Annotated in this window: 51 protein-coding genes, 1 tRNA gene and 2 pseudogenes (1 of these 54 only partly in view); 29 read left to right on the forward strand and 25 right to left on the reverse strand. The window is 70.3% G+C overall.

Annotated features, from left to right (window positions below; genetic code table 11):
* Nucleotides 1-306: undecaprenyl-diphosphate phosphatase (locus AB0M27_RS20275; protein ID WP_365723237.1), on the forward strand; the 306-nt coding region annotated here is incomplete at its 5' end.
* 132 nt (nt 307-438) lie between these two features.
* Here AB0M27_RS20275 and AB0M27_RS20280 read toward each other — a convergent pair.
* The 5 genes and pseudogenes from AB0M27_RS20280 to AB0M27_RS20300 form a co-directional block, all read right to left on the reverse strand.
* A complete protein-coding gene (locus AB0M27_RS20280) occupies nt 439-3093 on the reverse strand; it encodes a glycosyl hydrolase (protein ID WP_365723238.1) in 2655 nt (884 codons plus the stop codon).
* A 289-nt stretch (nt 3094-3382) separates the two neighbouring features.
* Entirely contained in the window at nt 3383-3841 is a 459-nt protein-coding gene (locus tag AB0M27_RS20285) for a hypothetical protein (RefSeq protein WP_365723239.1), read from the reverse strand.
* Nucleotides 3842-4704: 863 nt separating this feature from the next.
* A complete protein-coding gene (locus tag AB0M27_RS20290) occupies nt 4705-5412 on the reverse strand; it encodes a hypothetical protein (protein WP_365723240.1) in 708 nt (235 codons plus the stop codon).
* 581 nt (nt 5413-5993) lie between these two features.
* Complete coding sequence (locus AB0M27_RS20295) at nt 5994-6464, reverse strand: hypothetical protein (protein ID WP_365723241.1); 471 nt, start codon at nt 6462-6464, stop codon at nt 5994-5996.
* A 20-nt stretch (nt 6465-6484) separates the two neighbouring features.
* A pseudogene (locus AB0M27_RS20300) lies at nt 6485-6631 on the reverse strand (IS110 family transposase); the annotation flags it as partial.
* A gap of 87 nt (nt 6632-6718) precedes the next feature.
* Here AB0M27_RS20300 and AB0M27_RS20305 point away from each other — a divergent pair.
* The gene (locus AB0M27_RS20305; RefSeq protein ID WP_365723242.1) at nt 6719-7075 is read left to right on the forward strand and encodes a hypothetical protein; all 357 of its coding nucleotides are present in this window, start codon (nt 6719-6721) and stop codon (nt 7073-7075) included.
* A gap of 41 nt (nt 7076-7116) precedes the next feature.
* Nucleotides 7117-7542 (forward strand): GNAT family N-acetyltransferase, encoded by a 426-nt coding sequence (locus AB0M27_RS20310; protein ID WP_365723243.1) that lies wholly within the window; start codon nt 7117-7119, stop codon nt 7540-7542.
* Nucleotides 7543-7745: 203 nt separating this feature from the next.
* Here the strand turns inward: AB0M27_RS20310 and AB0M27_RS20315 are convergent, their stop codons facing one another.
* Genes AB0M27_RS20315 through AB0M27_RS20325 form a run of 3 tightly spaced genes read right to left on the reverse strand, consistent with a single transcriptional unit; the run spans nt 7746 to nt 10504 of the window.
* Nucleotides 7746-8195 (reverse strand): hypothetical protein, encoded by a 450-nt coding sequence (locus AB0M27_RS20315; protein WP_365723244.1) that lies wholly within the window; start codon nt 8193-8195, stop codon nt 7746-7748.
* Between the two features lie 9 nt (nt 8196-8204).
* Complete coding sequence (locus tag AB0M27_RS20320) at nt 8205-8387, reverse strand: hypothetical protein (RefSeq protein WP_365723245.1); 183 nt, start codon at nt 8385-8387, stop codon at nt 8205-8207.
* Nucleotides 8345-10504: an RHS repeat-associated core domain-containing protein gene (locus AB0M27_RS20325; RefSeq protein WP_365723368.1), complete on the reverse strand. Its 2160-nt coding sequence runs from the start codon at nt 10502-10504 to the stop codon at nt 8345-8347. Before AB0M27_RS20325 ends, AB0M27_RS20320 begins: the two co-directional genes overlap by 43 nt.
* Between AB0M27_RS20325 and AB0M27_RS20330 the strand changes: the two genes are divergently transcribed.
* Complete coding sequence (locus AB0M27_RS20330; protein WP_365723246.1) at nt 10500-11192, forward strand: site-specific integrase; 693 nt, start codon at nt 10500-10502, stop codon at nt 11190-11192. The two genes, AB0M27_RS20325 and AB0M27_RS20330, sit on opposite strands and share 5 nt — an antisense overlap.
* Nucleotides 11193-11275: 83 nt before the next feature.
* Here the strand turns inward: AB0M27_RS20330 and AB0M27_RS20335 are convergent.
* The 3 genes from AB0M27_RS20335 to AB0M27_RS20345 all read right to left on the reverse strand — a co-directional run bounded on the left by AB0M27_RS20335 (nt 11276) and on the right by AB0M27_RS20345 (nt 13234).
* A tRNA-Pro gene (locus tag AB0M27_RS20335) sits at nt 11276-11349 on the reverse strand.
* A 65-nt stretch (nt 11350-11414) separates the two neighbouring features.
* Nucleotides 11415-12182 carry a Pr6Pr family membrane protein gene (locus AB0M27_RS20340; RefSeq protein ID WP_365723247.1) on the reverse strand — a complete coding sequence of 256 codons (768 nt, stop codon included), beginning with the start codon at nt 12180-12182 and terminating at the stop codon, nt 11415-11417.
* Nucleotides 12183-12307: 125 nt separating this feature from the next.
* The gene (locus tag AB0M27_RS20345) at nt 12308-13234 is read right to left on the reverse strand and encodes a metallophosphoesterase (protein WP_365723248.1); all 927 of its coding nucleotides are present in this window, start codon (nt 13232-13234) and stop codon (nt 12308-12310) included.
* A 132-nt stretch (nt 13235-13366) separates the two neighbouring features.
* Between AB0M27_RS20345 and AB0M27_RS20350 the strand changes: the two genes are divergently transcribed.
* Nucleotides 13367-13834 carry a GatB/YqeY domain-containing protein gene (locus AB0M27_RS20350; protein WP_365723249.1) on the forward strand — a complete coding sequence of 156 codons (468 nt, stop codon included), beginning with the start codon at nt 13367-13369 and terminating at the stop codon, nt 13832-13834.
* Between the two features lie 125 nt (nt 13835-13959).
* On the opposite strand, the gene AB0M27_RS20355 is transcribed toward AB0M27_RS20350, so the two are convergent.
* Nucleotides 13960-16257 (reverse strand): transglycosylase domain-containing protein, encoded by a 2298-nt coding sequence (locus AB0M27_RS20355; RefSeq protein WP_365723250.1) that lies wholly within the window; start codon nt 16255-16257, stop codon nt 13960-13962.
* Between the two features lie 495 nt (nt 16258-16752).
* Between AB0M27_RS20355 and wblA the strand changes: the two genes are divergently transcribed.
* Nucleotides 16753-17091 carry a transcriptional regulator WblA gene (gene wblA / locus AB0M27_RS20360; protein WP_018547931.1) on the forward strand — a complete coding sequence of 113 codons (339 nt, stop codon included), beginning with the start codon at nt 16753-16755 and terminating at the stop codon, nt 17089-17091.
* A gap of 465 nt (nt 17092-17556) precedes the next feature.
* Here wblA and AB0M27_RS20365 read toward each other — a convergent pair whose 3' ends face one another.
* Both AB0M27_RS20365 and AB0M27_RS20370 read right to left on the reverse strand, forming a co-directional pair.
* The gene (locus AB0M27_RS20365; protein WP_365723251.1) at nt 17557-18978 is read right to left on the reverse strand and encodes an ArsA family ATPase; all 1422 of its coding nucleotides are present in this window, start codon (nt 18976-18978) and stop codon (nt 17557-17559) included.
* Entirely contained in the window at nt 18975-19952 is a 978-nt protein-coding gene (locus AB0M27_RS20370) for an ArsA-related P-loop ATPase (protein ID WP_365723252.1), read from the reverse strand. The genes AB0M27_RS20365 and AB0M27_RS20370 overlap by 4 nt, the downstream gene beginning before the upstream one ends.
* Nucleotides 19953-20092: 140 nt before the next feature.
* Here AB0M27_RS20370 and AB0M27_RS20375 point away from each other — a divergent pair, with 140 nt between their 5' ends.
* The 4 genes from AB0M27_RS20375 to AB0M27_RS20390 all read left to right on the forward strand — a co-directional run bounded on the left by AB0M27_RS20375 (nt 20093) and on the right by AB0M27_RS20390 (nt 22509).
* Nucleotides 20093-20257: a DUF4177 domain-containing protein gene (locus AB0M27_RS20375; protein ID WP_136744038.1), complete on the forward strand. Its 165-nt coding sequence runs from the start codon at nt 20093-20095 to the stop codon at nt 20255-20257.
* On the forward strand, nt 20254-20718 hold the full coding sequence (locus tag AB0M27_RS20380; protein WP_365723253.1) for a RidA family protein: 465 nt from the start codon (nt 20254-20256) through the stop codon (nt 20716-20718). The genes AB0M27_RS20375 and AB0M27_RS20380 overlap by 4 nt, the downstream gene beginning before the upstream one ends.
* Before the next feature lie 79 nt (nt 20719-20797).
* Nucleotides 20798-21682: an NUDIX hydrolase gene (locus tag AB0M27_RS20385; RefSeq protein WP_365723254.1), complete on the forward strand. Its 885-nt coding sequence runs from the start codon at nt 20798-20800 to the stop codon at nt 21680-21682.
* On the forward strand, nt 21679-22509 hold the full coding sequence (locus AB0M27_RS20390; protein WP_365723255.1) for an MBL fold metallo-hydrolase: 831 nt from the start codon (nt 21679-21681) through the stop codon (nt 22507-22509). The genes AB0M27_RS20385 and AB0M27_RS20390 overlap by 4 nt, the downstream gene beginning before the upstream one ends.
* 4 nt (nt 22510-22513) lie before the next feature.
* Here the strand turns inward: AB0M27_RS20390 and AB0M27_RS20395 are convergent, their stop codons facing one another.
* Entirely contained in the window at nt 22514-23335 is an 822-nt protein-coding gene (locus AB0M27_RS20395) for a nucleotidyltransferase (protein ID WP_365723256.1), read from the reverse strand.
* 150 nt (nt 23336-23485) lie between these two features.
* Nucleotides 23486-24160 carry a Crp/Fnr family transcriptional regulator gene (locus tag AB0M27_RS20400; RefSeq protein WP_365723257.1) on the reverse strand — a complete coding sequence of 225 codons (675 nt, stop codon included), beginning with the start codon at nt 24158-24160 and terminating at the stop codon, nt 23486-23488.
* Nucleotides 24161-24436: 276 nt separating this feature from the next.
* Between AB0M27_RS20400 and nth the strand changes: the two genes are divergently transcribed.
* The 3 genes from nth (at nt 24437) to AB0M27_RS20415 (ending at nt 27549) form a co-directional block, all read left to right on the forward strand.
* On the forward strand, nt 24437-25483 hold the full coding sequence (nth, locus tag AB0M27_RS20405) for an endonuclease III (RefSeq protein ID WP_365723258.1): 1047 nt from the start codon (nt 24437-24439) through the stop codon (nt 25481-25483).
* Nucleotides 25484-25537: 54 nt separating this feature from the next.
* The gene (locus AB0M27_RS20410; protein WP_365723259.1) at nt 25538-26233 is read left to right on the forward strand and encodes a CoA pyrophosphatase; all 696 of its coding nucleotides are present in this window, start codon (nt 25538-25540) and stop codon (nt 26231-26233) included.
* Nucleotides 26234-26349: 116 nt separating this feature from the next.
* Nucleotides 26350-27549, forward strand: a complete 1200-nt coding sequence (locus tag AB0M27_RS20415; protein WP_365723260.1) for a MarP family serine protease — start codon at nt 26350-26352, stop codon at nt 27547-27549.
* 45 nt (nt 27550-27594) lie between these two features.
* Here the strand turns inward: AB0M27_RS20415 and AB0M27_RS20420 are convergent, their stop codons facing one another.
* From AB0M27_RS20420 to AB0M27_RS20445, 6 genes are all read right to left on the reverse strand, one after another.
* Nucleotides 27595-27774, reverse strand: a complete 180-nt coding sequence (locus AB0M27_RS20420; RefSeq protein ID WP_365723261.1) for a hypothetical protein — start codon at nt 27772-27774, stop codon at nt 27595-27597.
* Between the two features lie 202 nt (nt 27775-27976).
* Nucleotides 27977-28897: an alpha/beta hydrolase gene (locus tag AB0M27_RS20425; RefSeq protein WP_365723262.1), complete on the reverse strand. Its 921-nt coding sequence runs from the start codon at nt 28895-28897 to the stop codon at nt 27977-27979.
* A complete protein-coding gene (locus tag AB0M27_RS20430; protein WP_365723263.1) occupies nt 28894-29382 on the reverse strand; it encodes a phage holin family protein in 489 nt (162 codons plus the stop codon). The genes AB0M27_RS20425 and AB0M27_RS20430 overlap by 4 nt, the downstream gene beginning before the upstream one ends.
* 144 nt (nt 29383-29526) lie before the next feature.
* Nucleotides 29527-30969 (reverse strand): Na+/H+ antiporter NhaA, encoded by a 1443-nt coding sequence (nhaA, locus tag AB0M27_RS20435; protein WP_365723369.1) that lies wholly within the window; start codon nt 30967-30969, stop codon nt 29527-29529.
* A 188-nt stretch (nt 30970-31157) separates the two neighbouring features.
* Nucleotides 31158-33113: an acetate--CoA ligase gene (gene acs / locus AB0M27_RS20440; protein WP_365723264.1), complete on the reverse strand. Its 1956-nt coding sequence runs from the start codon at nt 33111-33113 to the stop codon at nt 31158-31160.
* A gap of 115 nt (nt 33114-33228) precedes the next feature.
* A complete protein-coding gene (locus AB0M27_RS20445) occupies nt 33229-35658 on the reverse strand; it encodes a SulP family inorganic anion transporter (RefSeq protein WP_365723265.1) in 2430 nt (809 codons plus the stop codon).
* A 264-nt stretch (nt 35659-35922) separates the two neighbouring features.
* On the opposite strand from AB0M27_RS20445, the gene AB0M27_RS20450 reads away from it, so the two are divergent.
* Nucleotides 35923-37197, forward strand: a complete 1275-nt coding sequence (locus AB0M27_RS20450) for a hypothetical protein (protein ID WP_365723266.1) — start codon at nt 35923-35925, stop codon at nt 37195-37197.
* A gap of 83 nt (nt 37198-37280) precedes the next feature.
* On the opposite strand, the gene AB0M27_RS20455 is transcribed toward AB0M27_RS20450, so the two are convergent.
* Nucleotides 37281-38273 (reverse strand): ATP-binding protein, encoded by a 993-nt coding sequence (locus tag AB0M27_RS20455; RefSeq protein WP_365723267.1) that lies wholly within the window; start codon nt 38271-38273, stop codon nt 37281-37283.
* 101 nt (nt 38274-38374) lie between these two features.
* Between AB0M27_RS20455 and AB0M27_RS20460 the strand changes: the two genes are divergently transcribed.
* Entirely contained in the window at nt 38375-39199 is an 825-nt protein-coding gene (locus AB0M27_RS20460) for an oxidoreductase (protein WP_365723268.1), read from the forward strand.
* 415 nt (nt 39200-39614) lie between these two features.
* On the opposite strand, the gene AB0M27_RS20465 is transcribed toward AB0M27_RS20460, so the two are convergent.
* A complete protein-coding gene (locus AB0M27_RS20465) occupies nt 39615-40445 on the reverse strand; it encodes an HAD-IB family hydrolase (protein WP_365723269.1) in 831 nt (276 codons plus the stop codon).
* 592 nt (nt 40446-41037) lie between these two features.
* Here AB0M27_RS20465 and ssd point away from each other — a divergent pair.
* From ssd to AB0M27_RS20500, 7 genes and pseudogenes are all read left to right on the forward strand, one after another.
* Nucleotides 41038-42144 (forward strand): septum site-determining protein Ssd, encoded by a 1107-nt coding sequence (gene ssd / locus AB0M27_RS20470; protein WP_365723270.1) that lies wholly within the window; start codon nt 41038-41040, stop codon nt 42142-42144.
* A pseudogene (locus tag AB0M27_RS20475) lies at nt 42141-42779 on the forward strand (ATPase, T2SS/T4P/T4SS family); the annotation flags it as partial. The gene ssd and the pseudogene AB0M27_RS20475, both read left to right, overlap by 4 nt.
* A gap of 74 nt (nt 42780-42853) precedes the next feature.
* Nucleotides 42854-43699: a type II secretion system F family protein gene (locus tag AB0M27_RS20480; RefSeq protein ID WP_365723370.1), complete on the forward strand. Its 846-nt coding sequence runs from the start codon at nt 42854-42856 to the stop codon at nt 43697-43699.
* Nucleotides 43700-43801: 102 nt separating this feature from the next.
* Nucleotides 43802-44581 carry a type II secretion system F family protein gene (locus AB0M27_RS20485; protein WP_365723271.1) on the forward strand — a complete coding sequence of 260 codons (780 nt, stop codon included), beginning with the start codon at nt 43802-43804 and terminating at the stop codon, nt 44579-44581.
* A gap of 86 nt (nt 44582-44667) precedes the next feature.
* Complete coding sequence (locus AB0M27_RS20490) at nt 44668-44871, forward strand: DUF4244 domain-containing protein (protein WP_365723272.1); 204 nt, start codon at nt 44668-44670, stop codon at nt 44869-44871.
* Nucleotides 44872-44893: 22 nt separating this feature from the next.
* Nucleotides 44894-45250 carry a TadE family type IV pilus minor pilin gene (locus AB0M27_RS20495; RefSeq protein ID WP_365723273.1) on the forward strand — a complete coding sequence of 119 codons (357 nt, stop codon included), beginning with the start codon at nt 44894-44896 and terminating at the stop codon, nt 45248-45250.
* A complete protein-coding gene (locus AB0M27_RS20500) occupies nt 45247-45735 on the forward strand; it encodes an Rv3654c family TadE-like protein (RefSeq protein ID WP_365723274.1) in 489 nt (162 codons plus the stop codon). The genes AB0M27_RS20495 and AB0M27_RS20500 overlap by 4 nt, the downstream gene beginning before the upstream one ends.
* On the opposite strand, the gene AB0M27_RS20505 is transcribed toward AB0M27_RS20500, so the two are convergent.
* On the reverse strand, nt 45710-48247 hold the full coding sequence (locus AB0M27_RS20505; protein WP_365723275.1) for a DEAD/DEAH box helicase: 2538 nt from the start codon (nt 48245-48247) through the stop codon (nt 45710-45712). The genes AB0M27_RS20500 and AB0M27_RS20505 overlap by 26 nt on opposite strands.
* A 78-nt stretch (nt 48248-48325) precedes the next feature.
* On the opposite strand from AB0M27_RS20505, the gene bldG reads away from it, so the two are divergent.
* The 7 genes from bldG to topA all read left to right on the forward strand — a co-directional run.
* Nucleotides 48326-48667, forward strand: coding sequence for an anti-sigma factor antagonist BldG (gene bldG, locus AB0M27_RS20510; protein WP_010986038.1), 342 nt, complete (start codon nt 48326-48328; stop codon nt 48665-48667).
* A 202-nt stretch (nt 48668-48869) separates the two neighbouring features.
* Nucleotides 48870-49301 (forward strand): ATP-binding protein, encoded by a 432-nt coding sequence (locus AB0M27_RS20515; protein ID WP_365723276.1) that lies wholly within the window; start codon nt 48870-48872, stop codon nt 49299-49301.
* A gap of 269 nt (nt 49302-49570) precedes the next feature.
* The gene (locus AB0M27_RS20520; RefSeq protein WP_365723277.1) at nt 49571-51973 is read left to right on the forward strand and encodes a sodium-translocating pyrophosphatase; all 2403 of its coding nucleotides are present in this window, start codon (nt 49571-49573) and stop codon (nt 51971-51973) included.
* Nucleotides 51974-52180: 207 nt separating this feature from the next.
* Nucleotides 52181-52816, forward strand: coding sequence for a small secreted protein (locus tag AB0M27_RS20525; protein WP_365723278.1), 636 nt, complete (start codon nt 52181-52183; stop codon nt 52814-52816).
* 257 nt (nt 52817-53073) lie between these two features.
* On the forward strand, nt 53074-54603 hold the full coding sequence (locus tag AB0M27_RS20530) for a class I SAM-dependent methyltransferase (RefSeq protein ID WP_365723279.1): 1530 nt from the start codon (nt 53074-53076) through the stop codon (nt 54601-54603).
* Between the two features lie 399 nt (nt 54604-55002).
* Nucleotides 55003-55200 carry a hypothetical protein gene (locus tag AB0M27_RS20535; protein WP_365723280.1) on the forward strand — a complete coding sequence of 66 codons (198 nt, stop codon included), beginning with the start codon at nt 55003-55005 and terminating at the stop codon, nt 55198-55200.
* Nucleotides 55201-55466: 266 nt separating this feature from the next.
* Nucleotides 55467-56412, forward strand: the start of a protein-coding gene (topA, locus tag AB0M27_RS20540) for a type I DNA topoisomerase (protein WP_365723281.1). Its footprint extends 1874 nt past the window's final position; 946 of the gene's 2820 nt are visible here — the first part of the coding sequence; the start codon lies at nt 55467-55469; its stop codon lies off the right edge, out of view.

Consider the following 56412-nt stretch of genomic DNA (forward strand, 5'->3'; position numbering starts at 1 on the left):
GCCACCATGTCCACGGCGCTCATCCTGGACCTCGACCGTGTCGCCGCCACCCGGCTGTCCTTCTTCCTCGGCATCCCGGCCCTGACCGGCGCGGGCCTGTACGAGCTGAAGGACGCCGTGGGCGCCGGAGTCGGCGCCGTCCCGCTCGCCGTGGGCACCGCCGTCTCCTTCGTGGTCGCCTACGCCTCCATCGCCTGGCTGCTGAAGTTCGTCGCCAAGCACTCCTTCAACGCGTTCGTGATCTACCGCATCCTCATCGGCGCGGGCCTGCTGGGCCTGCTGGCCACTGGAGTACTCAGCGCCTGACCGGACCGGCCGCCGCACGCCGTCCGGCCCGGGTGGCGATGACGGCCGACTTCCGGGTGGCGTGAGGCGCCGGCCCGTACACGGAAGGGGCCCCGGACCGAGTGGTCCGGGGCCCCTGCGCTGCCGCCGGTGTTACGGCGTCCGGGTCTTCCAGATGCCGCGGCCATGCGTGGCCACGTACACCTGGCTGCCGTCCGGGCTCGGCGAGAGGTAGACCGCCGGCGCGGTGGGCAGGGTCGTGCCCAGGCGCGCCCAGTGGCCCGCCGAGGTGCTGGTGAACACGCCCAGGTCGGTGGCGACCACCAGGGTGCCGCTCTTGGTGATCAGCGCCGCGTTGGCCGGGGCGTCCGGGAAGGAGTCCGAGGCGGCGGGGTCACCGCTGACGTCCGCCCAGGTCGTACCGCCGTCGGTGGTCTTCCAGACGTGGCCGTAGCCGGCGCCGGGGCCCTCGTTCCAGTGCCGCGAGAAGCCGTTGACCACCGCGTAGACCGTCTTGCCGGAGGCGTCGGACGGGTCGATGGCCAGACCGGAGACGTAGCGGTTGGGGAAGGCGGCGGGCAGGCTCACCTGGTGCCAGCTGCCGCCGTAGTTGGTGGCGATGCCCCGCCCGAAGGTCCCGTCGACCGCGGAGCAGGGTCCGCACCAGGCCGCCCACGTCACGTGGCCGCGGCTGGCGACCGCCGAGGCGGAGTGGCCGGCGCCCAGGTCGTACAGCTTGGTCCAGTCGGCGCCGGAGGTGCTCTTCCAGGTCTTGGTGTTGCCCCAGACGTACTGGCCGCCCGCGACCCACAGGCCGTTCGGGTCGGTCTCGTCCGCGCTGAACGGGGCGATGAAGCGGGCTCCCGGGTCGCCGGGCGCGATGTCCGTGATCACGTCCTCGGCGCCGTCGTCGCTCGCGGTGTAGCCGCAGTTGTTCGTGATCTGCAGCGCCAGGTCGACGTACTCGCCGACGGTCTGGCAGCCGTTGTCCGGGTTGACCAGCTGGTCGCCGCCGTCACCGCCGAACGGGGAGACCATCTCGCCGTTCGGGTTGAGCCGCTGCCCCTGGTAGGTGGCGCCCTTGGGCGCGAGCAGCGAGACGCCGTTGTCCTGCAGGCCGCCCCAGACGGCGTCGCCGCTGCCGTCGGTCATCCTGCCCGCGCGCACCGAGTAGTACTGCAGGTCGCGCAGGGTGCCGGACTCGTTGAGGTTGCGCCAGCCGGCGGCGGTCTGCGTGGTCGGGCGGGCGTAGGCGCCGCCGTCGTTGCCGACGAACACCTCCGGCGTGCTGCCCTTCCACTGCGAGAAGGAGAGGGCGTGCTGGTCGGAGTGCATCACGTCGCCGTCGCAGGAGTTCTCCGCCGGGTCGTACGAGAAGCACTTCATGCCGAAGTTCCAGTACCGGCCGACCGCCTTCCAGGTGGCGCCGCCGTCGCGGGACTCGAACATCTCCTCGAGGCCCAGGTAGACGTGGTTCGGGTCGTTCGGGTCGACCGCGATGACCTGGTCGTACCAGGCCTGGGAGCCGGGCTGGTAGCCGCTGCCGATCTCGTTGACCTTCATCGCGGAACCGCTCGCCGACAGCGACGAGGAGGTCGCGATCTGCTTGAACGAGCCGCTGGCGTTGCCGCTCTGGCTGACGTACACGCCCGCGAGGACCGAGTACACGCCGGAACCGGACGTCTTGTTGAGGAGTTTGGGGGACTCCATCGAGACGTACAGCCTGCTGCCGTCGGCCGCGTACGCGAAGGCGGCGTTGCCGATCTCGGCGGGGTTGATCGCGCCGGTCGGGTTGGCACGCTTCCAGGTGGTGCCGGCGTCCTCGGAGTAGTAGAAGCCGTTGTAGGCGGCGCCGCTGCGCCAGGCCACGTTGGCCAGCAGCTTCTTGCCGTCGCTGCCGGGCTGTACGGCGATGTCGTTGGCGATGTCGGCGTAGTGGCTGTTCACCCCGCAGCCTACGCCGTTGATGCCGATGCCCGCGCAGGGTGCGAGGACCTTGGACCAGGCGGCGTCCTGCCCGGCGGACAGCGGGCGCCGGAAGACGCCGTGCGAGGAGGCCGCGAAGACGTACCCGGCGGCCTTGTCGAAGGTGAGGGTGTGGATGGAGCTGGAGTCCAGCTCGGTGCCGCCCACCTTGTCGCTCTCGCTGAAGGAGCCGGTGACCGGGTCCGCGAGCCGGTAGACGCCGCTGCCCAGGTAGTTGTCGGAGGCGGTGGTCGCCTCGCCGGTGGCCAGCCACAGCGAGCCGTCGGGCGCGACCGCGAGGGCGCCCACGGACAGGGCGGGCAGCCGGTCGGCGATCGGCGTCCAGGTCTTCCCGTCGTCGGTGGACCGGAACACACCGCCGCCCGCGGCACCCGCGTACACGACCCCCTGGTGCGTCGGGTCGGTGGCCAGGGCGGCGATACGGCCGGCCGAATGGCCCGCGCCGCCACCGGAGTTGGAGGCGGACTGGTCGCGGTAGTGCAGGGCGTCCTCGTTGTACGGCGAGGTGGTGACCTCGCTCCAACTGCCGGACGCGACCGGCATGTTCTTGATGTGCGCCCAGGCGCCGGCGTACGCGCCCGGCGCGATCTGGCCGCTGGGTGAGAGCCTCGGCTCGTTGAACGAGTCGAGGGACTCCATCAGTTCGTGGGACTCCTCGCCCGCCACGTCATGGCGGCCGGATCCCGAGTCGCTGTCCACTCCGTACGCGACGACGGGCCCCGTCCCCGCTATCAGGAGCGCGGCGGCGACGACGGCGAACGCCGACCGCCCCCCGCCCTCCGTCCCGCGGCGCGATCTGCGCCGTGCGGCATACACACGCATGGACTGTCTCCGGCTTCTTCGGCGTAAGTGGCAGCCGCCCCTACGGCCGCACTTGATCTCCTACTGCCGAGCGCCGGAACCGTACCTCCGTGCCTTCCCTCAACCCCAGAGGTTTACAGCGACTTTATGGCCCGACAAACGTAACGATTGTCAAAAACAGCCTCGTTCGCCATCTCACCTCTCGCGAGCGACAGCACGCACTCATTACTTGCAGCGCGGCGGCCCGGTTCTCCGTTACCGTCGCGGGCCCACCGAACCGGCGCTGATGGGGCAGGCGGCTGGTACGGCATCAGCGGTCCTGAGCCGCCTGGTCCCCCGGATCGTTGCCGCTCGGAGTCAGCCGCACGCAGCATTCCCCCGGCACAGGAGCGAGGACGGCCTGGAGTCCGTTGACCTTGAGGCCGCCGAGGCAGCCGGTGAGGAAAGCGTGGTTCATCCCGCACACCAGGTCCGGGGCCTTCGCGGCCAGCGGGTGGAAGGGGCAGTTGCGCAGCCGGAGTTGGGCGGGGGTGTCCCGGACGGGTTCGTAGCCGTACTGGTCCAGCAGCCGCTCGCAGACGGTCAGCCCGCGCTCGGGGCCCAGGCGGCCCGGGCGGGTCTCCTCCCGCGCGGCCTCGCCCAGTTGCCGACCGCGCTGCTCGGCGGTCCGGACCGCCGCCTGCGCGGCGTTTTCGTCCGCGCCTTCGGTCAGGACGGCGTCCAGCAGCAGGTCGGCCAGGAGTTCGTGGCGCCTGTCGGGGATGTTCACGGTGATCCGAGGCGGCCTCGCGTATGGCAGCGGATTTCTACGCCGAGCTCGGCAAGATCACTAACCGGCTTGGTGGTGGCCTCGACGCGGATGCGTCAGCCTGTGCTCTGCACCACACCGTGCGAAAGGTCCGTGATCGATATCCAAAATCCCCCTATCTCTGGGCGGCCCACCTGCACGCCGGGATCTGAAGGAGGCAACGGCTGGCTCCCGCGAGGCCTGCTCGCCTACCCGTGGGAGGAGGAATTCGAGCCGGCCGACAGGGCCGTCGGGGGCGCATCAGGCTGCCTCCCCAAGCGGCAGGCGACTCGGCCTCGCCTGTGCACCGTCATCGGTTGACCCGCTCCATCAACGCGAGATCTGCTCGTCCGGCGAGCTGACATGGGGCTGACGCCCCCCTGGCGTCCGCAAAACTATGAACCAGGTGACAGATCGGAACCTCACTCGCGCCTGTGCTCGACAGCTTCCGTGATGCACCCGGCGTCGCGTCCAGGGGGAAGGGGCGGGAGTCGCACGGGAGCCGGATTTCGAAGTCGGCTCCCAAATGGCTCCCAAGAGTCCCGGTAAACGAGTCAGGGGCCCGACCCGCTCTCGCGGATCAGACCCCTGGCCTGGTACTACGGCGTCAGGGTGGCGGGATTTGAACTCACGACCTCTTCGTCCCGAAGCAACTTGGGTGAGGACTCCGCCTGGGACCGGCGTAGCTCTCACCCGCGCTGATGGTCCGCAGACGTCCGCACTTGTTCGCCGTTGTGCGTGGGCGTTGTCACTCAGTTAGACACTCAGGCTTCCTGACCGGAGGACGCCGGCCCAATTCCGGTGAGCCGGCGTTCTCCAGCATGTGCATCAGGCGGTTGCTAGCTTTAGCCTTCGCCGAATCCGCCGCCCTCATTCCCGTGGCGGCAGACGACGCGGAAGCTGGCGATGACTCCGTTCTTGACCTTCACGCCGTCCTCAATCTCCTCGTGGTGCTCGCCCTTCTCGTGGCGTTCGCCCTTCTCGTGGTGCTCGCCCTTCTCGTGGCGTTCGCCCTTCTCGTGGTGCTCGCCCTTCTCGTGGTGCTCGCCCTTCTCGTGGTGCTCGCCCTTCTCGTGGTGCTCGCGCTCCTCGCAGTTCTCGTGCTCGTGCTCGTGCTCGTCCTCGTCCTTGAACCTCGGGCAGACGCCGTCGGCGGAGCTGTGGGGGCCGACGATGGCGATGGGGGCGCCGTTGTCGCAGACGGCCCCGCGGAAGACCTCGACCACGTTGCGGCTGTCGTTGCGGATGTTGAAGGTCTTGGCACCCAGGCCGCTGACGACGGTGATGCAGCCGTCGGGGTGGCCGGAGAATTCGCGCTCATTGATGAAGACCCTGCCCTCGAAGTGGGGGCGGAACTCCCTTCCTACTCTTCCTTCGTTGCCCTTGCCTTCGGTGTTGTTGGGGGTGCTGGGACCGCCGAGCGGTGCCGCCATGGCAGCCGCCGGGGCGGACTGGGGAACCGGCGCTGAGACGGCCGAGGCGTAGGTGATACCAGTCGCGGTCAGTGCCGCGGCGGCCGCGACGGCCGTGGCGATCTTGCGGGAATGTGTCATGAACATGTTGCTCGTTCTCTCTCTGAGACTGAAGACAGCAGCGCCCGCTGTGGCAGCCGGTGCATGATTGAACGTACTAACGCCCCCTATTGCTGTCATATCGAGCAAATCGGAATCTCGGCTTCGTGGGGCTGATCGGGTATGCAGAGGCCCTCTACGCCACTCAGAGGTAGAGCTGGTAGGGCCGTCAGAGGCCTTGCAACCAGGGGAAGTTGAATCGCAGTTAGCCCTTGCAGGTGATCTTCTGGCGCCTAGTCACCCGCGGTGGTGGTGGGTCGCCGGGAAGTGTCGGCGAGTCGCTGCTTGACATGTGCCCTGTCGTAGGTTCAAAGGAGACCACGTGAACGGTGGCTGTCCCACGAACGCGGCAGCGCACAGCAGGGTTCGCCCAGGCCGGATGGTGACCAATGCCAGCGGGCGCGGTCTACCCGCCGCGCCCAGAGAAGGCATGACGATGGATTAGGCCATGGCCTCTTGGGCTCGTGAGTTTGACTACCGATGCTTGATGCATCGCGAGCTGTCGGCGAACGACTGAGGTCGGTGGAGTCTTAATGACCGGGTCAAGGTGTCGGCTGGGGTCGTCAGGATGCGTCTTCGCTTCCGAGGTGCGCTCGGGCAGCGTTCGTGATGCTGGACATGATGGCGGTGCCGTGCTGCGGTGGCAGTTCTGATAGCGGTAGCTCCACCTGCGGGTCGTAGGCTTGCAGGCCGGTTTCGCGTTCCACGATGGCGGCGAGCGCGTATGCCTTGCTGAGGGCCTGTGCAGCCTTGTCTCCCGTGTGCCAGTACGGAATGGTGATCGCTACTTGGTCCACGAAGATCGAGAGTTGTATGCCCGTTTCGTCATGGCTCAGCTCGCAGGTCTCGCCGCTCTCGAAGAGGTCGACCTCACCCAGCAACGTGCGAGCGTGCGGGACGATGCGGTCCCAGGCGTCGAGCAGCTCGGGTGAGACCAGCTGATCGGCGTCGTCGGTCTCGGCTTCTAGTTCTTCGATGGCCTCGGCCCAGGACTGGCCTGGCTTGGGGTTGACGAAGTAAATGTCGTAGCTCATTGCGGGATCGTAGAGGCTGATCAGGCGGCTTGATCCGCTGCTGCACTCGCGGGTGGCGCTGTGGTGAGGGTGCGGTTGTCACGGAGCAGGGCCCACAGGACGTCGACGCGGCGGCGGGCGAGGGCGATGACGGCGGGGATGTGCTTGTGCCCTTGGGCTCGTTTCTTAGGTAGTAAGACGTCGTTTCCTTTGGCTGTTATGAGTCCTGTTGACTGGCTCGGATGTCTGTCAGTGCGGTGTGAGAGCCTCCGGGCATGAGCTACGACCTGGCTGTCTGGGAAGGCGAGCGGCCGGCGAACAACAAGATCGCTGGCCGGGTCTTCGACGACCTGTACGACCGCTATCTCGACGGTGAGGCCGAGGAGCCTCCGTCGGAACGCATCGCGGCCTACGTCACGGCGCTTCTTGAGCGATGGTGCGACATCACTGAGGACAAGGAAGAGACGTCGCCCTGGTCAGTAGGGCCTCTGATCGACTGTGCAAGTGGTCCGCTCATCTACTTCGGGATGGGCTGGAGCTGGGCCGAGGAAGCCTCGGCCTACGCGGCAGACCTGGCGGATGTGATGGGGCTGGTCTGCTTCGACGTGCAGCAAAACCAGCTCAGGCCCTGAGGAGGGTGGCCAATCGGCGGTGCCCGATGAGGGATGCGGCGATGGCCACGAAGGCGAGGAAGTGTTCGGCTTCGCCCGATGCCGACATCCAGCCGTTCGACGAGCGTCAGACGCAGGTCGAAGAGGCGCTCTTCGGCTCGCCGCCGCTGGCTTCCGCCCTGGTGGTCGAGGACGAGACGGGCGACATCGTGGGCCTCGCCGCGTACTCGTTCCTCTGGCCGAGCGCCGGTTCCACCCACTCCCTCTTCCTCGAGGAGCTGTACGTCCGTGACACCCTGCGACGGCAGGGCATCGGGGCCCAGCTGATGAGTGAACTGCGCGGCATCGCCACTGCACGCCCCAGCTGCACCCGCCTGGAATGGATGACGGACCGGGTGAACTCGGACGCGCGCACCTTCTACCAATCGCTCGGGTTCGAGGAAGACAACGAGAAGATCGTCTACCGGACCGGCACCAGCACGACGTGAGACTCTGGAAGGGCATCGATGAAGCCTCAGCTCACACCGCAGAGTGCCTGGCGTAAGAGTTCCGCAGTGCTCCGTCTGCGACGAAGTCCTCTGCTCGGTAGGCTGGTTCCATCTCGTGCTGCCCCGCCATCACAGGGATCCTTCGAAAGTGAGCTGGCCCCCACGCCAACTCCAGCGGGCGCCCCGGCCTCCTGTCGGTAGCTTCAGTCCGTGAGTCGTGTCAAGGCATCGTCGTACCCCAGCGCGTTCTCAGGAAGCAGCTCTTTCATCCTGGTGAAGAATTCCGTGCCGGACCGCTGCAAGGCGTCCACGAGTTCGCGTTCCTCGACGGAAACGGTCCGCTTGACGTCGTCGTAGGTAAGTGACACGAGGACGAGTCCGCCACCCAGGCGTTTGAACGCCAAGCGGATCGGCTGATCCGGGAAGTATGTCGATGCCTCGTCCTCGTTCGCGAGTTTCAGGACCATGTCGCTGATATAGGCCCAGAGTTCGTCGACATAGTCCCAGAGGTCCTGGTCCAGGATCCGTACGCCGTTGATGGTCATATCGATAGCCCCCTCGACATACGAAGGATCCGCAGGAGGAGAGCCTGCCTCCGCCACGTCGACGAACGACCCCGACTTGGTGCGCAGGTAGGACGCGATGTCGATCATGTAGCCAGCCTACTTGTCGAGGGTTCCGGGATAAAATTGGCCGATGCGGCCATTCTTGATGCCAAGGACGTAGTCCACGCCGTTTACTCGCCCCTCGATCTGATACATGCCCATCGGACCGCGCGAGACGAGTTTGTCCCGGTTCTGCTTCAGCGTCTCCGTGATGGCATCTTGCACATCCTGGACGGACATTTTTCCGTCCAGGAACGACTGCTTCGCTTTGACAGGCCCGTCCCAGTATTCCGGGTGATGCCTTTCCAGGACATGCGCCATGCCCTTCTTGTCGAGCACGAACTCATTGCTACCGAACTGGTATTTCCGGCTCTGCCAGCTCTTGAGCGCGTTCTCGACCTTGCACGTGAACAGGCCCAGCGGATCGGACTCGCTCCCCGGGTTGCCGACATAGGCATGAGGTTTGGGTTAGGCAAGAGGCCCATTGGGCCCGACGTGAGGTATCCGCCCGTTTCGGGATCGTAGTAACGCAATAGGTTGTAGTCGAGGCCCGTCTCGCCGTCGGCGTACTGCCCCGGGAACCGAAGCCGGCAGTCCACAGCCGCCTCAGAGTCCGCGGCAGAGGGGAACTTGGTGCCCCAGAGTGTGGTGCGGGACTGCCACGCAAGTTCGGCGGATGGGGAGACCAGCTCCATGGGCGTGCCGACGGCGTCCGTGATCACGGCGTGGAAACGTGGCCTCTTGTCGGGGCTGGTCTCCTTGGCCAGTCGGGCGAGGAACGAAGTTTCGGCCGACGACGCCCGCCGGTCGGTCTGCGCGACCGGGCGATGGGTCCCTGGCTCATAGTCCCAGGTGGTGATCCTGCCGTCCGTATCGGTCTGTTCAGCAAGGCGCGTGTCGTCCCACGAGAAGTCGATGCGATCCGCAGCTGAACCGTCCTCGCCGACACGATGCTTGGAGATGCGCCGACCCATCGGGTCATAGTGGTAGAGCCAGTGGTCGCCGTCAGGTGTGACCACCTCTTTCAGTCGGTCCTCGGCATCCCATGCGTAGGTCCAGAGGCGCTTCTGCCCGTTGAGGAGCCTGCGCGTCCGGCGGACCAGGCGACCCTGCGCGTCGTGCTCGAACGTCGTGCGTCCCGACTGGCGGACGAGTGTGCCCGCGAACTTACGCCCGCCTTCTGAGTCATGGCCGGGGGCCGATGCTCGGAACAGGTTGCCGACCGCGTCGTAAGCATAGGTTTCGGTCCATCCGTGTGCCCGCACGTCCGTGACCCGGCCCATGGCGTCCAGATCGTAGCGACGCGTACCGGAGGTCAGTTCGCGGATCTCCGTGAGGTGTCCGTCGGCCCGGTAGGCATACGTTCGGTGCTGGAGTAGGCGCTCCGGCCCCGCACTGGTCAGAGCCGACACCAATGACTGATCGCTCAGCCGCCCGGTCGGGCTCCAGCTCTGAGTCAGCCTCACCGCCTCACCCAACCGTCGCTCGGTCTCGCGCCCCGCCTCGTCGTAGATGAAAGCGACCGAGCCCGCCTCCGACCGCAGCAACATTGGGCGTCCAGCCGCGTCGTACGCCCATTCCGATGCCAGACCGGACGGTGTCACGCGGCGAGTACGACGACCGACGGCGTCGTACTCGAAGGTCGATGGTCGGCCGTTGACTGTTTCCGACGGGATTCGCCCCAGCGCGTCCCGCTCGAACGCCACTTCGGCATCCGCGTTGACCGCGCGTCGGAGCCCGCCGTCCAGCCCGTATTCGTACGTCGTGATCTCACCGGAGTCGTCTTGCCGAGTCATGACCCGGCCACACGCGTCCAGCGTGAAGCGCATGACTTCGCCGGTGCCGTTGGTTCGGGCGATCAGTTCTCCGGCGGCGTTGTGCGCATACGTCAGCGTGCGCCCGTTGAAGTCTGTCTCCGCGATCAGCCGGCCGGCCTCGTCGTAGATGTACGACCAGGTCCGCCCATCAGGGTTGGTAACCCCGGTCAGGCGCAGTTCGGTGTCGTACGTGCATGCATACCGGGTGCCGTCCGGGTCGGTGCGGGTAGCCGGGAGGTCGAAGGGCGCGGCTGTCTGGTGGGTGGTGTTGCTCCCTGGATCGGTATGGGTGACGAGGTCGCCCTCCGCGTCCCATGTCCAGGATTCGCGGGTGCCGTCGGCCAGTTCACGCCAGGACGGCTTGCCCTCCGTGGTCCAGCCCAGGCGGGTGGCGTGGCCAAGAGGGTCGGTCACCTCGATGATCCGACCGATGGGATCGCGGCGGGTTATCGTCGTATGCCCCAGTTCGTCCGTCACGGCGATGGGCAGGCCCGCAGCGTCATACGCCACCGTGCGGGTGTGGCCCAGAGCGTCGGTGATCGCCGCCGGACGGCCCTTGGCGTCAAGGGCGTACTCTGTCTCGGCCCCGCGCCCGTCGCGCCTGTACGCCTACCTCGTGCTGTCGCTCCTGAGTGGCGTACGCACGGAAGAGGCGCGGCCCCTCACCTGGGATCACGTGTTCCTGCAGACGAAGGACGGCATCCCGCCGCACGTCGCGGTGTGGCGCTCGGTGCGCAAACACGGCGAGACCAAGACCAGGAAGAGCCGCCGGACCATCGCTCTGCCGAAGCAGGTGGTCGATGTCCTCGAAGAGCACATGCGGTGGCAGAAGCAGGAGCGCGCATCGAGAGGGATGGAGTGGAGCCCGACCGGGCGCGTCTTCACCACACGGAGCGGTGAACCGCTGGACGCGGCCAACGTCCGGCGCGACTTCCGCGCCATCCTCGCTAGGGCTGCGAAGGTGCCCGGCGTCGACCTGAAGCCGCACGAGTGGACCCCGCGAGAGCTTCGGCACAGCTTCGTGTCCCTGCTCTCTGATCACGGCATCCCGCTGGAGACCATCGCCTTGTTGGTCGGGCACAGCAGCCAGGCCACGACTGAGGCGGTCTACCGGAAGCAGCTCCGGCCCGTGATCACCAAGGGTGCCGAAGCGATGGACGACATCTTTGCCGAAGATCAGGAAGGGGATGACGCGGAGGGCGACGAAGAGAGCGACGCGGTGGCCTGATCAAATTCGTTTGGCCCCCTGTTTGGCCCCTCGAGCACGACAGAGGGCCAATCGCGATCATGCGATTGGCCCTCTGACCAGCGTCGGGGTGGCGGGATTTGAACCCACGACCTCTTCGTCCCGAACGAAGCGCGCTGCCAAGCTGCGCTACACCCCGATGTCGCTGCTCTCGCGGCGACGACGTTTACTTTAGCCCACTGGTGGCTGTAGACGAAATCCGGTTTAGACGCGGCGGCGGACCGGGGTCGGGCGGGTGTGGTCCACGGCCACGAGGAGGACGGCCAGGGCGTACATCGCGAGGCCCAGGAGGAGGGCGTTGGCCAGGGCGCTGCGGTAGCCGTGGGTGGCCGCGTCCAGGAAGGGATAGAGGTAGCGGGAGGGGTTCGTGGGGTCGAGGCAGGCCGCCCGGATCAGGTAGAAGGCCAGGTAGGCCAGGGGGTAGAGGAGCCAGGCGGCTGCCTGGCGGAGGTGCAGGCGGGCCGCGGGTGTCAGCAGCAGCCAGTCCAGCACGGCCGCCGCCGGCGTCAGCGTGTGCAGGATCTGGAGCGTCGCCCACGAGCCGTGCCAGCGCTCCGGGACCGTCGTCGCGCCGGTCATGGAGAACGGGGGCGTCGTGTGGGCCAGCAGCAGGTGGTAGACGAGCGCCGAGATCAGGATGTAGAGGAGTGTGGCGCCTGTCACGGAAGAGGGGAGGGGGCGGCGGGCGCGCCAGGCCCTCGATGCCGACATGAGCATGACGATGCTCAGCAGGATGCCCGCCTGGACGCTGAAGTAGCTCAGGACGCCGGCCGGGGTGCCCAGCAGGATCTCCAGGGCCACGCCTCCCGCTGAGGCCAGGGCGGTCAGGAGGCGGAACAGCGCGACCATGGGGCGGCGGACCGGCGCCACCACCGCCGTGGCCGGGACGGGGGAAGGCAGCAGGATGGGCGGGCCCGGGACCGCGGGCAGGTCCGGAATGTCCCTGGGTATCGGGGGGATCGAGGCGGTCATGGCCTCACGCTAGGAGCGGGGGAGAGGCGCGGCGATTCGGCCTAGTCCGGGTGGGTTACGGCACCGGTCCCCAGTCCCGGTCCCCGCAGCGTCCATCCCCAGTCATCCCCGCCCCGGAGAACGCCCTACTCCCGCCCGACCAACGTCAACAACGTCACCTCCGGCGGGCACGCGAACCGCACCGGCGTGTAGCGGTTGGTGCCGCAGCCCGCCGAGACGTGGAGGTGGGAGGTGTGGCCGTCCGCCGTGTGGGTGGACAGGCCCTTCACCCGGTCCGTGTCCAGGTCGCAGTTGGTGACCAGCGCGCCGTAGAACGGGATGCACAGCTGGCCGCCGTGCGTGTGGCCGGCCAGGATCAGGGGGTAACCGTCCGCCGCGTACGCGTCCAGCACCCTCAGGTACGGCGCGTGCACCACGCCCATCGAGAAGTCGTAGGTCTCCGTGGGGCCGCCGGCCACCCGGGCGTAGCGGTCGCGCTTGATGTGGGGGTCGTCGAGGCCCGTCAGCTCGATCGAGACGCCATCGACCTTCAGGACACCGCGGGTGTTCGTCAGGTTCAGCCAGCCCGCCTCGTCGAAGCCGTCGCGCAGGTCCTCCCACGGGTTGTGGATGACGCCGACGGCCGGCGGGTTGCCGTTCAGGCCGTGCCTGCCGCTCGCCTTCTCCAGCAAGTAGCGGGCGGGGTTGCGGAGTTTGGGGCCGTAGTAGTCGTTGGAGCCGAAGACGTACGCGCCCGGGAACTCCATCAGGGGGCCCAGGGCGTCCAGGACCTCGGGGACGCCCTCGGGGTCCGACAGGTTGTCGCCCGTGTTGATCACGAAGTCCGGGCGCAGGCCCGCCAGCGACTGCAGCCACCGCTGCTTCTTGCGCTGGCCGCTCACCATGTGGATGTCGGAGACCTGGAGCACGCGCAGCGGGCGCATGCCCGGCGGGAGGACCGGGACCGTCACCCGTCGGAGGCGGAAGGAGCGGGCCTCGAAGCCCGCCGCGTACGCCAGACCGGCGGCGCCTGCCGCCATGATTCCCAGGGGTACTCCGTATCGCGCGCGCATGCGTCCATCGTGTCAGACGCGCGGACGCCGACGAGACCGGCCGTCTCGATCGACGGGCTTCCCCTTGACTCAACGGGCGTTCCCCTTAAATCAACGGGCGTTCACGGCAGCACACCTGCGACAATCGACCCCATGACCACCACGCTCAAGTCGAAGCTGCAGGACGACCTCAACGCCGCGATCAAGGAGCGCGACGAGCTCCGCTCCTCGACGCTCCGGCTGACGCTCGCCGCGATCACCAAGGAGGAGGTCGCGGGCAAGGAGAAGCGGCAGCTCTCCGACGACGAGGTCCTCAAGGTGATCACCCGCGAGGCGAAGAAGCGCCGGGAGGCGGCCGATGCCTTCGCGCAGGGCGGCCGTGCCGAGTCGGCCGAGCGGGAGAAGGCGGAGGGCGAGGTGCTCGCCGAGTACCTGCCCAAGCAGCTGTCCGACGACGAGCTGAACGCGATCGTCGCCCAGGCCGTGGAAGAGGCGAAGGCGGCCGGCGCCGAGGGGCCGCGGGCCATGGGTGCCGTCATGAAGATCGTGAACCCGAAGGTGGCCGGCCAGGCTGAGGGCGGCAGGGTGGCCGCCGCGGTGAAGAAGCTGCTCCAGGGCTGACCCCCACCAAGGGGCACCTCAGCACCACTGGCACCTCAGGCACCACGCACATATGACGGCGGCGGGGCCGCACCCTCGGCCGAACCGAGCGGTGCGGCCCCGCCGCCGTACTCGCATCAGGGGGGTCACCCCCGCCAGCCCCCGTTTCCGTTCCCGTTGCTGCCGCCGTTCGTCTGCCCCTGGACCAAGTTGCCCGGGAGGGAGAAGGTCGGTGTCGGGAAGGCGCCGCCGGTCGCGTCACCCGTGGTGCCGCCGTTGACCGTGCCGCCGTCCGTCAGTCCGCCGATCAGTCCGCCGATCCCGCCCGTGCTGTTCCCCCCTTGTCCTTTTCCCTGACCATCCCCCTTCTTGTCGTCGGGGATGTCGATCAGGTTGAAGTCCTCCACGGGTTTGCCGCTCAGCGCGCCGGTCATCATGTCGCGCCAGATCGGGCCGGGGACCTGGCCGCCGTAGACCTTCTCGTTGTAGACGCCGCCGATGGTGATGTTGTTCATGTGGCGCTTGTGGGCCGGGTCGCCGACCCAGACCGCGCCCGCCATGTTCGGGGTGTAGCCGACGAACCAGGCCGCGTAGCGCTCGTCCGTCGTACCCGTCTTGCCCGCGCTCGGGCGGTCGCCGAGGCCGGCCTGCTGGCCGGTGCCGTCCTCGACCACGCCCTTGAGGATCGTGCTGATGGTGTCGGCGGTCTTCTCCGACATCGCGCGCGAGCAGGTCGACTTGGGCACCTGGAGGGACTTCTCCGCGCTGCCGACCTTCTGCGTGATCGACTCTATGGCGACCGGGGTGCAGTACATGCCGCGCGAGGCGAAGGTGGCGTACGCGTTCGCCATCGTCAGCGGAGACATCTCCTGGCTGCCGAGCGCGAGGGAGGGGGCCTGGACGAGCGCCCGGCCGTCCGCGCGCTGCACGCCCATCTTCTGCGCCATGTCGGTGACGGGGCAGATGCCGATGTCGCTGATCAGCTGCACGTAGTAGGTGTTGACCGACTTGGCGGTCGCCTCCTTCATGCCGTACGGGCCGTGCTCCGACTCGTTCTCGTTCGTCAGCTTGGCGGGGTTGCGCGGGTCGTTGCGCCACACCTTGCCGTCACACGCCTGCACCGGGCTCGGGTACGTCATCTCGTACGGCGACGAGTACTGCTGCGTCGGGGACTTGCCGCCCTCGATCGCGGCCGCCGCGACGATCGGCTTGAACGTCGAACCGGGCTGGTAGCCGGCGCCGCCGCCCATGTCCGAGTTGACCGAGAGGTTGATCTGCGTCTCGTTCGTGCCGAAGCCGTACGGGCGGGACTGGCCCATGGCGAGGATCTTGCCGGTGCCCGGCTCGACGATGGTCGCGGCGGTCGCCACGGGGTCGGACTGGTAGACGTGGTTCTTGATGGACGCCTGCACCGAGTCCTGCGCCTGCGGGTCGAGCGTCGTACGGATCGTCAGACCGCCCTGGTTCCACAGCTTGGCCCGGGACTCCTTGGTCTTGCCGAAGACCGGGTCGTTCAGGACGACGTCGCGGACGTAGTCGCAGAAGAAGCCGGCGCCCTTGACCGCGGTGATGCAGCCGTTCTTGGGCTGGCTCGGGTGCAGTCCGAGCGGCTTCTCCTTGGCCTGGTCGGCCTCCTTCTGGGAGATGTCGCCGACGTCCGCCATCCGCTGGAGCACGGTGTTGCGCCGCTTGGTGGCCTCCGCCTCGTCATTGACCGGGTCGAAGCGGCTCGGGGACTGCACGATGCCGGCCAGCAGCGCCGACTCCTGGAGGTTCAGGTCCTTGGCGTGCTTGGAGAAGTAGCGCTGGGAGGCGGCCTCGACGCCGTAGGCCTGCTCGCCGAAGAAGGTGATGTTCAGGTAGTTCTCGAGGATCTTCTTCTTGCCGAGCTTCTCCTCGATCTGGATCGCGTACTTCAGCTCCTTGATCTTGCGACCGAGGGTCTGCTGGGTGGCCTCGGCGACCTTCGTGGGGTCGTCGCCAGCCTCCTCGATGAAGTAGTTCTTCACCAGCTGCTGGGTGAGCGTGGAGGCGCCCTGGGCGACGCCGCCTTCCTGCGCGTTCTTGTTCAGGGCGCGCAGCACGCCCTTGAGGTCGATCGCGCCGTGCTCGTAGAAGCGCGCGTCCTCGATCGCGACGATCGCCTTCTGCATGTACGGCGAGATGTCCTTGAGGTCCACCACCGTACGGTCGCGGGAGTAGACGCTCGCGATCTGATTGCCCTGGTTGTCCAGGATGGTCGTGCGCTGACTGAGCTGGGGACTCTTGAGGTTGGCCGGAATCTCGTCGAAGCTCTGGACCGAGCCCTTGGCCGCGAGGCCCAGCGCGCCGGCCGCGGGCAGCGCGATGCCCGCCATCACGGCTCCGGCGAGCACACTGACTCCGAGGAACTTGGCGGCCTGCTGCGTTGGCGACAGACCACCACCCGAGCGCTTCTTTGGCATGGGGGCAGCCTAATCCGTACTGATGAACGTTCCGAAGGAGCGACCGCATCACGGCACGGCAAAGGGGGACGCCGACGTTCCCATTCGCCGGACACGCGCGCAGGCCTTGGCCTAAGCTGCTCTCAACTGTCACAGCAGTGCGGTCACGTATCAATACGTCCGGCGACCCCGAATCGTTCCGGGCGTACCGCGTTTTTTCGCACGCGGGGGCGGGACCGGTTCCTGAGGGGGACGTGTCCGAATCCGCCTCGTGTGTCACCCGGCGTCCGTTGTGGCGCACCACAGCTGTCCCGGTTTGCCGGGATGGTCGTGTATGTCGCCAGCTCACTCCCGCGGGTGATCTGCCGTTAACCCATAGTCCGTTCGGGCCATTCAAGATTGGGCCCGAAGGGGGTGTTGCGCTGTGTCCACCTTCCGTAACGTCCTCAACTGGCGGCGGTGAATATGCCGCTGCCGCCGTGGGGGAGCCTCGATTCGGGAGAGGACGGCGCCGGTATGGGCTGGGTTACCGACTGGAGTGCGCAGGCTGCCTGCCGCACTACCGATCCGGATGAACTGTTCGTTCAGGGAGCAGCGCAGAACAGGGCCAAGGCGGTGTGCACCGGATGCCCGGTACGCACGGAATGCCTGGCCGACGCGCTGGACAACCGCGTGGAGTTCGGCGTGTGGGGAGGCATGACGGAGCGGGAGCGCCGCGCACTGCTGCGCCGCCGGCCCACCGTGACCTCCTGGCGCAGGCTGCTGGAGACCGCCCGCTCGGAGTACGAGCGCGGGGCGGGCATCGTGCCCCTCGACAACGACGAGGTGTATGAGAACTACGCGGCGGTGAGCTGAGGGAGCCGAGGGCATGTACCTCCGGCACATCCGCGGGGCACACGGCTCCGGCCCGGCACACGCCACGGGAATCTTCGGGCGTGCGCCACGGGAAGCCGGGTGGGCAGAGGCCCGGGGGTGCCGAGCGGGTACATGCCGGGGCACGGGAAGCGACGAGGTGGGAAGCGCCGGTCGGGCCTACGCCTGGGGAAGCCACGATCGGCCTTGCGGCCCCGCCTGCGGAGACGGTGGTCGGCCTCGCGTCCACGCGTGAGCCGCCGTCGCCGTCCGTTCGTACGCGCAGCCGACGCCGTTCGTATGCACGTGTGTCACCCACGCCGTCCGCATATGTGACGCACGCTTCCCGCGCATGCCTTGTTCACGTCGGTCGCGCGTGTGCCACCCACGCACGCACGACCGCTCGCCACGCGGTGCCATGCGAGGTGTCGCGGCCAACAGTCCCGTAGCCGTCGGCCCCTGGCCGCGCTACGGCAGCACCGTCTGCCCTGTCGCGCCCGCTGCCAGCCGGGTGCCGATGTCGCGCAGGCCGGTGAGGTCGTGGACATCGCCGGGCAGCGCGGGTACTTCGACGACCGCCACCTCGGGGTGGCGGGCGGTGAAACGGTCACGCGTGCGCTGCTCGCGCGAGAGCAGCTGCATGCGATCGGCGTGCAGTCGCAGCAGTCCCGCGGTGAGCCGGTCGACGGAGTGCTCCTTGTCGGCGGGGGAGCCTTCCTCGGAAGCCGGGGCGTCGGTTGCGGCCTCGGATGCGGGAGATCGCGAACTGCCGTATAGGTCGGGAGAGTTACGAAGTCCAGCTTTCCCGCCCCCCTGATCCACAATGCGGGGGTCCTCAAGATTTTCGGCGGCGGCGAGCGCCCGCTCGGCCGACAGCCGGCCGGCGCCGCTGCCATGGACCCGGTTCAGCACCAGACCCACCAGTGGCATCTTCTCCGCCGCCAGCCGCTCCACGAAGTACGCCGCCTCACGCAACGCGTCCCGCTCCGGGGCCGCGACCACCAGAAACGCCGTACCGGGCGCCTGGAGCAGCTTGTACGTGGCGTCCGCGCGCGTACGGAACCCGCCGAACGTGGTGTCCATCGCCGCCACGAACGTCTGGACGTCCTTCAGCAGCTGACCACCCAGCAGTTTGCCGAGCGTCCCGGTCATCATCGACATGCCGACGTTGAGGAAGGCCATGCCCGCGCGCCCGCCGAGCTTGGCGGGGGCGGTCAGCAGGCGGATGAGCCGGCCGTCGAGGAAGGAACCGAGCCGCTTCGGCGCGTCCAGGAAGTCCAGCGCCGAGCGGGACGGCGGGGTGTCGACGACGATCAGGTCCCACTCGTCCTTCGCGCGCAGCTGGCCCAGCTTCTCCATCGCCATGTACTCCTGCGTGCCCGCGAAGCCCGCCGAGAGCGACTGGTAGAAGGGGTTCGCCAGGATCGTGGCCGCCCGCTCGGGGTCCGCGTGCGCCTCCACGACCTCGTCGAAGGTGCGCTTCATGTCGAGCATCATGGCGTGCAGTTCGCCCTCGCCCTCGGTGCCCTTCACCCGGCGCGGGACGTTGTCGAGGGAGTCGATGCCCATCGACTGGGCCAGCCGCCGCGCCGGGTCGATGGTCAGCACGACCACCTTGCGGCCCCGCTCGGCCGCTCTGAGCCCGAGGGCCGCCGCGGTCGTCGTCTTGCCGACCCCGCCCGAGCCGCAGCACACCACGATCCGGGTCTTCGGGTCGTCCAGCAGCGGGTCGATGTCCAGCACGCGCGCGGGGGAGAGACCGTGGGTCTTCTCCCGCCCGTCGGCCTTCTCCTGCCCGTCGGCTTTCTTCCGCCCCGCGGCCTTCTCCGGCCCTGCGACCGTCTGTGCTGTTTCGGGTGCCTCGGGTGCCTCGGCCGGGTCCGGACTCATGTCAACCCCTGCTTCCGCAGCTCGGTGGCGAGTTCGTACAGGCCCGCCAGGTCCATGCCCTCGGCGAGCAGCGGCAGTTCGCCGAGCGGCAGGCCCAGCTCGCCGAGGACCGCGCGCTGCTCCTGCTCCAGCGCGTACCGCTCGGCGTACTCCGCCGCCTGCCGCAGCAGCGGGTCCACCAGCTTTTCCGCGTTCCCGCCGCGCCGGGCCCCGCCCAGGCCCGCGGCCGAGAGCGCCTGTGCGACGGAGGAACGCTCCACGGCCCGTACGAGTTCCAGGTCGGTCGCGTCCAACACCTCCGGCCGGACCATGTTCACGATGACCCGGCCCACCGGCAGCCGGGCCGCGCGGAGTTCGGCGATGCCGTCGGCGGTCTCCTGGACCGGCATCTCCTCCAGCAGCGTCACCAGGTGCACGGCCGTCTCCGGCGACTTCAGCACCCGCATCACCGCCTGTGCCTGATTGTGTATCGGGCCGATCTTCGCCAGGCCCGCCACCTCGTCGTTCACGTTCAGGAAGCGGGTGATGCGGCCCGTCGGCGGGGCGTCCATGACGACGTAGTCGTACACGAACCGCCCGGAGCGGTCCTTGCGGCGCACGGCCTCGCACGCCTTGCCGGTGAGCAGGACGTCCCTGATGCCCGGTGCGATGGTGGTGGCGAAGTCGATCGCGCCCAGCTTCTTCAGGGCCCGGCCCGCGCCGCCTAGTTTGTAGAACATCTGGAGGTAGTCCAGAAGGGCCAGTTCGGCGTCTATGGCGAGGGCGTACACCTCGCCGCCGCCGGGGGCGACCGCGATCTTCCGCTCCTCGTACGGCAACGCCTCCGTCTCGAAGAGCTGGGCGATGCCCTGCCGGCCCTCGACCTCCACGAGAAGCGTCCGCTTCCCCTCGGTCGCGAGGGCCAGCGCCAGTGCGGCGGCGACCGTCGTCTTTCCGGTCCCGCCCTTGCCGCTGACGACCTGGAGCCTGCTCACGTCTTCGAGACTAACCAGTCCGCTCGACACTCACGCGCGAGGCTGTGGATAACGCAGGTCACTGTCCCCGAGATCACAGGTCACTGACCCGGGGGCCGCGGGTGGCCGTACCCGAGACCACAGCGGCTACAGTCGGCCCCATGACCAAGAAGTGGGAATACGCCACCGTGCCGCTGCTCGTCCATGCCACGAAGCAGATTCTCGACACCTGGGGCGAGGACGGCTGGGAGCTCGTCCAGGTCGTGCCCGGGCCCAACAACCCCGAGCAGCTCGTGGCCTACCTGAAGCGGGAGAAGCAGGCATGAGCGCGGTCGAGGCGAAGCTGGCCGAACTGGGCCTGACCCTGCCGGAGGTCGTACCGCCGCTGGCCGCGTACCAGCCGGCCGTGCAGTCCGGTGCGTACGTCTACACCGCCGGCCAGCTGCCGATGGTCGAGGGCAAGCTGCCGGTCACCGGCAAGGTCGGCGCCGAGGTCACCGCGGAGGAGGCCAAGGACCTGGCTCGCACCTGCGCGCTGAACGCGCTGGCCGCCGTGAAGTCCGTGACCGGCGATCTGGACCGCATCGCGCGCGTGGTGAAGGTCGTCGGCTTCGTCGCCTCCGCCTCCGACTTCACCGGGCAGCCCGGTGTCGTCAACGGCGCCAGCGAACTGCTCGGCGAGGTCCTCGGCGACAAGGGTGTGCACGCCCGCAGCGCGGTCGGCGTCGCGGTGTTGCCGCTGGACGCGCCGGTGGAGGTCGAGATCCAGGTCGAGCTCGCCCAGTAGCCCACAGCGGCAGCCCACCGCGGCCCTCTGACCTCGGGCACCTCTCGAACATTCGCCCTACACGGGATAGCCTCCGCCCATGGCGAACGGTCAGTGGTACCCCCCGGAGTGGCCGGACCGCATCCGCGCGCTCGCGGACGGCACCCTCACCCCGGTGTCCCCCAGGCGCGCGGCCACGGTCCTGCTCCTGAAGGACACGCCGGACGGCCCCGCGGTCCACATGCTGCGCAGACGCGCCTCCATGGCCTTCGCCGGAGGCGCGTACGCGTATCCCGGAGGCGGTGTCGACCCCCGCGACGACGACCGTCTGGTGCGCTGGGCGGGCCCCACGCGCGCGTGGTGGGCTGAGCGGCTCGGCGTCGACGGGTCGGGCGCCCAGGCGATCGTCTGCGCGGCCGTACGGGAGACGTACGAGGAGGCCGGTGTCCTGCTCGCCGGGCCCGACGCGGAGTCGGTCGTCGGCGACACCACCGGGGAGGACTGGGAGGCGGACCGGGCCGCGCTGGTCGCGCGCGAGCTGTCCTTCGCCGAGTTTCTGGACCGGCGCGGGCTGGTGCTGCGCTCGGACCTGCTGGGCGCATGGACCCGCTGGATCACCCCGGAGTTCGAGGCCCGCCGCTACGACACCTGGTTCTTCGTGGCCGCCCTGCCCGAGGGCCAGCGCACCCGGAACGCCTCCACGGAGGCCGACCGCACGGTGTGGATCCGCCCCGCCGAGGCCGCCGCCCGCTACGACAAGGGCGAGCTGCTGATGATGCCGCCCACCATCGCCACCCTGCGCCAGCTGACGCCGTACGCCACGGCCGCCGAGACGCTCGCGGCGGCCCCGGGGCGCGACATGACGCCGGTGCTCGCCCGCGCCCGCCTCCAGGACGGCGAGATTGTCCTGTCCTGGCCGGGGCACGAGGAGTTCACGAAGCACATTCCGACGGCTCCGACGACCCCCGGTGGAGGCCCCGCATGACCGACGCAGCCACCCTGCCGGGCCAGCCCCGCGGCCAGGTGCTCTCCGGCCCGGCCACCGAACGGGCCGTCAACGTCCTCGCGCCCAACGCCTCCGCGATGACCCTGGACGGCACCAACACCTGGATCGTCGCCGAGCCCGACTCCGAGCTCGCCGTGGTCATCGACCCGGGCCCGCTGGACGAGGGTCATCTGCGGAACGTCGTCGACACCGCCGAGGACGCCGGCAAGCGCATCGCCCTGACCCTGCTCACCCACGGCCACCCCGACCATGCCGAGGGCGCCGCCCGTTTCGCGGAACTGACCCGCACGCGCGTGCGTGCCCTCGATCCGGCGCTGCGCCTGGGCGACGAGGGCCTGGCCGCCGGGGACGTGATCACCATCGGCGGCGTGGAGCTGAGGGTCGTCCCCACCCCCGGGCACACCGCGGACTCACTCTGCTTCCATCTCCCGGCCGACCGGGCGGTGCTGACCGGCGACACCATCCTCGGGCGCGGTACGACGGTCGTGGCGCACCCCGACGGCCGCCTGGGGGACTATCTGGACTCCCTGCGCCGCCTGCGCTCCCTCACCGTCGACGACGGCGTGCACACCGTCCTGCCGGGTCACGGGCCGGTCCTGGAGGACGCCCAGGGAGCCGTCGAGTTCTACCTCGCCCACCGCGCCCACCGGCTCGCCCAGGTGGAGACGGCGGTCGAGGACGGCTACCGCACCCCGGCCCAGGTCGTCGCCCACGTGTACGCCGACGTGGACCGCTCCCTGTGGCCGGCGGCGGAACTGTCGGTACGGGCCCAGCTGGACTACCTGAGCGAGCACGGGCTGATCTGATCGGCTAGTCCGGTCTGGGTGCTTTGACGCCGTGCACGCGCGCGTACTCGTCAGCGAGCCAGGGTCCGAGGTCGTCCACGTACGACCGCAGCACCTCCGGATCGCCGACGGGGTCGTGGCCGTGGAGCGCCGCCGTACGCAGCTGTGCGGCCTGCTCCCGGTAGTACGCGCCGAACACCTCGGCCATCTCCCCAAGATCGCTGGTCCAGCCGTTCCAGCGGGGCATGACCAGCGTGAAGCCGGTGCGGACGAGGTGCCGGGACATGAAGCGCACCAGCGGTCGCCGGGCCTCCTCGGTGTCCTCGGCGTCCGCGATCCGCTTCCGCCAGCGGGGCAGCCACAGTGCCAGGTCGCCGTTGGTCTCGCGGGCGAGCAGGGAGTCGGGGCGATAGCGCGGCAGGTACTCGGCGAGGTCCTCGCCGAGCAGCGGGGTGCACAGACAGGCGACGAACCAGCCCAGGTCGTACCGCTCCAGGTCGCTCAGTAGCCGGTCCCTGCCGTACAGCAGCGTGCCGACGCCGTCGATCTGCGGGAACTCCTTGTCGACCGCCTCACCGAGCGCCCGTACGTCGTCCCGGTCGGCGCCGGCCGGCTCGTCCCGGAGCGCGACGAACAGGTCCAGGTCGCTGCGGCCCACGCGCGCGGTGCCACGCGGGATCGACCCATAGAGGTAGGCGCTGTGCAGCCGGGCTCCGAAGACATCCAGCAGCCCGTCGCGCGCTGCGGCCACGACGGGACGGAAAACGCGGGACACGCGCGCGAGGGAGCCTTCGCGTGCGATGAAGCCCTGGTCGTCGAGCCCGGGCCGACGGATCGTTTCAGCCATGGGGCAACTGTGCCGCCATGTGTGGCGGCCGTGCGGCACATTGTCGGCGCGGCCGGCATCGGCGGCCCAGGCGGCAGCCCCCGGGCGGCAACGACAGCGGGGCCCGGCTCGCGAGGAGCGGACCCCGAGGTCGTACGGCCGGGACCAGCGTCAGCGGGAGCGCTTGGCCAGCCTCTCCACGTCCAGCAGAATCACGGCCCGTGCCTCCAGGCGGAGCCACCCGCGCTGGGCGAAGTCCGCCAGCGCCTTGTTCACGGTCTCGCGCGAGGCGCCGACCAGCTGGGCCAGCTCCTCCTGCGTGAGGTCGTGGACGACGTGGATGCCCTCCTCGGACTGCACGCCGAAGCGGCGCGACAGGTCCAGCAGGGCGCGGGCCACGCGGCCGGGGACGTCGGAGAAGACCAGGTCGGACATGGCGTCGTTGGTCTTGCGCAGGCGGCGAGCGACGGCGCGCAGCAGGGCGCCGGCCACCTCGGGGCGGGCGTTCAGCCAGGGCATGAGGTCGCCGTGACCGAGGCCGAGCAGCTTGACCTCGGTCAGCGCGGTCGCGGTCGCCGTGCGGGGGCCCGGGTCGAAGAGCGCCAGCTCGCCGATCAGCTCGCCGGGGCCGACGACGGCGAGCATGTTCTCGCGGCCGTCGGGGGAGGTGCGGTGCAGCTTGACCTTGCCCTCGATGACGACGTACAGCCGGTCCCCGGGGTCGCCCTCGTGGAACAGGGAGTCGCCGCGTGCGAGGGTCACCTCGCTCATGGAGGCGCGAAGCTCCGCGGCCTGCTCGTCGTCGAGAGCCGCGAAGAGCGGGTTGCGCCGCAGAACGTCGTCCACTGAGTTCTCTCCTTGTCGACCTGCTCAGGGGATCTTGCTCCCCCGAGTGCCAGGGGACCGTGTTCCCCATTTTGCCGGACGGTCCAAACAGTGTGATCTGTCACAAGGATGCCGCACCGATGTCCCGAGGTAAGCGTCAGGGGTCCAATCGGGGTCCGATCAACCGGGTCCGGGGCGGATGTCGGTGCCGGGCTCTAGGCTGGCCGGGTGTCCAAATCGCCGGTGAGAGCACAGGCCAAGGGGGCTTAGCGGGTGGTTGTACGTCGCGATTCCGCTGTGGGCGAACAGGGCCCCGGCGGTAGTAAGAAAACCGCAAAAACGACAAAAAAGGCCGCGTCGGCCAAGAAGGCGGCCTCAGCGAAGAAGGCAGCGCCGGCCAAGAAGGCGGCCTCGACCAAGAAGGCGGCCTCCGCCAAGAAGGTCGCCCCGGCCAAGAAGGCGGCCTCCGCCAAGAAGGTCGCCCCGGCCAAGAAAGTCGTGGCGACAGGGCAGGTCGTGGCCGTGAAGAAGGCGGCGCCCGCCAAGACGGTCGCCGTCAAGCCGCCAAGGGACGAGTCCCGTACGGCCCTGGTCCGCCGCGCCCGCCGCATCAACCGCGAACTCGCCGAGGTGTACCCGTACGCCCACCCCGAGCTGGACTTCGAGAACCCCTTCCAGCTGCTGGTCGCCACCGTGCTGTCGGCCCAGACCACCGACCTGCGCGTCAACCAGACGACCCCGGCGCTCTTCGCGAAGTACCCGACCCCCGAGGACCTGGCCGCCGCCAATCCGGAGGAGGTCGAGGAGATCCTGCGCCCCTGCGGGTTCTTCCGGATGAAGACCAAGTCGGTCATGGGACTCTCCAAGGCCCTCGCGGAGGACTTCGGCGGCGAGGTGCCCGGCCGGCTGGAGGACCTGGTCAAGCTGCCCGGCGTCGGCCGCAAGACCGCCTTCGTCGTGCTCGGCAACGCGTTCGGGCGGCCGGGGATCACCGTGGACACCCACTTCCAGCGGCTGGTCCGGCGCTGGGAGTGGACCGGGGAGAGCGACCCGGACAAGATCGAGGCGGCCGTCGGCGCGCTGTTCCCGAAGAGCGAGTGGACCGACCTCTCCCACCACGTGATCTGGCACGGCCGCCGTATCTGCCACGCCCGCAGGCCCGCCTGCGGCGCCTGCCCGATCGCCCCGCTCTGCCCGGCCTACGGCGAGGGCGAGACCGACCCGGAGAAGGCGAAGAAGCTCCTGAAGTACGAGAAGGGCGGCTTCCCCGGCCAGCGCCTGAAGCCCCCGCAGGCCTACCTCGACGCGGGCGGCAGGCCGGCCCCGCCACTGGGGGCCGCGTGACGGAACGATCTCGGGGTCCTCGGGCGTTGGACAGGCAGAGCGACGGGGGTGGCGATGGCGAGGGCCAGTGAGACGCGGGGCGGAGCGGTGACGCTGAGCAAGGAGGGGCTTCCGGAATGGCTGGCGCCGGTGGTGCGGGCCGCCGAGACGATCGAGCCGCTCCAGCTGAGTCGCTTCCTGCCGCCGGAGAACGGCTCGGGCCGCAAGTCGGCCGTGCTGATCCTGTTCGGTGACGGCGAGCGCGGCCCGGAGCTGCTGCTGATGGAGCGGGCCGGCTCCTTGCGCTCGCATGCCGGGCAGCCGTCCTTCCCCGGCGGCGCGCTCGACCCCGAGGACGGCGATCCGCATGCCGACGGACCGCTCAGGGCCGCGCTGCGCGAGGCCGAGGAGGAGACCGGCCTGGACCCCGCGGGCGTCCAGCTCTTCGGTGTGCTGCCCGCGCTGTACATCCCGGTCAGCGGCTTCGTCGTCACGCCCGTGCTCGGGTGGTGGCGCGAGCCCAGCCCAGTGGGCGTCGTCGACCCGAACGAGACGGCGCGGGTCTTCACGGTCCCCGTGGCGGATCTCACGGACCCCGCCAACCGCGCCACCACCGTCCACCCCAGCGGCCACCGAGGTCCGGCATTCCTGGTCGAATCGGCCCTGGTGTGGGGCTTCACGGCCGGGGTGATCGACCGCCTGCTGCATTTCGCGGGCTGGGAGCGCCCCTGGGACAGAGGGAAGCAGGTCCCACTCGACTGGCGGTCATGACAGGGTGATCCCGTGCGGTGTTTTCCGGGGGACGCTGGGTCCCTGTGCCACCGCGTGGCGGGCCGGACCCCCGGCCGGGCCGCGGGGACCGGAGTGAGTAGGCGAGGCCTGAAGCGGTGAACGTGCTGGACATCCTGTTGCTGGTCGCGGCCGTGTGGTTCGCGGTCGTGGGCTACCGCCAGGGCTTCGTCGTCGGCATCCTGTCGGTGATCGGGTTCCTGGGCGGCGGCCTCGTCGCCGTGTACACGCTGCCCGTGATCTGGGACGCCGTGACCGGCAAAGCGGACGTCGGCACCACCGCCGCCGTAGTCGCCGTGGTCGTCGTCATCGTCTGCGCGTCCGTCGGCCAGGCCCTGACCACCCACCTCGGCAACAAGCTGCGCCGGTACATCACCTGGTCGCCGGCCCGCGCCCTGGACGCCACCGGCGGCGCCCTGGTCAACGTCGTGGCCATGCTGCTGGTCGCCTGGCTGATCGGTTCCGCCCTGGCCGGCACCACCCTGCCCACGCTGGGCAAGGAGGTCCGCGGCTCCAAGGTGCTGCTCGGCGTCTCCCGCGCGCTGCCCGCGCAGGCCGACACCTGGTTCGCGGACTTCTCCTCCGTCCTGGCGCAGAACGGCTTCCCGCAGGTCTTCAGCCCGTTCGCCAACGAGCCGATCAAGGACGTCCAGCCGCCCGACCCGGCCCTCGCCAACAGCCCGGTCGCCGTGCGCGCCCAGCGCTCCATCGTCAAGGTCACCGGCACCGCCCAGAGCTGCGGCAAGGTCCTGGAGGGCACCGGCTTCGTCTTCGCCGACCGCCGGGTCATGACCAACGCGCACGTCGTCGGCGGCGTCGACTCGCCCACCGTGCAGATAGGCGGTGAGGGCCGCAAGTACGACGCCAAGGTGGTCCTGTACGACTGGAAGCGCGACCTCGCCGTGCTCGACGTACCCGACCTGAAGGCGAACGCCCTGCGGTTCTCCGCGAAGGACGCGGCCGGCGGTGACGGCGCGATCGTCGCGGGCTTCCCGGAGAACGGCTCGTACGACGTGCGCGCCGCGCGCGTGCGCGGGCGCATCACCGCCAACGGCCCGGACATCTACCACCACGGCACCGTCCGCCGCGACGTCTACTCGCTGTACACGACCGTCCGCCAGGGCAACTCGGGCGGCCCGCTGCTCACCCCCGACGGCCGGGTGTACGGCGTCGTGTTCGCCAAGTCCCTCGACGACGCCGAGACCGGTTACGCCCTCACGGCGGACGAGATCCAGCCCGACATCCAGCAGGGACGTACGGCGAACGAGCAGGTGGGTACGGACAGCTGCGCCCTGTGACCCTCGGGAGGGCCTACGGCCCCTCAGAGGGACCCCCGGGCAGGCTCAGCCGCGCGGGTGACGCAGACGCACCGAGACCCAGCGGGCCCGGCGGCGCAGGATGCGCGGAATTCCCACGCGGAGGTCCGCTTCCGCGAGTTGCGGGTTGCCTCGCTGAGAGGTGCTCACACCGGCGCCAGAGCGGCGGTTGCGGGGTGCGTCACTGTAGTCGTGCGTCCAGCCCATACCCCGACGTGTGCCCCTGCCCGAAGGTCGATAACCGCCTGAGCGCCGCCCAATTGGCCTATGCGGCAGGCATGTGGCCGTTCGGCGGACAACTGTTCAGGAAGCGGATACTCCACGCATCGAACCGTCACCGCACGGTCACCGACGTCCATCACCGATACGAGTGACCATCACCGCACTACGAGACCGGTGCGGGCGAACGTCACCGGTCCGGCTCGGGATCCTTCAGCCAGTTGACGAGCTCCGTGGAGAGGGCGGCCGGATCCTCCTCGTGCGGGAAGTGGCCGAGGCCGTCGAACAGGCGCCAGCGGTACGGCGCTTCGACGTACTCGCCCGAACCGGCGGCGCTGCGCGTACGCGTCACCGGGTCCAGCGAGCCGTGCAGATGCAGCGTGGGCACCCGCACCGGCCGCTTCATCCTGCGGTTGAACTGGATGCCGTCCGGGCGGGCCAGTGAGCGCACCAGCCAGCGGTACGGCTCGATCGAGCAATGCGCCGTCGACGGGATGCACATGGCCCGCTGGTAGGTCTCCACCGCCTCGTTCTCCGGCGGCCGCGGCCCGGACCAGTCCCGGATCAGCCGGCCCACCATCGCACCGCCGTCCGCGGTGAGTTGACGCTCCGGAATCCACGGCCGCTGGAAACCCCAGATGTAGGAGTTGGCGGCCGTCTGCCGGGCGTCCCGCAGCATCGCCGCGCGCCAGCGCCGCGGATGCGGCATCGAGACGACCGCGAGCCGCCGTACGAGCTTGGGTCGCATCGCCGCCGCCGTCCACGCCAGATAGCCGCCCAGGTCGTGGCCGACCAGCGCCGCGTCCGGTTCGCCGAGCGAGCGGATCACTCCGGTGACGTCGAGCGCGAGGTTGGCGGGGTCGTAACCGCGGGGCGTGCGGTCGCTGCCGCCGACGCCCCGCAGGTCCATCGCCACCGCCCGGTAGCCCGCGTCCGCGAGCGCGACCAGCTGGTGCCGCCAGGTCCACCAGAACTGCGGGAAGCCGTGCAGCAGCAGCACCAGGGGGCCGTCGCCGAGTTCGGCGATGTGGAAGCGTGCGCCGTTGGCGGCGACGTCCCTGTGCGTCCAGGGACCATCGATGCGTACGGCCGAGGGGGCGGGGTCCGTCATGACTGTGAGCGTGCCACAGCCTCGATGGCCACGGGGGCCCGATCCTCGGGCAGCTCCGCGCGCGGGTGCGGCTTGGCGTTCTGCAGCACGCCCGCCGTCGCCTTCATCGAGGCGGCCACCTTCTGCGGGCCCTGGCCCTTCTTGGCCTTCTTGGCGAACACCGTGCCGATCAGCGCGAGGAGGCCGGCGATGACCACGTTCGCCGCGAAGGACAGCACGAAGCAGACCGCCAGGTTCCAGCCGCTCCAGGTCCGGATGCCGTAGGCGAGGGCGAAGTTGAGCATCGGGAGCGAGAAGACGAGCAGCACCAGGGCCGCCGTGAACGCGCCGCCGCTGGCCGCGCCGCGCCGGACGTCCTGCTTCAGCTGGGCCTTGGCCAGGGCGATCTCGTCGTGCACCAGCGCCGACATTTCGGTCGTCGCCGAGGCGAACAGCTGGCCGATGCTGCGTTCGGCGCCGACCGGGCTGCCGTCGGGTGCGCTCATCGCGTTCTCCCTCAGAAGTCTCTTGTGCCGCGGGCGTGCCGTGCCGTCGTAGGTCGTACGCATGCCGTCGTACGTCCTACGCGTGCTGTACGCGGCCGGCGGGCCCGCTCGTGTGGCCGTCTTGTTTTGTACCGTCTCGTCAGATCATGCCGGACGGTCGTCCTCATCGCCTGCCCCGCCCGGTACTTCCTGAAGCCCGTGGCGCGCGGCGGCGGCCTTCTCGGCGGCGATCCGGCGGTGTTCGGCGGCCTTGCGCTCGTGGATCCGGGCCATGCGCAGGTGATAGGCCGGGTCGTCCTGTTCGTAGACGTCCGGGATGCCGTCGAGGTCCTCGTCGCGCTCCTCTTCCTCGCACAGCCTGCGGTACTTGGCGTTGCGTACCTTCAGCAGCACCGTCGCGCACAGCGCCGCGAGGAGCGATCCGGTGAGGACGGCCGCCTTGACCTCGTCGGTGAGGACGGCGTCGCCGGCGAAGGCGAGTTCGCCGATGAGCAGGGAGACGGTGAAGCCGATGCCGGCGAGGGAGGCCACCGCGAAGACGTCGGCCCAGGCGAGGTCCTCGCTGAGGGAGGCGCGGGTGAAGCGGACGGTCAGCCAGGTGCCGCCGAAGATGCCGATGGTCTTGCCGACGACCAGGCCGAGGACGACGCCGAGCGTCTCCGGTTTGGTGAACACGTCCCCGAGCGCCCCGCCGGAGACCGCCACCCCGGCGCTGAACAGCGCGAACACCGGCACGGCCAGTCCGGCGGACAGGGGCCGCACCAGGTGCTCGATGTGCTCGCCCGGCGAGTGCTGCTCATCCTCCCGGGGGGTGCAGCGCAGCATCAGGCCCATCGCCACGCCGGCGATGGTGGCGTGCACGCCGCTGTTGTACATCAGCGCCCAGTTCACCACGGCGAGTGGCACGTACACGTACCAGCCGCGTACACCCTTGCGCAGCAGCAGCCAGAACACCGCCAGTCCGGCGGCGGCCCCGCCGAGCGCGGCGAAGTTCAGCCGGTCGGTGAAGAAGATCGCGATGATCAGGATCGCGAAGAGGTCGTCGACCACCGCGAGGGTGAGCAGGAAGGCGCGCAGCGAGCTGGGCAGGGAGGTGCCGATGACCGCGAGGACGGCGAGCGCGAAGGCGATGTCGGTCGCGGTGGGCACCGCCCAGCCCTGCGTCGAGCCGTGCCCGGTGAGAGCGGTGAGGGCGTAGACGAGCGCGGGTACGGCCATGCCGCACAGCGCGGCCACCACGGGCAGTACGGCCGCCCTGGGGTCGCGCAGGTCCCCGGCGACCAGTTCTCGCTTGAGCTCGATACCGGCGACGAAGAAGAACACCGCGAGCAGGCCGTCGGCGGCCCAGTGCGCCACGGACAGGTTCAGTCCGAGCGCGCCGGGGCCGAGGTGGAAGTGGCTGACGGACTCGTAGCTGTGGTGCAGGGCGGGGATGTTCGCCCAGATCAGCGCCGCCACAGCGGCGAGGAGCAGCAGGACACCGCCGACGGTCTCGGTCCGCAGCGCGTCCGCGACGAAGGCCCGCTCGGGCAGGGACAGACGTCCGAGGACCTTACGAGGGGCTTTCGGGGTACGGGGCGCGGCCACGGCGGGAACCTCCGGGGTCGGTACGGCGATGATCACGCCGTCGCCCGGGATCGCCGACGGCGTCGCCGACCAGACTTCCCGGCACACCCTGAGATCGCCATTTTACTCGATTTTGACGCCGGAGGTTAGTGAGGCGAACGAAACGGGCGCCCGGTACTGTCACCGGGTGCCCGTCGCTGCCGTTGCGCCTAGTCCTCGTTGGGCGCCGCGGGTAGCTTCGCCTGGATGAGGTCCATGACCGTGCTGTCGGTCAGCGTGGTCACGTCACCGAGCTGGCGGTTCTCGGCCACGTCCCGCAGCAGACGGCGCATGATCTTGCCGGAGCGGGTCTTGGGCAGCTCGGCCACCGGCAGGATCCGCTTGGGTTTGGCGATCGGGCCGAGCGTGGCGCCCACGTGGTTGCGCAGCTCGCCGACGAGCGTCTCGGTCTCTGCGGCCGTACCGCGCAGGATGACGAACGCGACGATCGCCTGGCCGGTGGTCTCGTCGGCGGCGCCGACGACGGCCGCCTCGGCGACCGACGGGTGGGAGACGAGCGCCGACTCCACCTCGGTGGTGGAGATGTTGTGCCCGGACACGAGCATCACGTCGTCCACCCGGCCCAGCAGCCAGATGTCGCCGTCGTCGTCCTTCTTCGCACCGTCACCGGCGAAGTACTTGCCCTCGAAGCGGGACCAGTAGGTGTCGATGAACCGCTGGTCGTCGCCCCAGATGGTGCGCAGCATGGACGGCCACGGCTCGGTCAGCACCAGGTAGCCACCGCCGCCGTCGGGCACCTCGTTCGCCTCGTCGTCGACGACGGTGGCGGAGATGCCGGGCAGCGGGGTCTGCGCGGAGCCGGGCTTGGCCTCGGTGACGCCGGGCAGCGGCGAGATCATCATCGCGCCGGTCTCGGTCTGCCACCAGGTGTCCACCACGGGCGTCTTGTCCGCGCCGATGTTCTTGCGGTACCAGATCCACGCCTCGGGGTTGATGGGCTCGCCCACCGAGCCGAGGACGCGCAGGGAGGACAGGTCGAACTTGGCGGGGATGTCGTCCCCCCACTTCATGAACGTCCGGATCGCCGTCGGCGCGGTGTAGAGGATCGTGACCTTGTACTTCTGCACGATCTCCCAGAACCGGCCCTGGTGCGGGGTGTCCGGCGTGCCCTCGTACATGACCTGCGTCGCGCCGTTGGCCAGCGGGCCGTAGACGATGTACGAGTGCCCGGTGACCCAGCCGACGTCGGCCGTGCACCAGTACACGTCCGTCTCCGGCTTGAGGTCGAAGACCGCCCAGTGGGTGTACGCCGTCTGGGTGAGGTAGCCGCCGGAGGTGTGCAGGATGCCCTTCGGCTTACCGGTCGTGCCGGAGGTGTAGAGGATGAACAGGGGGTGCTCGGCCTCGAACGCCTCCGGGGTGTGCTCGGCGGACTGCCGCTCGACGCGCTCGTGCCACCACACGTCCCGGCCCTCGGTCCACGCCACGTCCTGGCCCGTACGGCGCACCACCAGAACATGCTCGACGTTGTCGACCTTGGAGATCGCCTCGTCCACGGCCGGCTTGAGCGCGGACGGCTTGCCGCGCCGGTAGCCGCCGTCGGCGGTGATGACGACCTTGGCGTCCGCGTCCTGGATGCGGGTCGCGAGCGCGTCCGCCGAGAAGCCGCCGAAGACCACCGAGTGGGCGGCGCCGATCCGGGCCGAGGCCAGCATCGCGATCGCCGTCTCCGGGATCATCGGCATGTAGATGGCGATCCGGTCGCCCTTGCGGACACCCAGCTCCAGCAGGGCGTTGGCCGCCTTGCAGACCTCGTCCTTCAGCTCGGCGTAGGTGATCGAGCGGCTGTCGCCGGGTTCACCTTCGAAGTGGATGGCGACCCGGTCTCCGTGCCCGGCCTCCACATGCCGGTCCACGCAGTTGTAGGCGATGTTCAGTTCGCCGTCCTTGAACCACTTGGCGAACGGCGGGTTCGACCAGTCCAGCGTCTCGGTCGGTTCCTTGGCCCAGGTCAGCCGGCGGGCCTGCTCGGCCCAGAAGCCGAGCCTGTCAGCCTTGGCCTGTGCATACGCCTCCGCGGTGACGTTGGCATGCGCGGCCAGGTCGGCGGGGGGCGCGAACCTGCGTTCTTCCTTGAGCAGGTTGGCCAGGCTTTCGTTGCTCACGACATCTCCCTCTCGCAGGGTGTCCGTTGTGTCCCAGGCCACAGCTCATCAGACGCGGGGGTCCGATGACAAGAGTCCACGGCCAAATTGGTTTAGACCTGTGTGAGGTGATCGTTCACACCGGACTGCGCAGCTCCTCCGCCGCGCTCCCGTCCTCTCTCACGTCCGCGAACACCGTCCCGGTTCGACCGAGCAGATACGCCTGCGCCTCGCCCACGTGGAAGTACATCCCGTGCAGCTCCAGCTCCCCGGCCGCCAGCGCCCGCGCCACCGGGGCGTGTGCCCGCAGGTGCTCCAGTTGCTGGACCACGTTGGTCAGGCACAACTGCTCCACCGCGTCGGCCGGGGCCCGCCCGGCCAGCCGGGGCCGGGTGCGTCGGTCGTCGGCCATCCGTTCCAGGCTCGGCAGGCCGTGCCTGAGCCACCGCCCCAGCGGCGTCGCCGCACCCCCGGGCTCGGCGGTCAGCAGCGCCTGCATCGCCCCGCACCCGGAGTGCCCGCACACCGTGATGGACCGCACCTTCAGTACGTCCACGGCGTACTCGACGGCGGCCGCCACCGAGTCGTCGCCGTACTCCTCGCCCGGAGCCGGCGCCAGGTTGCCGACGTTGCGGACGACGAACAGGTCACCGGGACCACTGGCGGTGATCATCGACGTGACGAGCCGGGAGTCGGCGCAGGTGAGGAAGAGCTGCGCGGGACGCTGCCCCTCCCGTGCGAGCCGCGCCAGCTCCGCCCGCACCAGCGGCGCGGTGTTGCGCTGGAACGAGCCGATTCCACGGGTGAGTTCCCGTCCGGCCTCCCGCCCCGCGTTCCGTCCGGCCTCCTGGCTCGCCGGGGCGGCGGCATCCGGGAGGCAGGACCGGTGGTTGCGCCAGGGCGACCAGGGACGGCAGTGGCACCGGGTGAGCGGGGGCGGCCCGGCGGGTGCGGCCGGTTCGGTGGGCGGGGTTTGTTCGGCAATCGGAGTGGGCCCGGTGGGCAGGGTCGGTTCGGCGGTCAGGGCCGGTTCGGCGGTCCGGATTCCGCTGCGCCGGCCCGTCAGCTCGGCCGTACCGCCGTGCGCGGTGTGGGAGGTGCGCCAGTCCTGCAGTGACTCGTAAGCCGCGTGGTCCATGAACGATCCGTCCAATTCCACGACGGCGTGCGCGCCGTGGGGCACGAGATGCAGGGACCGGCTGAGCCGGGGCACCGCAAGGAATGTCAACTGACCTCGGACTCTTACGTGATGGACTCCTTCCTTCTCTTCGTGGGTGATGCGGGTACGGGTGAGGCGGTTCAGGGCGAGGGTGACCGCCACGGCGATCCCGAGGAGCACGCCCTCAAGGACGCCGAGGAGCACCACACCGAGTGTGGTCGCGGCGTAGACCAGCACTTCGCGGTGGCGCGTCACCGTGCGGATGTGGTGCAGGGACACCATCTGGATACCGACGGCCATCACCAGGGCGGCGAGGGAGGCGAGCGGGATCTCCTCCAGGGCCGGGACCATCAGCAGCGCGGCGACTACTACGAGAACGCCGTGCAGCATCGTGGAGTTCCGGCTCATCGCACCCGATTTCACATTCGCGGTACTGCGCACGGCCACCCCGGCCACCGGCAGTCCGCCGAGCGCCCCGGAGACCAGGTTGGCGGCGCCCTGGCCCAGCAGCTCCCGGTCCAGGTCGGAGCGGCCGATGCGGGGGGCCGGGCCGGGGCGGGCCGCGACCAGTTTGTCCACGGCCACCGCGCCGAGCAGCGACTGCACGCTGCACACCAGGGTGGTGGTGAGGACGGCGGCGGCGAGGCCCAGCGCCGGGCCCTCGGGCAGTCCGGCCAGAGCGTGGCTGCGCCAGGACGGCAGGTCGACCCGGGGCAGGGTCAGGCCGGTGAGGGCGGCCGTGGCGGTGGACCCGGCGACGGCGACGAGGGCGGCCGGCACGCGCCGGAGCATCCGGCCGATGCGGCCGGGCAGGCGGGGCCAGGCCAGCAGCAGGGCGAGCGTCACCATGCTCATCGAGACGGCGGCCGGCCGCAGGTGGGCCAACTGGGCAGGCAGACCGCGCAGGTTGGCGAGGACGGAGCTGTCGGGGCTGCCACCGAGGACGATGTGCAGCTGGGCGACGGCGATGGTGATGCCGATCCCGGCGAGCATGCCGTGTACGACGGCCGGGCTGACCGCGAGCGCGCCGCGCGCCACCCGCAGGCAGCCGAGGCCGAGTTGGGCGAGTCCGGCGAGGACGGTGATGCCGCAGGTGGCTCGCCAGCCGTAGCGGTGGATCAGGTCGGCGGTGACCACGGTGAGTCCGGCGGCGGGGCCGCTGACCTGGAGCGGGCAGCCGCCGAGCCGGCCGGCGACGAGTCCGCCCACGGCGGCGGCGACGAGGCCGGCCTGGAGCGGGGCACCAGTGGCCAGGGCGATGCCGAGGGACAGGGGCAGGGCGATCAGGAAGACCGCGACGGACGCCGACAGGTCGGCGCTCGCGACGGGGAAGTGGCGCCGCCCGCCGGGCGGCGGGCTGTGCGGCGGGTGCGGGTGCTGGGTATGCGGGGGTGCGCAGGCTGACATGGTCCCGTCTCCTCCGGGGCGGCGGGATGGAGCAATGCTTGGCAAAGGAAACGTAATGCCGCGTAAAGGCCATTCATAACTTTTCGTGGCAAATGGCCCAGCCGATCCCTCGCATGAGCTAACTAATCGCTTGATCGGCTTGTCGTTCTAATTCCTTCTCGGTCCCGTGCGACCTTGGCGGCGCTGTCGGTTCAAGCCCGGCGTATCACCAGAAAACGGCCCTCGTCAGCGCTTGCCTGAGAGAAGGAAGAAGGTGGGCGGAACATGGCCGCCACCCAGAGGATCGCCGTCGGCGCCGTGGTCGCCGCGGCCTTTGCCTCGTCGCTTGCCGGTTGTGCGACCGGCGCCGACGGCTCCCACGGTTCCAAGCAAGCTGCGCCCGGCCCGCAGAAGGGGGCTCCGGCTCCGGGCAGCGTGTTCCGGCTGATCGGCGACGGCTCCACCGCGTACACCGGCGGGCAGCCGCATCTGCCCAGACCCGAGCGGCTGAAGCCCGATGAGAGGCCGCCGCAGTTCGTGGTGTTCTCCTGGGACGGCGCGGGCGAGGACAGCCGGAAGCTGTTCTCGCACTTCCGCCAGGTCTCCAAGGAGAACCACGCGACCATGACGTACTTCCTCAGCGGTGTGTACATGCTGCCGGAGGAGAAGCGCGACCAGTACAAGCCGCCCCAGCATTCGCCGGGCAGCTCCGACATCGGCTTCAACGACGAGAAGGGCATCGCCGACACCGTCAAGCAGGCACGGCTGGCCTGGCTGGAGGGCAATGAGATCGGCACGCACTTCAACGGCCACTTCTGCGGGGCCAACGGCGGGGTCGGCACCTGGTCGGTGGAGGAGTGGGAGAGCGAGATCGCCCAGGCCAAGCAGTTCGTGAAGACCTGGAAGACCAACACCGGCATGAGGAAGTCGGCCCCGCTGCCCTTCGACTACGACAAGGAGCTGATCGGCGCCCGCACCCCCTGCCTGGAGGGCCAGAAGAACTTCATGAAGGCGGCCCGCCAGTTGGGCTTCCGCTACGACTCCAGCGGGGTCAACAACCAGGTCTGGCCCAAGAAGAAGGACGGGCTGTGGGACCTGTCGATGCAGCTGGTGCCGTTCCCGGGGCACCCCTATGAGCAGTTGACCATGGACTACGACTTCATGGTCAACCAGTCCGGCGCGAAGGCCCAGGGCGACCCGGACAAGTTCGACTACTGGGGCGACCAGATGCGCGACGGCCTGGTCAAGGGCTTCTACCGGGCCTACGACGGCAACCGCGCCCCGCTGATCATCGGCAATCACTTCGAGTCCTGGAACGGCGGCACCTATATGCGCGCCGTCGAGGACACGGTGAAGGAGGTGTGCAACAAGCCCGACGTGCGCTGTGTCTCCTTCCATCAGCTGGTGGACTGGCTGGACGCCCAGGACCCGAAGACCCTGGAGAAGCTGCGCACCCTGGAGGTGGGCCAGGCCCCCAGGCAGGGCTGGGCGTCCTTCCTCTCCGGCCGCCCGGCCCCGGCGCCCAAGGGTGTGCCCGGGGCGCCGGCGCTCAGGCCTTAGGCGTCACGCGGAACCCATAGGTGTCACGAGCAAGCCATGGGCGCCACGCGCAAACCGTGGGCGCCACGCGCAAACCATGGGCATCACACGACGGTTGTGGCGTCCGCGCCGAGGCTTTCGCCGAGCATGAATGCCGGGTCGACCTGCGCCGCCAGGTCGGCCCCGGTGCGCTCATTGCCCCACGCCTCGGCGTTCTTCAGGTGGAAGTGCACCATCTGGCGGGTGTAGCGCTTCCAGTCCCGCAGCTCGTACGTGGCGTCCACGGCTGCTCGGAGGGTGTGCAGGGCGCGGGTGTTGGACTCCTCCAGCAGATCGAACCGGGGCGGCCGGCCCTTCTCCATGGCGCGCACCCAGTCCGAGCCCCCGACCGTCACGAGCAGGTCGTCCCCGACTTCCGTGCGCAGGAAGTCGATGTCGTCCTGTTCCTGGATCTTGTTGCCGACGACCTTCAGCGCGACGCCGAAGTCGCGGGCGTACTCCTTGTACTGGCGATAGACGGAGACCCCCTTCCGGGTCGGCTCGGCGACGAGGAATGTCATGTCGAAGCGGGTGAACATGCCGGAGGCGAAGGAGTCGGAACCGGCCGTCATGTCGACCACGACGTACTCGTCGGGACCGTCGACGAGGTGGTTCAGGAACAGCTCCACCGCTCCCGTCTTGGAGTGGTAGCAGGCGACGCCCAGGTCGGCGTCCGTGAAGGGGCCGGTGACCATCAAACGGACGGCGCCGCCGTCGAGTTCCACCGGACGCGCACAGGCGTCGTAGACCGGATTCGGTTCCCGCACCCCGACCAGCCGCGAGCCCTCACCGGGCGGGGTCGTCTTGATCATCGTGGCGGCGGAGGCGATGCGCGGGTTGCTGCCGCGCAGATAGTCCTTGATCAGCGGAAGCCGTTCGCCCATGGCGGGCAGCGCGGCGGCCTCCGCGTCGTCGAGTCCGAGCGCGGGCCCGAGGTGCTGGTTGATGTCCGCGTCGATGGCGACCACCGGGGCGCCGGTGGCCACGAGGTGGCGGATGAAGAGGGAGGAGAGCGTGGTCTTGCCGCTGCCGCCCTTCCCGGCGAAAGCAATTTTCATGTTCACCAACGGTAGTCGGGCGATAGCTGTAAGTGGCAGTCGGACGTGAAGAAGACCACTCCTTCGAGGGGTCGGCCGAGGGGATGCGTAATGTCGTACTCATGAGTACGACAGGCGCGAACGCCGACCCGCTCGCGGCCCTGGGCTCGCTGCCCGGCGTGGCCGACTCCGTGGAATCCGTGCGCAAGGCCGTGGACCGGGTCTACGGGCACCGGATCATGCGCCGCCGCAGCGCCGAGATCACCTCCGAGGCGGCCCTGCGCGGTGCCCGCGGCTCCGCGGCGCTGTCCGGCGCCGACTGGGCCCTGGAGGAGGTGCGGCGGCGTACCGACTTCGGCGGCGACGCCGAGGCGCGCGTCATGGGCGCGGCCCTCAGGCTGTCGGCGGAGGCGGGACAGCTGCTGTCCATCTGGCGGCAGTCGCCACTCAGGGTGCTGGCCCGGCTGCACCTGGTGGCCGCGGCGAGCAAGGACGACGAGATCGGCAGGCCGCGCCAGGCCGGCGAGCCGGTGGATGAACCGCTGATCGAGGTGCCGCTGCCGGACGCCGAGGATGTCTCCGGGCGGCTGGAGGGGCTCGCGGACCTGATCATCGCGGGGACGTCCGCGCCCGCGCTGGTCACGGCCGCCGTGGTGCACGGCGAGCTGCTCGCGCTGCGGCCCTTCGTGTCGCACAACGGCCTGGTCGCGCGCACGGCCGAGCGGATCGTCCTGATCGGCAGCGGCCTGGACCCGAAGGCGATCTGCCCGCCGGAGGTCGGCCACGCCGAACTGGGCCGCGCCTCCTATCTGGCGGCGCTGGACGGATACGTCTCCGGCACCCCCGAGGGCATGGCGGCCTGGATCGCGCACTGCGGCCGGGCGATCGAACTGGGTGCGCGCGAGTCGACGGCGGTGTGCGAGGCGCTGCAGCGCGGCGCGGCCTGAGAGAACGTCCCGGGAGCTGCCCCGGACACAAATGCGGCGGTACGAGTCCTCGTACCGCCGCTGGCATGTTCACCGGGTTACCAAGCGTCCTCGATATCTGCCCATCAGGTCGGGGACTTTGCCCGTCACCTGGTGCGGCTGGCCCGTAATCGACGGGTCGACGTCGCGTGGGTGCTCGGTGTCAATGCGTGGTCCGTGGGCCAAGTGCGTAGTGGTAGGTGATCCTCTCGGATGTCCTTTGGTCTCGCGGGCCTAAGGTCTTTGTACCGCGAGCCCGGGGGAAGCGAAACCCCTGCCTCCGGTTCTTTACTTTTAGGTTCAAACGAGGGTGAAACGGGCCTCGGTCGGGTCGTGCTTCGACGTCAGGCGGTGCTCGGCGTCCGGCGGTGCTTGGGCGTCTGGCGGTGCATGGGCGTCAGGCGGTGCTTCGCCGCCGGCTGGCGTACCAGACGAGGCCGGCGGTCGCGGCCGCCGCTCCTATGGCCGCCGCCGCGACCAGTGTGGGGCGGGCGGGGACGGAGAACGCGGGCAGCCGCTTCTTCAGCGGGACCGGCCGGCGGAACTCCAGGACCGGCCAGCCGCGCGCGAGTGCCTCGCGGCGCAGGACGCGGTCCGGGTTCACCGCGCGCGGGTGCCCCACGGCCTGGAGCATCGGCAGATCGGTCGCCGAGTCGCTGTAGGCGTAGCACCGGTCGAGGTCGTAGCCCTCGGACGCGGCCAGCTCCCGTATCGCCGCGGCCTTGGTCGGGCCGTAGGCGTAGTACTCCACCTCTCCGGTGAAGCAGCCGTCCTCGCCGACGACCATGCGCGTGGCCACCACCCGGTCCGCGCCGAGCAGTTCGCCGATGGGCTCGACCACCTCGGCGCCCGAGGTCGACACGATCACCACGTCCCGGCCGGCCGCATGGTGCTCCTCGACGAGGGAGGCGGCCTCGTCGTAGATGATCGGGTCGATCAGGTCGTGCAGCGTCTCGGCGACGATCTCCCGCACCTGCTGCACGTTCCAGCCGCGGCACAAGGTGGACAGATACTCGCGCATGCGCTCCATCTGGTCGTGATCCAGGCCGCCGACCAGGAAGACGAACTGGGCATATGCGGTACGCAGCGCGGCCCTGCGGTTGATCAGCCCGCCTTGGTAGAAGGACTTGCTGAAGGTGAGCGTGCTCGACTTCGCAATGACCGTCTTGTCCAGATCAAAGAAGGCTGCTGCGCGGGGCAAGGAGTGGTTTTCCACGCCCCAGAGCATAGGCGCCCGCCATTCGGCGTAAGGTGGGGCGCGTGGGTTTGCCTGAGAGGGCTCTCGGGTACACCATGGAAGTCACGGATCGTTCGCGACCGTGCCAACCCGGTCCGACTCCTCCCCCCCCGAGTCGGCCGTGGGGACGACCCCCGCTCTCCCCCCCGGCGGGGGTCGTCGCATGTCCGGACGCGTTTTCTCCTTCCTCCCCTTTTCCCACGCGACCGCGGGGTCGGTACGACGCCGCCGTGGCCGCCGCTTCTGTGTGCCCGTGATCCGTCACTCCCGGTAATCGTCGCGCTGCTCTGAGGAAGTCGCACAGGGATCGGTACAGAGCTCACCGGTATGGGTGACGGCGATATTCACAGCCCTCGAGTTGTCCACAGTTTTCGACCAAGATCCACATGATTTCGCGGATCGCTGCACCGTGATTCCAGCGCGCTCGGCCGCGGCGAGTTCATGGCCGGTTCCGATTGCCGGAGCGCCTATGGCCGGTTTCTGTCGGCCGCTCATATGGGGGGCCGCTTGCCGGTTCTTCACACCTTTGGGAATCGCGTGGCCGCAGGGGCTGCGCGGCCCACGCAGCGAAGGGGGAACACCTGTGACCGCAGCCGTCACCCACGACCCGCCGCCCGGCACCCCGGACCGGCCGGGCAGGCCGCTCATCGTCACCGAGGACGCCGAACTCCTGGACGACCTGCTGCGCCTGTGCGCGGCTGCCGGCGCCACACCCGAGGTCCACCACGGCGTCCCCGCACACGGCGACGGCTGGGAGGCGGCCCCGCTGGTGCTGGTCGGCGACGACGTCGCCCGCCGGGTCGGCGGGGCCACCCGTCGGCGCGGAGTGGTGCTGGTCGGCCGCGACCAGGACGACCCGGGGGTGTGGCAACGCCCCGTCGAGATCGGCGCCGACCACGTCCTGATGCTGCCCGACGGCGAGCAGTGGCTGGTCGACCGCATCGCCGACGTCGCCGAGGGAGCCGGCCGCCCGGCCCTCACCGTCGGGGTGATCGGCGGCCGGGGCGGGGCCGGCGCCTCCACGCTCGCGTGCGCGCTCGCCGTCACCTCCGCGCGCGAGGGACTGCGCACCCTCCTCGTGGACGCCGATCCGCTCGGCGGGGGACTCGACGTACTCCTCGGCGGCGAGAGCGCCGACGGACTGCGCTGGCCCGCCTTCGCCGCCTCCCGCGGCCGGGTCGGCGGCGGCGCCCTGGAGGAGTCGTTGCCCGAACTGCACTCCCTGCGCGTGCTGAGCTGGGACCGCGGCGACTGCGTCGCCGTACCGCCGCAGGCCGTGCGCGCGGTGCTCGCTGCCGCCCGCCGGCGCGGCGGCACGGTCGTGGTGGACCTGCCCCGCCGTCTCGACGACGGGGTCGCCGAAGTCCTCGCCCAGCTCGACCTGGCGCTGCTCGTCGTCCCCGCCGAACTGCGCGCGGTCGCGGCCGCCGGGCGGGTCGCCTCCGCCGTCGGCATGGTCGTGCGCGACCTGCGCGTGGCGGTGCGCGGGCCCTACGCACCGGGCCTGGACGACCGGGAGGTGTCCCGGTTGCTCGGCCTGCCGCTGGCCGGCGAGGTACCGGTCGAACCGCCGCTGCTGCGCCCGCGGGGTGGTGCGAAACCGCCCGCCGCGACCGGACGAGGCCCGCTCGCCCGTTTCTGCACGAATTTCTGGGAGCGCGCACTGGTCGAGGCCGGAGGCGCCCGATGACCCTCCCCGGACTCGACCGCGCGGACGGCGCCGCCCTGCTCGACGGCGTCCGGCGCCGGCTGGCCGAGAGCGGCGCCGAACCCACCCCCGCGCGCGTGGCCCAGGCCCTGCGCGAACAGGGCCGGGTGCTCGGCGACGCCGAAGTCCTCGGCGCGGCCCGGCAGCTGAGGTCCGAACTCGTCGGCACCGGGCCCCTGGAGCCGCTGCTCGCCGATTCGGACGTCACCGACGTCCTGGTGTCCGCCCCCGACCGGGTGTGGGTGGACCGCGGCGGCGGCCTGGAGCTGACCCCGGTGACCTTCGCCGACGCGGCGGCCGTACGACGCCTCGCGCAGCGGCTGGCCGCCGTGGCCGGACGCCGGCTGGACGACGCCCGGCCGTGGGCGGACGCCCGGCTGCCCGACGGCACCCGCCTGCACGCGGTGCTGCCCCCGGTCGCCGTCGGCTGCACCTGCCTGGCCCTGCGGGTCGTACGGCCCCGGGCGTTCACGCTGGAGGAACTGGTCGAGGCCGGCACGGTGCCGCCAGGCGGCGACCGGATCCTCAAGGCGCTGCTCGCGGCCCGGCTGTCCTTCCTCGTCAGCGGCGGCACCGGAAGCGGCAAGACGACCCTGCTCAGCGCCCTGCTGGGGCTGGGAGCGGCTGGAGCGGCTCCTGCAGGCCGGAGCGGACTCGGAGAGGGGTGCGGCAAGTGATCGGTGAGACGTCCATGGGCGCGGCGCTGATCTGCCTCGGTGCGCTGGTCTGGCTGCTGGGCGGGCGGCACTACGGAATGCGGCGGGCGCGGCTGCTGCTCGCGGGCGGCGGAGTGGTGGCGACCGGCCCGCTCTCCTGGGACCGGGCCCTCGCGGAACTACGGCGGCTGCGCGACCGGTTGGGAGCCGAGTGGTGGGCCCTCGCTGCCGGTCTGCTGCTCGGGTTGCTGGGAGCCTCGGTGATTCCGGTCGTCGTGGGGGCGGCCGGGGTGCCGGTGCTGCGCCGGGTGCGGCTGGCCCGGCAGGCCCGGCGGGTTCGGGAGGGGCGGGCGGACGCGGTGATCGTCCTGTGCGGGGCTCTCGCCGGAGAGGTGCGCGCCGGACGACAGCCGGGCGAGGCACTCCTGCGGGCGGCGCGGGACTCCGGCGGGCTCGGCGAGGCGCAGGCGGCCGTGGTCGCGGCGGCGCGGTTCGGCGGGGACGTGCCCGGCGCGCTCACCGCGGCGGCCCGGCAGGCGGGCGCTGAGGGCCTGCTCGGGCTGGCCGCGTGCTGGCGGGTGGCCGTGGACCAGGGGGCCGGGCTCGCGGCGGGCCTGGACCGGCTGGACGCGGCCCTGCGCGCCGAGCGGGACCAGCGTGCCGACCTGCGCGCCCAGTTGGCAGGTGCCCGCGCGACCACGGTACTGCTCGCCGTACTCCCCGCCCTCGGCCTCCTCCTCGGCTCGGCCATGGGCGCCGACCCGCTCCACGTCCTCCTCCACACAGGCGCCGGCCTCGGCTGCCTGGCGATCGGATCCGCCTTCGAGGCGGCCGGGATGTGGTGGGCCGTGCGGATCGTGCGGGGGGCGAGGGTGGTGTGAGCGGGGCGGGGGTGCCGGGAGCGGTCTGCGGGGGAGCGGCGTGTGCGGGACGGGGCGCGTGATGGTGTGCGCCGATTGGGACATGTGGGGAGAGCGGGCGGTATGAGCGGGGAAGTTGTCCACAGGCTGGGGACGGTCGGGGGCGTTGTGCTGGTCCTCGGCTGGGCGGTTCGGTGGCTGGAGCTGGTCCGCAGACGGCGTCGGGCGCGTCAGCGGGTTGCCGAGCTGCTCGGTCTGGACGTGCCGGTGCCCAGGCGGCGGTTCGCGTCGGCGGGCACGCTGCGGCGGTGGCTGCCGGTGGCCGGGGCGGTGTGCGGTGCCTGGGTCCTGGTCGGCGGTGTGACCGGGGCCGTGCTGGGGCTGGGTGCCGGGGTCGTGCTGCGGTGGTGGCGGAGCCGGCAGTTGGCGGTCCGCCGGGCGGAGCCGGTCGGCACGGCCGCCGCCATACGCCAACTCCCGCTCGCCGCCGATCTGCTGGCCGCCTGCATCGCGGCCGGCGCCGGACCGGTGATCGCCGCACAGGCGGTGGGGGAGGCGCTCGACGGGCCGGTGGGTCAGGCGCTGGCGCGGGGTGCGGCCGAGGTGCGGCTCGGCGGTGAACCGGCGTACGCCTGGCGGCGGTTGGCCGAACTGCCCGGCGCCGGAGCGCTGGCGCGGTTGCTGGAGCGGGCCGACGAGTCCGGGCTTCCGGCGGCCGGCCCGGCCGCCCGCCTCGCCTCCGACGCACGCGCGCAGTGGGCCCGCACCGCGACGGCCCGGGCCCGGCGCGCGGCCGTACTGATTTCCGCGCCGGTGGGCCTGTGCTTTCTGCCCGCCTTCATCGCGGTCGGCGTGCTGCCCGTCGTGATCGGCCTCGCGGGCGGCGTGATGGGAGGCAGGTGAGGCGTACCAGAGCGAACGAGCCCAGGCGGACAACGAACCGAGCAATCGCAGAGAACCACAAAAGACCTGAATCCCAGGGGGTTGGAATGCACAGGAAGATCAAGGAAGCGACGGCGGTCCGGCTGCGGGGAAAGCGCCGCAGGGATGCCGGAATGGTGACGTCCGAGTACGCGATGGGGATCATCGCGGCCGTCGGGTTCGCGTTGCTGCTCTACGAGGTCGTCACCAGCGGCCAGGTTCGGACGGAGCTGCAGGACATCGTGAAGAAGGCCCTCAGTGCGCGGATGTGAGCGAGGGGCGGACCGGGGGTTCGTGACCGCGGAGGCGGCCGTGGTGCTGTGCGTGCTGGTGACGTTCACGATGGCGCTGGTCTGGGGGCTGCTCGTGGTGGCCGCACAGATCCAGTGCGTGGACGCCGCCCGCATCGGCGCCCGGGCCGCCGCCCGTCAGGACCCGGCCGACGCCGTGGTGACGGTGACCCGGGAGGCCGCGCCGCGCGGCGCCCGGGTGACGGTCGGGCGCGAGGGCGACCAGGTACGGGTGACGGTGGTGGCCAGACCGCCGGTGCTCAGCGGGTTGCCGTTCGAGGTGCGGGAGCGGGCCGTCGCACCGGCCGAGGAGACCACGCCGGCCGAGCAGACAGCGGTGATCGGGGAGGCGGAGCCGTGAGGCGAGGTGGGGCGAGGGATCGGCGGCAGTCAGACCGGGGGTCCGCCACCGTGTGGAGCCTGGGGGCGATGGCCGTGCTGTGCGCGGTGTTCGGCGTCGTGCTCGCGCTGGGGCAGGCCGTCGTCGTCCGGCATCGGGCGGCCGGCGGCGCGGATCTGGCGGCGCTTACGGCGGCGGCCCACTGGGAGGAGGGCGGCGCGGCGGCCTGCGCGCGGGCCGGGCGGGTGGCGGCCGCCCAAGGGGTACGGCTGGTGCGGTGCGCGGTCGTCGGCGAGACCTCGGACGTGACGGCGGCCTCGGGAAGAGGGCCGTTCGCGGCAAAGGCCAGGGCCAGAGCGGGGCCGGTGGAACCGGAGCCAGCGGGATCCGCGCCAGGTGGATCCGTGCCGGAGGCCCGCGTGCCGGGAGGACTGGCGTCGGAAGCCGCCCCCGTACCGCAAGCCCCCATGCCGAGCACGATCAAGCCCGCGACGCCCGCCCCGTAGCCGGCGCCTCCGCCCGCTGTTCCCCCGCGGCCGACTCCTCCGCCCCCCATTCCCCCGGCCTCTCCTCCGGTGCCCCCCGCAACAGCACCGTGAGGAGCCGTACCGCCCCCCTCTTGTGCAGCGGGTCGTTGCCGTTGCCGCACTTGGGGGACTGGATGCAGGACGGGCAGCCGGCCTCGCACTCGCAGGAGGCGATGGCCTCGCGGGTGGCGGCGAGCCAGGTGCGGGCGGTGTGGAAGGCACGCTCGGCGAAGCCCGCGCCGCCGGGGTGGCCGTCGTACACGAAGACCGTTGGCAACAGGGTGTCCGGGTGCAGCGGGATCGAGACGCCGCCGATGTCCCAGCGGTCGCAGGTCGCGAAGAGGGGGAGCAGGCCGATGGAGGCGTGCTCGGCGGCGTGCAGGGAGCCGCCGAGGATCTCCGGGGTGATCCGGGCCTCGTCGAGCTGGTCGTCGGTGACCGCCCACCACACCGCGCGGGTGCGCAGCGTACGAGGAGGGAGGTCGAGTTTGGTCTCACCGAGCACTTCGCCGGTGATGAGGCGTCTGCGGAGGTAGGAGACCACCTGGTTGGTGACCTCGACCGAGCCGTAGCAGAGGCGGCCGGCGCCCCAGGGGATCTCGGTGTCGGTTTCCAGGATGGAGATGGAGGTGGTGTCGCGGGCGACCGTGGAGTACGGCGGGTCGGCCTGCTCGACCAGCGCGACCGAGTCCTCCAGGTCCAGCTGGCGTACCAGGTAGGTGCGGCCCTGATGGAGGTGGACCGCGCCTTCGTGGACCGCGGAGTGCGCGGCGCCCGCGTCGACCGTGCCGAGCAGGCGGCCCGTGCCGGACTCGACGATCTGCACCGGGCGCCCGCCCGCACCGCGGATGTCGGTCAGGTCGGCGGCTCGCTCCCGGCGTGTCCAGTGCCAGGCCTTCGTCCGCCGACGGAGCAGCTTCGCGGCCTCCAGCTGCGGCAGCACCTCCGCGCAGGTGGGGCCGAAGAGGTCCAGGTCCTCCTCGGTCAGCGGGAGTTCCGCGGCGGCGGCGCACAGGTGCGGGGCGAGGACGTAGGGGTTGTCGGGGTCGAGGACGGTGGACTCCACCGGCTGGTCGAACAGGGCCTCGGGGTGGTGGACCAGGAAGGTGTCCAGCGGGTCGTCGCGGGCCACCAGCACGGCGAGCGCGCCCTGCCCGGAGCGGCCCGCGCGGCCCGCCTGCTGCCACAGGGAGGCGCGTGTGCCCGGGTAGCCGGCGATGACCACCGCGTCCAGGCCGGAGACGTCCACGCCCAGCTCCAGGGCCGTCGTGGCGGCCAGTCCGAGGAGTTCGCCGGAGTGCAGGGCGCGTTCCAGGGCGCGCCGCTCCTCGGGGAGGTAGCCGCCGCGGTAGGCCGCGACACGCCGGACCAGGGAGCGATCGACCTCGGCCAGCTTCTCCTGGGCGATCACCGAGATCAGCTCGGCGCCGCGCCGGGACCGTACGAAGGCCACCGAGCGCACGCCCTGCACGGTGAGGTCGGTCAGCAGATCGGCGGTCTCGGCGGTGGCGGTACGCCGTACGGGCGCACCCTTCTCGCCGTGCAGCTCGGTGAGCGGCGGCTCCCAGAGGGCGAAGACCAGCTCCCCGCGCGGGGAGGCGTCGTCGGCGACCTCGGTCACCGGCAGACCGGTCAGCCGGTGGGCGGCGACGGCGGGCTCGGCGGCCGTCGCCGAGGCCAGCAGGAAGACCGGCGAGGCGCCGTATCGGGCGCACAGACGGCGCAGCCGGCGGAGCACCTGGGCGACGTGCGAGCCGAAGACGCCCCGGTAGGTGTGGCACTCGTCGACGACGACGTACTTGAGGGACTTCAGGAAGGAGGACCAGCGCGGGTGGGAGGGGAGTATCCCGCGGTGCAGCATGTCGGGGTTGGTGAGGACGTAGTTGGCGTACTGGCGGATCCACTCCCGTTCCTCGAACGGGGTGTCGCCGTCGTACACGGCCGGGCGCACCGAGGTGCCGAGCGGCTGTGAAAGTTCCTTCACCGATCGGCACTGGTCCGCCGCAAGTGCCTTGGTGGGGGCCAGGTACAGCGCGGTGGCGCCTCGGCCGTTCGGAGCCTCGGCACCGTCCATAAGGGTGGACAGGACGGGCACGAGGTACGCGAGGGACTTGCCGGAGGCGGTGCCGGTGGCGACGACCACCGAGTCGCCGTCCAGGGCGTGCTCTGCGGCCAGCGCCTGGTGCGCCCAGGGGTGTTCGATGCCGCACGCCTGGACGGCCGCGATCACCTCGGACCGGATTCGGTCAGGCCAGACGGCATGGCGGCCCGCCCGCGGGGGCAAGTGCTCCGTATGAGTGATGCGCGCAGACCGGCTCGGCCCGGAGGCGAGCCGGTCGAGGACCGCGCCCGGAGACGGGCGGGACGCCGGGTCCGCCGGGGATCGATCGGATCGGTGATTCTTGGCCATCGGCACCGAGTGTGTCACTGGCGTGACGGACAATGGAGCCAAGGCGTCGTGCACGCCTGCCGGTAAGTGATTGAATGCCATCGCGGCTGGCGATGCGTCCCGGGGGCCGCCGAGGTGTCCCGAGGGGCGTCCGCTCGATAGCAAGGTGCTGGAGGATCCGTGGACCTGTCCCTGTCGACCCGTACCGTCGGCGATCGTACGGTCGTCGAGGTCGGTGGCGAAATCGATGTATACACCGCGCCCAAGCTGCGCGAGCAGCTGGTCGAGCTGGTGAACGACGGCAATTTCCACCTCGTCGTCGACATGGAGGGCGTGGACTTCCTCGACTCCACCGGGCTCGGCGTGCTGGTCGGCGGCCTGAAGCGAGTGCGTGCCCACGAGGGCTCGCTGCGCCTGGTCTGCAACCAGGAGCGCATTCTCAAGATTTTCCGTATCACCGGCCTCACCAAGGTGTTCCCGATCCACACCTCGGTCGAGGAAGCGGTGGCGGCCACCGACTGACCCTGGACCGGTCACCGGCGCCGGACTCCCGTCGGAGTCCGGACGCCGGCCGGTTCCGTCCGGCCCGCTGAGTACGCGGCCGGTGCGTCGACCGGTTCCGTCCCGGGCTTTGGAGCGGCCCGGGGCACAGAAGCACATCAGGGGGTGCGGGCTCTCGGCGGCCCCGCCCCCGACCGCACGCCCGTAGTCGCTAGGGGGATGCATGGCCACCGTCGAACTCCGCTTCAGCGCGCTGCCCGAGCACGTCCGGACCGCCCGGCTGGTGGCGGCAGCGGTGGCACGCAGGGCCGGGGTGGACGAGGCTGTCCTGGACGAGCTCCGGCTCGCCGTCGGCGAGGCCTGCTCCCGTGCCGTCGGACTGCACCAGAGCAGCGGCATCAGCGCGCCTGTGAAGGTGGCGCTGATCGAAGAGGAGAAACAGTTCTCCATCGAGGTCGGTGACGAGGCGCCGCACGCCGCCCCGGGCGGCACGCCCGGCGCCGGACAGGCCGGCGAGGCTGAGATCGAGGAGGACGAGATGGGCCTCGCGGTCATCAGCGGCCTCGTCGACGACGTCCAGGTCTCCACCGGACACGACGGCGGCCTGATCCGCATGACCTGGCCGACCACACCCCCGGCCACGGCGCTGGTCTGAGCGCCGCCGTACCACTTCACGAGGGCCCTGCCGAGCAGGGCCCTCGGTGTTTTTCCGACGTCAGGCGGCACCTTTCGAATTCGTGAAGGAATTCACGATCATTGACAATGCCCTGGGGGCATTACTCCATTCGGGTTGTCGGGCGGGATCTCGATCATTTACTGATGAGTCGGCGGAGGCGGATTCCGTTTACCGCGCTCTGTTTAGATCACACTGAGGTACCTAGAATCCCCACATCTTGAGCTCAGCCCAAGCGTCAAGGAGGACGAATGGCGGGGCTTTCTACCCCTCAATCGGGTCATCCCACATCCCTCGCAGCCGCAGTCCTGACCAACGACAACCGGATCATGGTGGCCGTCATCGCGGCGGTCGCCCTGGCCGCGCTGGTGGTCGCGGGGATCCTGGTGCGCCAGGTGCTGGCGGCCGGCGAGGGCACCGACAGCATGAAGCGGATCGCCGAGGCGGTCCAGGAAGGCGCGATGGCGTATCTCGCCCGGCAGTTGCGCACGCTCGGCGTATTCGCCGTCGTCGTCTTCTTCCTGCTCCTGCTGCTGCCCGCGGACGACTGGAATCAGCGTGCCGGACGATCGGTGTTCTTCCTGATCGGAGCGGCGTTCTCGGCGGCCACCGGCTATATCGGCATGTGGCTCGCCGTGCGCAGCAATGTCAGGGTCGCCGCGGCGGCCCGGGAAGCCACCCCGGCACCGGGCGAACCGCAAAAGGATCTCACCACCGTCTCGCACACCGCGATGAAGATCGCATTTCGTACGGGCGGCGTCGTCGGCATGTTCACGGTGGGGCTCGGCCTGCTGGGCGCCTCCTGCGTGGTGCTGGTGTACGCGGCCGACGCTCCGAAGGTGCTGGAGGGCTTCGGCCTCGGCGCCGCCCTGATCGCCATGTTCATGCGTGTGGGCGGCGGCATCTTCACCAAGGCCGCCGACGTCGGCGCCGACCTGGTCGGCAAGGTCGAACAGGGCATTCCGGAGGACGACCCGCGCAATGCCGCGACCATCGCCGACAACGTGGGCGACAACGTCGGCGACTGCGCGGGCATGGCGGCCGACCTCTTCGAGTCGTACGCCGTGACCCTGGTGGCCGCACTGATCCTCGGCAAGGCCGCCTTCGGCAACTCCGGACTGGCCTTCCCGCTGCTCGTGCCCGCGATCGGCGTCCTCACGGCGATGATCGGCATCTTCGCGGTCGCCCCGCGGCGCGCCGACCGCAGTGGCATGAGCGCGATCAACCGCGGTTTCTTCATCTCCGCGGTGATCTCACTCGCGCTGGTCGCGGTCGCGGTCTTCGTCTACCTGCCCTCGAAGTACTCCGCTCTCCGCGGCGTGACGGACGCGGCGATCAGGGGCAAGGACGGCGACCCACGGATCCTGGCCCTGGTCGCGGTGGCGATCGGCATCCTGCTCGCCGCTGTCATCCAGCAGCTGACGGGCTACTTCACCGAGACCAACCGCCGCCCGGTCCGGGACATCGGCAAGACCTCGCTCACCGGACCGGCCACCGTCGTCCTGTCCGGCATCTCGCTCGGCCTGGAATCCGCCGTCTACACCGCGCTGCTCATCGGGCTCGGCGTGTACGGCGCGTTCCTGCTCGGCGGTACGTCGATCATGCTCGCGCTGTTCGCGGTCGCGCTGGCCGGCACCGGCCTGCTCACCACGGTCGGCGTGATCGTCGCGATGGACACCTTCGGTCCGGTCTCCGACAACGCGCAGGGCATCGCCGAGATGTCCGGCGACGTCGAGGGCGCGGGCGCACAGGTGCTGACCAACCTGGACGCGGTCGGCAACACCACCAAGGCCATCACCAAGGGCATCGCCATCGCCACCGCCGTCCTCGCCGCGTCGGCGCTGTTCGGGTCGTACCGCGACGCGATCACGACCAACGTGCAGGACGTCGGGGTGAAACTCACCGGGCCGGGCGCGCCGCTGAGTCTGTCCCTGGACATCTCGCAGCCCAACAACCTCGTCGGCCTCATCGCGGGCGCGGCGGTCGTCTTCCTCTTCTCCGGACTGGCCATCAACGCCGTGTCGCGGTCGGCCGGTTCGGTGGTCTTCGAGGTACGGCGGCAGTTCCGTGAGAAGCCCGGGATCATGGACTTCACCGAGAAACCCGAGTACGGCAAGGTCGTCGACATCTGCACCAAGGACGCCCTGCGGGAGCTGGCCACGCCAGGTCTGCTCGCCGTCATGGCGCCGATCTTCATCGGGTTCACGCTCGGCGTCGGCTCGCTCGGCTCCTACCTCGCCGGCGCGATCGGCGCGGGCACGCTGATGGCGGTGTTCCTCGCCAACTCCGGCGGCGCCTGGGACAACGCCAAGAAGCTGGTGGAGGACGGCCATCACGGCGGCAAGGGCAGCGAGGCCCATGCGGCCACGGTGATCGGCGACACCGTCGGCGACCCCTTCAAGGACACCGCGGGACCGGCGATCAACCCGCTGCTGAAGGTCATGAACCTGGTCTCGTTGCTGATCGCGCCCGCAGTGATCAAGTTCTCCTACGGCAGCGACAAGAGCCTCGGCGTAAGGATCGCGATCGCGGTCCTCGCGCTCGTGGTGATCGTCGCCGCCGTGTACGTCTCCAAGCGGCGCGGCATCGCCGTCGGTGACGACGAGAGCGCCGAGCGGGTCTCCAACTCACCGAACACGGCGGTGGTTTCCTAGACCTTCCGGGAAGGCCCTGCTCAACGGGCGGGCGGACGGCGCGTGCTGACGTGCCGCCCGCCCGTTCCCGTCTGTGGGCGCGTCTGTGGGCTCGCCCACGTGGTGAGCCTTCTCTCTCTTGGTGCAAAGAGTCACAAAGGGCGCCTTAGGGGCGTTCGGGGAGTGGAGAGTGTGCGTCCGCCGTGTAGGGTCCGTGGGCCGATAGCCATGGAAGGGACCAATCCGGTGAACAAGAAGCTCGCGGCCGCACTGTCCGGCGGTGCGGTACTGGTGGTGACGCTGTCGGGATGCACCAGCAGCGGCGGAGACAAGGGACCCGACCCCAAGCTGGTCGCCTGGGCCAAGTCGGTGTGCGACGCGGTGCCCGCGCAGGATGCGAAGATCAAGGCGGCGAACGCGGCGATCAGCACGACGGCAGCCGACACGGCCAAGCCCGAGACGCTCCAGAAGACGGACTCGCAGGCCTTCCAGGACATGGCCGACGGCTACAAGGCGATAGCCACCGCCGTCAGCGACGCGGGCGCGCCTCCCGGTGTCCAGGACGGCGCCAAGCGGCTCCAGGACGTCGTGAAGAGCTTCAACGGTCTCTCCGCCTCCTACGCCGGCCTGAAGAAGCAGGTCGACGCGCTGAACACCAAGGACCAGGCCAAGTTCGCCTCGGGTCTGCACGACATCGCGGTGCAGATGACGGACCTGGAGAAGCAGCACAAGAGCGGCACGGACGCGCTGGAGAAGCTCCAGCAGGGCGACGTCAAGAACGCCATCGCCCAGCAGGCCAGCTGCAAGAAGGTCGCGGCCACGGCTTCGTCGTCCTCGTCTTCGTCGTCGCCGACGGCGGGCTGACCCACCCCTTGCGCAGGCGGGCTGAGACGAGCTCCGCCCACGGCTTCGGCTGGGGCCGGGGCGGCTCACGGCTGCGGCCGTGTCGCCGCTCCACGCGCGCCGCGTGCGTCGGCTGCGGGGCCCTTCCCGGCTGTCCGCCCTTCCCGGCAGTCGGCCGACGCCCCCGGTGGGCCGTGGCCCGGGCCGAGTCGTGAGGCGCGCCGGACTGCGTCGGTGAGGCGTGCTGAGGCCGCGTGCGGGAGGGGCCGCGGGCCACAATGGGGGGTGTGACTGACTCCGGACTCGCTTCACTGCCCGCTTCCGACCGGCCCGACATCGCCGCACGCCTGCGTGACGCGCTGCTGGCCGCCTCCTTCACCGCCGACGGGCTGCTGGACCTGCTCGGCGCCCCCGCGTACGCGGCGCTGGCCCGCAGCGAGACCGTGCCCGCCCTGAGGGCGACCCGTGGCGACACGCCGCTGGAGACGCTCGTACGGCTGTTCCTGCTCCAGCAACCGGTGCCGTACGCGCGCGTGGCGGCCGTTCTGTCGGCCGAGGAGGCGCTGGAGGCCGGGTGGCTCACGCGCGTGGGCGGCGACGCGGTGGCCGCCACCGTGGACGTACGGCCCTACGGCGGCCCGGGTGGCGAGGACTGGTTCATCGTCTCCGACCTGGGCTGCGCGGTCGGCGGGGCGGGCGGTATCGGACAGCGCGACGAGGGCGTCGTCCTGGGCGTCGGCGGCGCCTCCACGACGCTCGCCGGCATCACCGTCCGTACCCCCGTCGCCTCCGCCCTGGACCTCGGTACCGGTTCCGGCATCCAGGCGCTGCACGCCACGCAGCACGCCACGCGCGTGACGGCGACCGACCTCAACCCGCGCGCCCTGCACATCACCGTGCTCACGCTCGCACTCTCCGGTGCGCCCGCCGCCGACCTGCGCGAGGGTTCGCTGTTCGAGCCGGTCCGGGACGACGAGACCTTCGACCTGGTCGTCTCCAACCCGCCCTTCGTCATCTCGCCCGGTGCCCGGCTGACGTATCGGGACGGTGGCATGGGCGGGGACGATCTGTGCCGCTCGCTCGTTCAACAGGCGGGGGAACGGCTGAACGAGGGCGGGTTCGCGCAGTTCCTCGCCAACTGGCAGCACGTGGCAGGGGAGGACTGGCAGGACAGACTCAGGTCGTGGGTGCCGCGCGGGTGCGATGCCTGGATCGTGCAGCGCGAGGTACAGGACGTCACGCAGTACGCCGAGCTGTGGCTGAGGGACGCCGGTGACCACCGCGGTGATCCGGTGGAGTACCAGGCGCGGTACGACGCCTGGCTCGACGAGTTCGAGGCGCGCAAGGTCAAGGCGGTCGGCTTCGGCTGGATCACCCTGCGCCGGACGGGTTCCGCCGAGCCCGTCGTCACGGTGGAGGAGTGGCCGCACCCGGTCGAGCAGCCCCTCGGGGACGCGATCCGGGCGCACTTCGAGCGTCTCGACTATCTCCGGCAGAACGACGACGCGGCGCTCCTCGACAGCCACTTCAAGCTCGCCGCCGAGGTGGTCCAGGAGCAGGTCGGGCTGCCGGGCGCCGAGGACCCGGAGCACGTGGTGCTGCGCCAGCACCGCGGGATGCGCCGGGCCACCAAGGTGGACACGGTCGGCGCCGGGTTCGCGGGCGTCTGCGACGGCACGCTGAGCGCGGGCCGCATCCTCGACGCCATCGCCCAGCTCATGGACGAGGACCCAGTGGTGCTCCGCGACCGGACGCCCGCCCAGATCCGCCTGCTGGTGGAGCAGGGCTTCCTCGAGCCGGCGCACTGACCGAGCCGGGCGCGGCGACATGCTACGGCGGCCTGGGTCGCCTGAGGTACGCCGGGTACCGGTGCGGTCGTAGCCGTCCCCCGATGCCTTCGTGGCCGCGCCTGGATCATCGTCGTATGCCGTGGCACGGGCCGGGCGCGGACCGTCGGCGGGCGCCGTGACGGGCCCATGCTGCTGCCATGGACACGCCCATCTCGCTGCCTGACGCGCCGATGTCGGGAAAACGGCCGGAAAAATATGGATGCAACATCCGTCCGGAGCGCCAGTCGATCACGTGTGCGATATCACGTCGACCCGCCGTTCACCCCGATGTCGCCCGCCCGTCCCCGTTCCGTCTCCCGTGCGTGACAGTCTCCCGGCGCGGGCAGAGCCGGACGGCACGAAAGAGGTGGGCGGGGGATGGAGACAGGGCCGGCGATCTTCGCGGGAATGGTGTTCGCCCTGTTCGGAAGCGCCCTGCTGACCTGGACCGGTACCCGTCTCAGGCGCCGCGAGCCGGTGGCCCACGGTGTGAACCAGGTCGCATCGGTGGCCCTTGCGAGCGTGGCCGGGACGGTCGCGCTGGCCCTCGGCGTGTACTGCCTGAGCCGCCTCTGACGTCGGTGGGCGCGCGGCGTCGAGAGTGCCGCGGAAGTAAGAGGAGCGTCACGCTCCGGACATGCCTCGGGGTGGGTACCCGGTAGTCCGGGCGGCAGGAATGGCGGTAGTCGGGTTACCGTTCGAGTGGCCGTTGTGGGCTTTTCCCGTTTGACACGGGGGCGGGATGTACCGTCACACTCCGCAGCGTCACACGTGCCAGCACGCCGCGACCCCGGGAGGAAGCCCTGGGGAGGCCCCAGCGTCGACCGGAGAGAAGAGCGAAGTTGTCCCCGACCAGCGAGACCGCACAGGGCGGCCGCCGACTCGTCATCGTCGAGTCGCCTGCCAAGGCGAAGACGATCAAGGGCTACCTCGGCCCCGGCTACGTCGTCGAAGCGAGTGTCGGGCACATCCGCGACCTCCCCAACGGCGCCGCGGAGGTGCCGGAGAAGTACACCGGCGAGGTCCGCCGCCTCGGTGTGGACGTCGACCACGACTTCCAGCCGATCTATGTGGTCAACGCCGATAAGAAGGCCCAGGTCAAGAAGCTCAAGGACCTGCTGAAGGACTCCGACGAGCTGTTCCTCGCCACCGATGAGGACCGGGAGGGCGAGGCGATCGCCTGGCACCTCCAGGAGGTCCTCAAGCCGAAGATCCCGGTCAAGCGGATGGTGTTCCACGAGATCACCAAGGACGCGATCCGGGAGGCCGTGGCCAACCCGCGCCAGCTCAACCAGAAGCTGGTCGACGCCCAGGAGACCCGCCGCATCCTCGACCGCCTCTACGGCTACGAGGTCTCGCCGGTCCTGTGGAAGAAGGTCATGCCGCGCCTGTCGGCCGGCCGTGTGCAGTCCGTCGCCACGCGTCTCGTCGTCGAGCGGGAACGCGAGCGGATCGCCTTTCGTTCTGCCGAGTACTGGGACCTGACGGGCACCTTCGCGACCGGCCGCGCGGGCGATTCGTCGGACCCGTCGTCGCTGGTCGCCCGCCTGCAGACCGTCGACGGCAGGCGGATCGCGCAGGGCCGCGACTTCGACTCCGTGGGACGACTCAAGAGCGAGAACACCCTCCACCTCGACGAGGCGACCGCCCGCGCCCTCGCCGCCGCCCTGGAGAACACCCGGTTCTCCGTCCGGTCCGTCGAGTCCAAGCCGTACCGCCGCTCGCCGTACGCCCCGTTCCGGACGACGACGCTGCAGCAGGAGGCCAGCCGCAAGCTCGGCTTCGGCG

The organism is Streptomyces sp. NPDC052107, from assembly GCF_040680215.1.
GTDB lineage: Bacteria > Actinomycetota > Actinomycetes > Streptomycetales > Streptomycetaceae > Streptomyces.

Coding starts and splice junctions, on each gene's coding strand:
- AB0M27_RS20445 (WP_365723265.1), bottom strand. CDS start 35,658: ATGTCAGCCTGCGCACCCCCGCATACCCAGCACCCGCACCCGCCGCAC.
- AB0M27_RS20375 (WP_136744038.1), top strand. CDS start 20,093: ATGACCAAGAAGTGGGAATACGCCACCGTGCCGCTGCTCGTCCATGCC.
- AB0M27_RS20365 (WP_365723251.1), bottom strand. CDS start 18,978: ATGAGTCCGGACCCGGCCGAGGCACCCGAGGCACCCGAAACAGCACAG.
- AB0M27_RS20320 (WP_365723245.1), bottom strand. CDS start 8,387: ATGTCCGTCCAGGATGTGCAAGATGCCATCACGGAGACGCTGAAGCAG.
- AB0M27_RS20535 (WP_365723280.1), top strand. CDS start 55,003: ATGGAGACAGGGCCGGCGATCTTCGCGGGAATGGTGTTCGCCCTGTTC.
- AB0M27_RS20355 (WP_365723250.1), bottom strand. CDS start 16,257: ATGCCAAAGAAGCGCTCGGGTGGTGGTCTGTCGCCAACGCAGCAGGCC.
- AB0M27_RS20310 (WP_365723243.1), top strand. CDS start 7,117: ATGGCCACGAAGGCGAGGAAGTGTTCGGCTTCGCCCGATGCCGACATC.
- AB0M27_RS20295 (WP_365723241.1), bottom strand. CDS start 6,464: ATGAGCTACGACATTTACTTCGTCAACCCCAAGCCAGGCCAGTCCTGG.
- AB0M27_RS20420 (WP_365723261.1), bottom strand. CDS start 27,774: ATGGGCTGGACGCACGACTACAGTGACGCACCCCGCAACCGCCGCTCT.
- AB0M27_RS20315 (WP_365723244.1), bottom strand. CDS start 8,195: ATGATCGACATCGCGTCCTACCTGCGCACCAAGTCGGGGTCGTTCGTC.
- AB0M27_RS20480 (WP_365723370.1), top strand. CDS start 42,854: ATGGGCGCGGCGCTGATCTGCCTCGGTGCGCTGGTCTGGCTGCTGGGC.
- AB0M27_RS20485 (WP_365723271.1), top strand. CDS start 43,802: ATGAGCGGGGAAGTTGTCCACAGGCTGGGGACGGTCGGGGGCGTTGTG.
- AB0M27_RS20290 (WP_365723240.1), bottom strand. CDS start 5,412: ATGACACATTCCCGCAAGATCGCCACGGCCGTCGCGGCCGCCGCGGCA.
- AB0M27_RS20455 (WP_365723267.1), bottom strand. CDS start 38,273: ATGAAAATTGCTTTCGCCGGGAAGGGCGGCAGCGGCAAGACCACGCTC.
- AB0M27_RS20350 (WP_365723249.1), top strand. CDS start 13,367: ATGACCACCACGCTCAAGTCGAAGCTGCAGGACGACCTCAACGCCGCG.
- AB0M27_RS20380 (WP_365723253.1), top strand. CDS start 20,254: ATGAGCGCGGTCGAGGCGAAGCTGGCCGAACTGGGCCTGACCCTGCCG.
- AB0M27_RS20410 (WP_365723259.1), top strand. CDS start 25,538: ATGGCGAGGGCCAGTGAGACGCGGGGCGGAGCGGTGACGCTGAGCAAG.
- AB0M27_RS20395 (WP_365723256.1), bottom strand. CDS start 23,335: ATGGCTGAAACGATCCGTCGGCCCGGGCTCGACGACCAGGGCTTCATC.
- AB0M27_RS20530 (WP_365723279.1), top strand. CDS start 53,074: ATGGGGGGTGTGACTGACTCCGGACTCGCTTCACTGCCCGCTTCCGAC.
- AB0M27_RS20490 (WP_365723272.1), top strand. CDS start 44,668: ATGCACAGGAAGATCAAGGAAGCGACGGCGGTCCGGCTGCGGGGAAAG.
- AB0M27_RS20505 (WP_365723275.1), bottom strand. CDS start 48,247: ATGGCATTCAATCACTTACCGGCAGGCGTGCACGACGCCTTGGCTCCA.
- AB0M27_RS20345 (WP_365723248.1), bottom strand. CDS start 13,234: ATGCGCGCGCGATACGGAGTACCCCTGGGAATCATGGCGGCAGGCGCC.
- AB0M27_RS20390 (WP_365723255.1), top strand. CDS start 21,679: ATGACCGACGCAGCCACCCTGCCGGGCCAGCCCCGCGGCCAGGTGCTC.
- AB0M27_RS20430 (WP_365723263.1), bottom strand. CDS start 29,382: ATGAGCGCACCCGACGGCAGCCCGGTCGGCGCCGAACGCAGCATCGGC.
- AB0M27_RS20425 (WP_365723262.1), bottom strand. CDS start 28,897: ATGACGGACCCCGCCCCCTCGGCCGTACGCATCGATGGTCCCTGGACG.
- AB0M27_RS20520 (WP_365723277.1), top strand. CDS start 49,571: ATGGCGGGGCTTTCTACCCCTCAATCGGGTCATCCCACATCCCTCGCA.
- AB0M27_RS20385 (WP_365723254.1), top strand. CDS start 20,798: ATGGCGAACGGTCAGTGGTACCCCCCGGAGTGGCCGGACCGCATCCGC.
- AB0M27_RS20280 (WP_365723238.1), bottom strand. CDS start 3,093: ATGCGTGTGTATGCCGCACGGCGCAGATCGCGCCGCGGGACGGAGGGC.
- AB0M27_RS20460 (WP_365723268.1), top strand. CDS start 38,375: ATGAGTACGACAGGCGCGAACGCCGACCCGCTCGCGGCCCTGGGCTCG.
- AB0M27_RS20340 (WP_365723247.1), bottom strand. CDS start 12,182: ATGACCGCCTCGATCCCCCCGATACCCAGGGACATTCCGGACCTGCCC.
- AB0M27_RS20465 (WP_365723269.1), bottom strand. CDS start 40,445: ATGCTCTGGGGCGTGGAAAACCACTCCTTGCCCCGCGCAGCAGCCTTC.
- AB0M27_RS20450 (WP_365723266.1), top strand. CDS start 35,923: ATGGCCGCCACCCAGAGGATCGCCGTCGGCGCCGTGGTCGCCGCGGCC.
- AB0M27_RS20305 (WP_365723242.1), top strand. CDS start 6,719: ATGAGCTACGACCTGGCTGTCTGGGAAGGCGAGCGGCCGGCGAACAAC.
- wblA (WP_018547931.1), top strand. CDS start 16,753: ATGGGCTGGGTTACCGACTGGAGTGCGCAGGCTGCCTGCCGCACTACC.
- AB0M27_RS20525 (WP_365723278.1), top strand. CDS start 52,181: ATGGAAGGGACCAATCCGGTGAACAAGAAGCTCGCGGCCGCACTGTCC.
- AB0M27_RS20515 (WP_365723276.1), top strand. CDS start 48,870: ATGGCCACCGTCGAACTCCGCTTCAGCGCGCTGCCCGAGCACGTCCGG.